Annotated in this window: 65 protein-coding genes (1 of these 65 running past the window's edge); 14 read left to right on the forward strand and 51 right to left on the reverse strand. The window is 66.1% G+C overall.

Annotated elements, in window-relative coordinates:
• The 7 genes from ACR9FL_RS04015 to ACR9FL_RS04045 form a co-directional block, all read left to right on the forward strand.
• A protein-coding gene (locus ACR9FL_RS04015) for an electron transfer flavoprotein-ubiquinone oxidoreductase (RefSeq protein ID WP_436358116.1) crosses the window boundary here: on the forward strand, positions 1-360 show its end. Its footprint begins 1,290 nt before the window's first position; only the last 360 of its 1,650 coding nucleotides appear in the window; its start codon lies beyond the left edge, outside the window; its stop codon occupies positions 358-360.
• 40 nt (positions 361-400) lie between these two features.
• The gene (locus tag ACR9FL_RS04020; protein ID WP_436357263.1) at positions 401-2,302 is read left to right on the forward strand and encodes a tetratricopeptide repeat protein; all 1,902 of its coding nucleotides are present in this window, start codon (positions 401-403) and stop codon (positions 2,300-2,302) included.
• A gap of 4 nt (positions 2,303-2,306) precedes the next feature.
• The gene (locus ACR9FL_RS04025; protein WP_436357265.1) at positions 2,307-3,164 is read left to right on the forward strand and encodes a 4-(cytidine 5'-diphospho)-2-C-methyl-D-erythritol kinase; all 858 of its coding nucleotides are present in this window, start codon (positions 2,307-2,309) and stop codon (positions 3,162-3,164) included.
• A gap of 189 nt (positions 3,165-3,353) precedes the next feature.
• Positions 3,354-4,241 carry a glycine--tRNA ligase subunit alpha gene (locus ACR9FL_RS04030; protein ID WP_436357266.1) on the forward strand — a complete coding sequence of 296 codons (888 nt, stop codon included), beginning with the start codon at positions 3,354-3,356 and terminating at the stop codon, positions 4,239-4,241.
• A gap of 153 nt (positions 4,242-4,394) precedes the next feature.
• Positions 4,395-6,488: a glycine--tRNA ligase subunit beta gene (gene glyS, locus ACR9FL_RS04035; protein ID WP_436357268.1), complete on the forward strand. Its 2,094-nt coding sequence runs from the start codon at positions 4,395-4,397 to the stop codon at positions 6,486-6,488.
• 286 nt (positions 6,489-6,774) lie between these two features.
• Entirely contained in the window at positions 6,775-9,465 is a 2,691-nt protein-coding gene (gene ppdK, locus ACR9FL_RS04040) for a pyruvate, phosphate dikinase (RefSeq protein ID WP_436357269.1), read from the forward strand.
• A 230-nt stretch (positions 9,466-9,695) separates the two neighbouring features.
• Positions 9,696-10,223 carry a porin family protein gene (locus ACR9FL_RS04045; protein WP_296176094.1) on the forward strand — a complete coding sequence of 176 codons (528 nt, stop codon included), beginning with the start codon at positions 9,696-9,698 and terminating at the stop codon, positions 10,221-10,223.
• Positions 10,224-10,309: 86 nt separating this feature from the next.
• Here ACR9FL_RS04045 and ACR9FL_RS04050 read toward each other — a convergent pair whose 3' ends face one another.
• The 6 genes from ACR9FL_RS04050 to ACR9FL_RS04075 form a co-directional block, all read right to left on the reverse strand.
• On the reverse strand, positions 10,310-10,576 hold the full coding sequence (locus ACR9FL_RS04050; RefSeq protein WP_296176092.1) for a hypothetical protein: 267 nt from the start codon (positions 10,574-10,576) through the stop codon (positions 10,310-10,312).
• 99 nt (positions 10,577-10,675) lie between these two features.
• Positions 10,676-11,821 carry a beta-ketoacyl-ACP synthase III gene (locus tag ACR9FL_RS04055; RefSeq protein WP_296176090.1) on the reverse strand — a complete coding sequence of 382 codons (1,146 nt, stop codon included), beginning with the start codon at positions 11,819-11,821 and terminating at the stop codon, positions 10,676-10,678.
• A 193-nt stretch (positions 11,822-12,014) separates the two neighbouring features.
• On the reverse strand, positions 12,015-14,078 hold the full coding sequence (locus ACR9FL_RS04060) for a capsular polysaccharide biosynthesis protein (RefSeq protein WP_436357270.1): 2,064 nt from the start codon (positions 14,076-14,078) through the stop codon (positions 12,015-12,017).
• Between the two features lie 213 nt (positions 14,079-14,291).
• Positions 14,292-15,128, reverse strand: a complete 837-nt coding sequence (locus ACR9FL_RS04065; RefSeq protein WP_436357271.1) for an HpcH/HpaI aldolase/citrate lyase family protein — start codon at positions 15,126-15,128, stop codon at positions 14,292-14,294.
• A gap of 51 nt (positions 15,129-15,179) precedes the next feature.
• A complete protein-coding gene (locus ACR9FL_RS04070; RefSeq protein ID WP_436358117.1) occupies positions 15,180-16,076 on the reverse strand; it encodes an ROK family protein in 897 nt (298 codons plus the stop codon).
• Positions 16,073-16,567 (reverse strand): GAF domain-containing protein, encoded by a 495-nt coding sequence (locus ACR9FL_RS04075; RefSeq protein WP_436357272.1) that lies wholly within the window; start codon positions 16,565-16,567, stop codon positions 16,073-16,075. The genes ACR9FL_RS04070 and ACR9FL_RS04075 overlap by 4 nt, the downstream gene beginning before the upstream one ends.
• 157 nt (positions 16,568-16,724) lie before the next feature.
• Between ACR9FL_RS04075 and ACR9FL_RS04080 the strand changes: the two genes are divergently transcribed.
• A complete protein-coding gene (locus ACR9FL_RS04080) occupies positions 16,725-16,904 on the forward strand; it encodes a hypothetical protein (protein WP_436357273.1) in 180 nt (59 codons plus the stop codon).
• A gap of 342 nt (positions 16,905-17,246) precedes the next feature.
• Here ACR9FL_RS04080 and ACR9FL_RS04085 read toward each other — a convergent pair whose 3' ends face one another.
• The 11 genes from ACR9FL_RS04085 to ACR9FL_RS04135 all read right to left on the reverse strand — a co-directional run bounded on the left by ACR9FL_RS04085 (position 17,247) and on the right by ACR9FL_RS04135 (position 27,523).
• The gene (locus ACR9FL_RS04085) at positions 17,247-17,498 is read right to left on the reverse strand and encodes a hypothetical protein (RefSeq protein ID WP_436357274.1); all 252 of its coding nucleotides are present in this window, start codon (positions 17,496-17,498) and stop codon (positions 17,247-17,249) included.
• Positions 17,452-17,826: a hypothetical protein gene (locus ACR9FL_RS04090; RefSeq protein WP_436357275.1), complete on the reverse strand. Its 375-nt coding sequence runs from the start codon at positions 17,824-17,826 to the stop codon at positions 17,452-17,454. Before ACR9FL_RS04090 ends, ACR9FL_RS04085 begins: the two co-directional genes overlap by 47 nt.
• A complete protein-coding gene (locus ACR9FL_RS04095) occupies positions 17,823-18,362 on the reverse strand; it encodes a glycoside hydrolase family protein (RefSeq protein ID WP_436357277.1) in 540 nt (179 codons plus the stop codon). Before ACR9FL_RS04095 ends, ACR9FL_RS04090 begins: the two co-directional genes overlap by 4 nt.
• Positions 18,363-18,653: 291 nt before the next feature.
• Positions 18,654-18,974: a hypothetical protein gene (locus ACR9FL_RS04100; protein ID WP_436356933.1), complete on the reverse strand. Its 321-nt coding sequence runs from the start codon at positions 18,972-18,974 to the stop codon at positions 18,654-18,656.
• Positions 18,971-19,414: a hypothetical protein gene (locus ACR9FL_RS04105; RefSeq protein ID WP_436356934.1), complete on the reverse strand. Its 444-nt coding sequence runs from the start codon at positions 19,412-19,414 to the stop codon at positions 18,971-18,973. The genes ACR9FL_RS04100 and ACR9FL_RS04105 overlap by 4 nt, the downstream gene beginning before the upstream one ends.
• 53 nt (positions 19,415-19,467) lie before the next feature.
• Positions 19,468-19,650: a hypothetical protein gene (locus ACR9FL_RS04110; RefSeq protein ID WP_436357278.1), complete on the reverse strand. Its 183-nt coding sequence runs from the start codon at positions 19,648-19,650 to the stop codon at positions 19,468-19,470.
• A 1-nt stretch (position 19,651) separates the two neighbouring features.
• Entirely contained in the window at positions 19,652-19,984 is a 333-nt protein-coding gene (locus tag ACR9FL_RS04115) for a hypothetical protein (protein ID WP_436357279.1), read from the reverse strand.
• Positions 19,981-20,817, reverse strand: a complete 837-nt coding sequence (locus ACR9FL_RS04120) for a hypothetical protein (protein ID WP_436357280.1) — start codon at positions 20,815-20,817, stop codon at positions 19,981-19,983. The genes ACR9FL_RS04115 and ACR9FL_RS04120 overlap by 4 nt, the downstream gene beginning before the upstream one ends.
• Entirely contained in the window at positions 20,817-26,459 is a 5,643-nt protein-coding gene (locus tag ACR9FL_RS04125; protein ID WP_436357282.1) for a hypothetical protein, read from the reverse strand. Before ACR9FL_RS04125 ends, ACR9FL_RS04120 begins: the two co-directional genes overlap by 1 nt.
• Positions 26,460-26,882: a DUF6950 family protein gene (locus tag ACR9FL_RS04130; protein WP_436357284.1), complete on the reverse strand. Its 423-nt coding sequence runs from the start codon at positions 26,880-26,882 to the stop codon at positions 26,460-26,462.
• 8 nt (positions 26,883-26,890) lie between these two features.
• The gene (locus tag ACR9FL_RS04135) at positions 26,891-27,523 is read right to left on the reverse strand and encodes a hypothetical protein (RefSeq protein WP_436357285.1); all 633 of its coding nucleotides are present in this window, start codon (positions 27,521-27,523) and stop codon (positions 26,891-26,893) included.
• 85 nt (positions 27,524-27,608) lie between these two features.
• Between ACR9FL_RS04135 and ACR9FL_RS04140 the strand changes: the two genes are divergently transcribed.
• Complete coding sequence (locus ACR9FL_RS04140; protein ID WP_436357286.1) at positions 27,609-27,908, forward strand: hypothetical protein; 300 nt, start codon at positions 27,609-27,611, stop codon at positions 27,906-27,908.
• A 9-nt stretch (positions 27,909-27,917) separates the two neighbouring features.
• Here the strand turns inward: ACR9FL_RS04140 and ACR9FL_RS04145 are convergent, their stop codons facing one another.
• From ACR9FL_RS04145 to ACR9FL_RS04240, 20 genes are all read right to left on the reverse strand, one after another.
• Positions 27,918-28,502 (reverse strand): hypothetical protein, encoded by a 585-nt coding sequence (locus tag ACR9FL_RS04145; protein WP_436357287.1) that lies wholly within the window; start codon positions 28,500-28,502, stop codon positions 27,918-27,920.
• Positions 28,499-31,468 carry a hypothetical protein gene (locus ACR9FL_RS04150; RefSeq protein WP_436357288.1) on the reverse strand — a complete coding sequence of 990 codons (2,970 nt, stop codon included), beginning with the start codon at positions 31,466-31,468 and terminating at the stop codon, positions 28,499-28,501. The genes ACR9FL_RS04145 and ACR9FL_RS04150 overlap by 4 nt, the downstream gene beginning before the upstream one ends.
• Before the next feature lie 65 nt (positions 31,469-31,533).
• Positions 31,534-32,091, reverse strand: a complete 558-nt coding sequence (locus ACR9FL_RS04155) for a hypothetical protein (RefSeq protein WP_436357289.1) — start codon at positions 32,089-32,091, stop codon at positions 31,534-31,536.
• A 285-nt stretch (positions 32,092-32,376) separates the two neighbouring features.
• Positions 32,377-32,559, reverse strand: coding sequence for a hypothetical protein (locus tag ACR9FL_RS04160; RefSeq protein ID WP_436357291.1), 183 nt, complete (start codon positions 32,557-32,559; stop codon positions 32,377-32,379).
• Between the two features lie 86 nt (positions 32,560-32,645).
• Positions 32,646-33,041 carry a hypothetical protein gene (locus ACR9FL_RS04165; RefSeq protein WP_436357292.1) on the reverse strand — a complete coding sequence of 132 codons (396 nt, stop codon included), beginning with the start codon at positions 33,039-33,041 and terminating at the stop codon, positions 32,646-32,648.
• Complete coding sequence (locus tag ACR9FL_RS04170) at positions 33,041-33,466, reverse strand: phage tail tube protein (protein WP_184269025.1); 426 nt, start codon at positions 33,464-33,466, stop codon at positions 33,041-33,043. The genes ACR9FL_RS04165 and ACR9FL_RS04170 overlap by 1 nt, the downstream gene beginning before the upstream one ends.
• A 92-nt stretch (positions 33,467-33,558) precedes the next feature.
• The gene (locus ACR9FL_RS04175) at positions 33,559-33,984 is read right to left on the reverse strand and encodes a hypothetical protein (protein ID WP_436357293.1); all 426 of its coding nucleotides are present in this window, start codon (positions 33,982-33,984) and stop codon (positions 33,559-33,561) included.
• The gene (locus ACR9FL_RS04180) at positions 33,981-34,379 is read right to left on the reverse strand and encodes a hypothetical protein (RefSeq protein WP_436357295.1); all 399 of its coding nucleotides are present in this window, start codon (positions 34,377-34,379) and stop codon (positions 33,981-33,983) included. Before ACR9FL_RS04180 ends, ACR9FL_RS04175 begins: the two co-directional genes overlap by 4 nt.
• Positions 34,379-34,753: a hypothetical protein gene (locus tag ACR9FL_RS04185; protein ID WP_436357296.1), complete on the reverse strand. Its 375-nt coding sequence runs from the start codon at positions 34,751-34,753 to the stop codon at positions 34,379-34,381. The genes ACR9FL_RS04180 and ACR9FL_RS04185 overlap by 1 nt, the downstream gene beginning before the upstream one ends.
• Positions 34,750-35,772 carry a hypothetical protein gene (locus tag ACR9FL_RS04190; RefSeq protein WP_436357297.1) on the reverse strand — a complete coding sequence of 341 codons (1,023 nt, stop codon included), beginning with the start codon at positions 35,770-35,772 and terminating at the stop codon, positions 34,750-34,752. The genes ACR9FL_RS04185 and ACR9FL_RS04190 overlap by 4 nt, the downstream gene beginning before the upstream one ends.
• A 5-nt stretch (positions 35,773-35,777) precedes the next feature.
• Entirely contained in the window at positions 35,778-36,017 is a 240-nt protein-coding gene (locus ACR9FL_RS04195; protein ID WP_436357298.1) for a hypothetical protein, read from the reverse strand.
• 28 nt (positions 36,018-36,045) lie between these two features.
• Positions 36,046-36,534, reverse strand: a complete 489-nt coding sequence (locus ACR9FL_RS04200) for a DnaT-like ssDNA-binding protein (RefSeq protein ID WP_436357299.1) — start codon at positions 36,532-36,534, stop codon at positions 36,046-36,048.
• A gap of 2 nt (positions 36,535-36,536) precedes the next feature.
• On the reverse strand, positions 36,537-36,968 hold the full coding sequence (locus tag ACR9FL_RS04205; RefSeq protein WP_436357301.1) for a hypothetical protein: 432 nt from the start codon (positions 36,966-36,968) through the stop codon (positions 36,537-36,539).
• A gap of 55 nt (positions 36,969-37,023) precedes the next feature.
• Entirely contained in the window at positions 37,024-38,073 is a 1,050-nt protein-coding gene (locus tag ACR9FL_RS04210) for a major capsid protein (protein WP_436357302.1), read from the reverse strand.
• 14 nt (positions 38,074-38,087) lie between these two features.
• A complete protein-coding gene (locus ACR9FL_RS04215) occupies positions 38,088-38,537 on the reverse strand; it encodes a hypothetical protein (protein ID WP_436357304.1) in 450 nt (149 codons plus the stop codon).
• Positions 38,537-39,727: a hypothetical protein gene (locus ACR9FL_RS04220; protein ID WP_436357306.1), complete on the reverse strand. Its 1,191-nt coding sequence runs from the start codon at positions 39,725-39,727 to the stop codon at positions 38,537-38,539. Before ACR9FL_RS04220 ends, ACR9FL_RS04215 begins: the two co-directional genes overlap by 1 nt.
• 28 nt (positions 39,728-39,755) lie before the next feature.
• Positions 39,756-41,165, reverse strand: coding sequence for an anti-CBASS protein Acb1 family protein (locus ACR9FL_RS04225; protein WP_436357307.1), 1,410 nt, complete (start codon positions 41,163-41,165; stop codon positions 39,756-39,758).
• Positions 41,165-42,409 carry a PBSX family phage terminase large subunit gene (locus ACR9FL_RS04230; RefSeq protein WP_436357308.1) on the reverse strand — a complete coding sequence of 415 codons (1,245 nt, stop codon included), beginning with the start codon at positions 42,407-42,409 and terminating at the stop codon, positions 41,165-41,167. The genes ACR9FL_RS04225 and ACR9FL_RS04230 overlap by 1 nt, the downstream gene beginning before the upstream one ends.
• Positions 42,393-42,683 carry a hypothetical protein gene (locus ACR9FL_RS04235; RefSeq protein WP_436357309.1) on the reverse strand — a complete coding sequence of 97 codons (291 nt, stop codon included), beginning with the start codon at positions 42,681-42,683 and terminating at the stop codon, positions 42,393-42,395. Before ACR9FL_RS04235 ends, ACR9FL_RS04230 begins: the two co-directional genes overlap by 17 nt.
• A 69-nt stretch (positions 42,684-42,752) precedes the next feature.
• Positions 42,753-43,373: a putative metallopeptidase gene (locus tag ACR9FL_RS04240; RefSeq protein ID WP_436357310.1), complete on the reverse strand. Its 621-nt coding sequence runs from the start codon at positions 43,371-43,373 to the stop codon at positions 42,753-42,755.
• A gap of 229 nt (positions 43,374-43,602) precedes the next feature.
• Between ACR9FL_RS04240 and ACR9FL_RS04245 the strand changes: the two genes are divergently transcribed.
• Positions 43,603-43,872: a hypothetical protein gene (locus ACR9FL_RS04245; protein ID WP_436357312.1), complete on the forward strand. Its 270-nt coding sequence runs from the start codon at positions 43,603-43,605 to the stop codon at positions 43,870-43,872.
• Positions 43,873-43,968: 96 nt separating this feature from the next.
• Here the strand turns inward: ACR9FL_RS04245 and ACR9FL_RS04250 are convergent, their stop codons facing one another.
• Genes ACR9FL_RS04250 through ACR9FL_RS04310 form a run of 13 tightly spaced genes read right to left on the reverse strand, consistent with a single transcriptional unit; the run spans position 43,969 to position 49,269 of the window.
• Positions 43,969-44,556 (reverse strand): hypothetical protein, encoded by a 588-nt coding sequence (locus tag ACR9FL_RS04250; protein WP_436357314.1) that lies wholly within the window; start codon positions 44,554-44,556, stop codon positions 43,969-43,971.
• On the reverse strand, positions 44,553-45,152 hold the full coding sequence (locus ACR9FL_RS04255; protein ID WP_436357316.1) for a hypothetical protein: 600 nt from the start codon (positions 45,150-45,152) through the stop codon (positions 44,553-44,555). The genes ACR9FL_RS04250 and ACR9FL_RS04255 overlap by 4 nt, the downstream gene beginning before the upstream one ends.
• Positions 45,149-45,556 carry a hypothetical protein gene (locus ACR9FL_RS04260; RefSeq protein WP_436357318.1) on the reverse strand — a complete coding sequence of 136 codons (408 nt, stop codon included), beginning with the start codon at positions 45,554-45,556 and terminating at the stop codon, positions 45,149-45,151. Before ACR9FL_RS04260 ends, ACR9FL_RS04255 begins: the two co-directional genes overlap by 4 nt.
• Complete coding sequence (locus ACR9FL_RS04265; RefSeq protein ID WP_436357319.1) at positions 45,504-46,367, reverse strand: YdaU family protein; 864 nt, start codon at positions 46,365-46,367, stop codon at positions 45,504-45,506. Before ACR9FL_RS04265 ends, ACR9FL_RS04260 begins: the two co-directional genes overlap by 53 nt.
• Positions 46,368-46,378: 11 nt before the next feature.
• Positions 46,379-46,720, reverse strand: a complete 342-nt coding sequence (locus tag ACR9FL_RS04270) for an HNH endonuclease (protein ID WP_436357320.1) — start codon at positions 46,718-46,720, stop codon at positions 46,379-46,381.
• Positions 46,717-47,124 (reverse strand): helix-turn-helix domain-containing protein, encoded by a 408-nt coding sequence (locus ACR9FL_RS04275; protein WP_436357321.1) that lies wholly within the window; start codon positions 47,122-47,124, stop codon positions 46,717-46,719. The genes ACR9FL_RS04270 and ACR9FL_RS04275 overlap by 4 nt, the downstream gene beginning before the upstream one ends.
• Positions 47,121-47,534, reverse strand: coding sequence for a hypothetical protein (locus ACR9FL_RS04280; protein WP_436357322.1), 414 nt, complete (start codon positions 47,532-47,534; stop codon positions 47,121-47,123). The genes ACR9FL_RS04275 and ACR9FL_RS04280 overlap by 4 nt, the downstream gene beginning before the upstream one ends.
• Complete coding sequence (locus ACR9FL_RS04285) at positions 47,531-47,689, reverse strand: hypothetical protein (protein WP_436357323.1); 159 nt, start codon at positions 47,687-47,689, stop codon at positions 47,531-47,533. The genes ACR9FL_RS04280 and ACR9FL_RS04285 overlap by 4 nt, the downstream gene beginning before the upstream one ends.
• An 8-nt stretch (positions 47,690-47,697) precedes the next feature.
• Complete coding sequence (gene ssb, locus ACR9FL_RS04290; RefSeq protein ID WP_436357324.1) at positions 47,698-48,147, reverse strand: single-stranded DNA-binding protein; 450 nt, start codon at positions 48,145-48,147, stop codon at positions 47,698-47,700.
• A 2-nt stretch (positions 48,148-48,149) separates the two neighbouring features.
• Positions 48,150-48,422 (reverse strand): DUF2312 domain-containing protein, encoded by a 273-nt coding sequence (locus ACR9FL_RS04295; RefSeq protein ID WP_436357326.1) that lies wholly within the window; start codon positions 48,420-48,422, stop codon positions 48,150-48,152.
• A gap of 14 nt (positions 48,423-48,436) precedes the next feature.
• Positions 48,437-48,649 carry a hypothetical protein gene (locus tag ACR9FL_RS04300; protein ID WP_436357328.1) on the reverse strand — a complete coding sequence of 71 codons (213 nt, stop codon included), beginning with the start codon at positions 48,647-48,649 and terminating at the stop codon, positions 48,437-48,439.
• Positions 48,649-49,059 carry a hypothetical protein gene (locus ACR9FL_RS04305; protein ID WP_436357329.1) on the reverse strand — a complete coding sequence of 137 codons (411 nt, stop codon included), beginning with the start codon at positions 49,057-49,059 and terminating at the stop codon, positions 48,649-48,651. Before ACR9FL_RS04305 ends, ACR9FL_RS04300 begins: the two co-directional genes overlap by 1 nt.
• 60 nt (positions 49,060-49,119) lie before the next feature.
• A complete protein-coding gene (locus tag ACR9FL_RS04310) occupies positions 49,120-49,269 on the reverse strand; it encodes a hypothetical protein (protein WP_436357330.1) in 150 nt (49 codons plus the stop codon).
• 89 nt (positions 49,270-49,358) lie between these two features.
• On the opposite strand from ACR9FL_RS04310, the gene ACR9FL_RS04315 reads away from it, so the two are divergent.
• On the forward strand, positions 49,359-49,592 hold the full coding sequence (locus tag ACR9FL_RS04315) for a hypothetical protein (RefSeq protein WP_436357332.1): 234 nt from the start codon (positions 49,359-49,361) through the stop codon (positions 49,590-49,592).
• Positions 49,593-49,745: 153 nt separating this feature from the next.
• On the opposite strand, the gene ACR9FL_RS04320 is transcribed toward ACR9FL_RS04315, so the two are convergent.
• Positions 49,746-50,006, reverse strand: coding sequence for a hypothetical protein (locus ACR9FL_RS04320; RefSeq protein ID WP_436357334.1), 261 nt, complete (start codon positions 50,004-50,006; stop codon positions 49,746-49,748).
• Here ACR9FL_RS04320 and ACR9FL_RS04325 point away from each other — a divergent pair.
• From ACR9FL_RS04325 to ACR9FL_RS04335, 3 genes are read left to right on the forward strand one after another with little or no spacing between them, the layout of a single operon-like run.
• Positions 49,983-50,747 (forward strand): S24 family peptidase, encoded by a 765-nt coding sequence (locus ACR9FL_RS04325; RefSeq protein ID WP_436357336.1) that lies wholly within the window; start codon positions 49,983-49,985, stop codon positions 50,745-50,747. The genes ACR9FL_RS04320 and ACR9FL_RS04325 overlap by 24 nt on opposite strands.
• A gap of 52 nt (positions 50,748-50,799) precedes the next feature.
• Complete coding sequence (locus tag ACR9FL_RS04330; RefSeq protein WP_436357337.1) at positions 50,800-51,192, forward strand: hypothetical protein; 393 nt, start codon at positions 50,800-50,802, stop codon at positions 51,190-51,192.
• Between the two features lie 24 nt (positions 51,193-51,216).
• The gene (locus ACR9FL_RS04335) at positions 51,217-51,639 is read left to right on the forward strand and encodes a hypothetical protein (protein WP_436357338.1); all 423 of its coding nucleotides are present in this window, start codon (positions 51,217-51,219) and stop codon (positions 51,637-51,639) included.
• Positions 51,640-51,856: the final 217 nt, after the last annotated feature.

The following is a 51,856-nucleotide window of genomic DNA, read 5'->3' on the forward strand; positions in this document are numbered from 1 at the left end:
GCCAAGGACTTCAAGCCGATCACCTATCCCAAGCCGGACGGCAAGCTGTCGTTCGACAAGCTGTCCTCGGTCTTCATCTCGAACACCAACCACGCCGAGGACCAGCCGGCCCACCTGAAACTGCTGAACGCCTCTGTGCCGATCGAGGTCAACCTGCCCAAGTACGGCGAACCGGCGCGGCTTTATTGCCCGGCGGGCGTCTATGAGGTGCTGACCGACGAACAGGGCCAGAACCCGCGCTTCCAGATCAACGCCCAGAACTGCGTCCACTGCAAAACCTGCGACATCAAGGACCCGTCGCAGAACATCGTCTGGACCACGCCGGAAGGCGGCGGCGGCCCCAACTACCCGAACATGTAAGGCCGAGGGGTTTCAGCCCCTTGCGGGCGGAAGGGAAAGCGTGAAGGGTCCGCCCATGCGCTTCGCCTTCCGCCGCTCCGCCCTGTTCGCCGCCGCTTCCCTGATCGCCCTGGGGGCGGCCGCGCCGTCTCTGGCCCAGGAGACGCCGCCCGTCGAGGTCACGCCGCAGCAGACTGAGCCGGCTGTCGAGGTCGAGCCGTCCCCGGAGCCGGACGCGGCTGTCCCGGCTGACGCCGAAAGCCAAGATCCTGAAATCATCATCGCCGACGAACCGGCGACGCCGGAGACCCCGCCCATCCCGGCGATCTGGGCCCCCATTCCCACCGACGCCGAGGGACGCAGCGCCTACGGCTTCTACCTGGCGGGCCGCAACGCCCTGACCAGCGGCGAGAGCGAGACCGGCGCCGACTATCTGGCGCGGGTCGAGGCCCTGACCCCGGAGCAGCCGCGCGTGCGCGAACAGGCCTTCACGGCCTCGCTGCTGGCCGGCGACCTTGATGTCGCCGCCCGGATCGCGCCGGAAGGGGAGGGCGTCTCGCCGGTCATCGTTCAGGCCGGGCGTCTGGTCGCGGCGGTGCAGACCTTCGTCCACGGCGATGCGCGCCAGGCCAACGCCATGCTGAAGTCCGGCCCCATCGGTGATCCGCACAGGCGCGCGGGTCTCTATGTCGCGCCGTGGATCGCGGCGGCGGCGGGCGACTGGGATCGCGCCCTGGCGGTTCCGCCGACCGATCTCGACCCGATCAGCACCCTGGTGGCGCGCGCCAATCGCGCCCGGCTGCTGGAAATGCGGCGCCGTTATGATGAGGCTGACGCCGAATGGCGCGATCTGACCAGCCACGCCCTGGCCTCGCGTCTGTTCCGTCTGCCCTATGGCGAGTTCTTGGAGCGGCGCGGCAAGCGTGACGAGGCTCTGGCGCAGTATGACGCCGCCGTCACGGCGGGCGCGACCGATCGGATGACGCTGTCCGCGCGCGCGCGGGTGCTGGCCAAGGGGCGCCCGCCCGCGGCTCCGACCTATCGCCAGGGCGCGGCCCTGGCGCTGAAGACGGCCGCCGATCAGATCATCGCCCAGCGGGTTCTGGAGTTCGGCGTGGTCTATCTCAGGCTGGCGCTCAATCTTGAACCCACCAATGAGAACCGTTTCCTGATCGGCCAGACCTTGCAGCAGGCTGAGCTCGAGCCGGCGGCGCGCGCGGCCCTGGCCCAGGTGGGCGCCCAGGACGCGGAGCTGTACGCCGCCGCTCGCGTCCAGAGCGCGCTCAGCTTTGAAAAGGACGGACTGGCCGACGAAGCCCTGGCCGAACTGCGCCGTGCCGCCGATACGCGCCCGAATGAGGCCAGCATCGCCTATCTGCTGGCCGGTCAACTGGTGCAGATGAAGCGATATGACGAGGCGCTGACGGTGTTGAACGGCCCTCTGCTCAATGTCGCCGACCAGGGGTTCGAGGTGAACTTCCTGCGCGGCGCCGCCTATGAGGCCCTGAACCGCAAGCCCGAGGCCGAGGCGGAACTGTGGGCCGCCCTGCAGAAGCAGCCGAACAATCCGACCGTGTTGAACTACCTCGGCTACCTGTGGGTCGACAGCGGAACGCGGGTGGAGCAGGGGGCCGAGATGATCGCGCGCGCCCATGCCGCCGACCCCTCGGACGGCAATATCCAGGACTCGCTGGGGTGGGCCCAGTATCGCCGGGGCCAGTTCGACGTGGCGGTGACGACGCTGGAGGAGGCTGTGGCCAAGGAGCCCGCCAACGCCGAGATCAACGACCACCTGGGCGACGCCTACTGGGCCGTGGGCCGTCAGCGCGAGGCGGGCTTCCAGTGGAACCGCGTCCTGACCCTGGAGGTCGAGGCCGAGCGCAAGGCCGAGGTCGAGGCCAAGCTGCGCGACAAGCTGGGCCAGGAACCGACCGACGACAGCGGCGCGGGCGTCGCGGACTGATCCAATGACGCTGAGCGGCCTGGCGCCGGCCAAGATCAACCTCTTCCTGCACGTCGGGCGCGTGGCCGACGACGGCTATCACCCCCTGGCCAGTCTGGTCGCCTTCGCCGACGTGGGCGACGGGGTGACGGTCGCGCGCGCCGACGCCCTGTCCCTGAGCGTGACCGGCCCTTTCGGCGGGGCTCTGGCGGGCGAGGGCGACAACCTGATTTTGCGCGGCCTGCGGGCGCTGGGCGAGGCCGTCGGGATCGACGCGCCGCCGGTGGCGGTGACGCTGGACAAGCAACTGCCCATCGCGGCCGGTCTGGGCGGCGGCTCGGCCGACGCCGGCACGGCCATCCGGTTGGCGGCGCAACTGTTGGACCTCGATCTGGACGAGGCGGCGCTGGAAGCCGTCGCGGGCGTGGTCGGCGCCGATGGTCCCATGTGTCTGCGCGCCCGCCCGGCCTGGGCGACGGGCCGAGGCGACGACCTGCGCGACGAGCCGCGCCTGCCGCCGCTGCACGCCGTCCTGCTGAACCCCGGCCTGCCGTCGCCGACGGGGGCGGTCTATCGCGCCTATGACGACGCGCCCGCTGGCGGCGCCGACTGCCCGGACGCCCCTGCCGACTGGTCGCCCGCCGCCGTGATCGACTGGTTGAAGGCCCAGCGCAATGATCTGGAAGCCCCCGCCCTGCGTGTCACGCCGGGCATAGGGGAGGCGCTGACGGCCATGCGCGCAGCGCCCGGCTGTCGCTTGACGCGGATGTCGGGCTCGGGCGCCACGGTCTTCGGCCTGTTCGACGACGTGGCGGCGGCGAAGGCGGCGGCGGTGGCCCTGCAACGCCCCGGCTGGTGGGCCAGGCCCTGCATCCTTCACTGACCGTCATCCCGGAAAGCGCGCAGCGCTTATCCGGGACCGCAGGAAGCGCCGGCGTCTTGGGCGATCCCCGGCTCGGCGCGGCTGCGCCGCTTGGCCGGGATGACGGAATGGAGGGGGCCTCCGGTTGAACTCAGCCCCGCCGCCCTCTAGGGTCCGCGCTCAAATTTTGCGCTGCGAAAACGAGCCGTCGTGACGACCGAACCCCTATCCTTCCAGGACCTGATCCTGACCCTGCACAAATACTGGGGCGAGCAGGGCTGCGCCATTTTGCAGCCTTATGACATCGAGGTCGGCGCCGGCACCCTGCACCCGGCCACGGTGCTGCGGGCGCTTGGTCCCAAGCCGTGGAAGGCCGCCTATGTCCAGCCGTCGCGCCGTCCCGGCGATGGCCGCTATGGCGAAAACCCCAACCGGCTGCAGCACTACTACCAGTATCAGGTCATCCTGAAGCCGAACCCGGACAACCTGCAGGAGCTGTACCTCGGCTCGCTGGCCGCCATCGGCATCGACCCCAAGCTGCACGACATCCGCTTTGTCGAGGACGACTGGGAAAACCCCACCGTCGGGGCCTGGGGCCTGGGCTGGGAGGTCTGGTGCGACGGCATGGAGGTGACGCAGTTCACCTATTTCCAGGGCGTCGGCGGCATCGAGGTCGACGTGGTCTCGGGCGAGCTGACCTACGGGCTGGAGCGTCTGGCCATGTATGTTCAGGGCGTCGACAACGTCTATGACCTGAAGTTCAATAAGGAAGGCCTGACCTACGGCGAGGTCTTCCTCGAGAACGAGCGTCAGCAGTCCGAAGCCAACTTCCACGGCTATGACGTCGCCGCGCTGAAGCGCCGCTTCGAGGACATGGAGCGCGAGGCCGCCCACTTCCTGACCATGAAGGGGCCGCAGGGCCAGCCTCTGGTCCTGCCCGCCTATGATCAGGTGCTGAAGGCCTCGCACCTGTTCAACCTGATGGACGCCCGCGGCGCCATCGCCGTCGCCGAACGCCAGAGCTACATCGGCCGCATCCGCGACCTTTGCAAAGCCTGCGCTCTGGCTCAGGTCGAACACGAGAAGGCGACGTCGTGAGCCTCTCCCTGCCGTCATTCCGGGGCGGCGCAGCCGAACCCGGAACCCAGGCGTCGGCGCTCCGCACGGCTCCTTCTGCTTTGAACTCCGCCGTCTGGGTCCCCGGATCGGCGTCGCTCCGCGACTTGTCCGGGGATGACGGAATTTAATCGAATGCCCCAGCTTCTTCTCGAAATCTTCTCCGAAGAAATCCCCGCCCGCATGCAGCAGGGCGCTGCGCGCGACCTGGAACGCATGGTCTCCGATCGTCTGAAGGCGGCGGGCCTGACCTGGGAGGCGCTGAACGTCTTCGCCGGTCCGCGTCGCCTGACCCTTGTGATCGACGGCCTGCCGACCGCCGCCGAAGACCGCAACGAAGAGGTCAAGGGTCCCAAGATCTCGGCGCCGGCTCAGGCGCTGGAAGGCTTCCTGCGCAAGACCGGCCTGACGCAGGACCAACTGGTCGAGCGCGACGGCGTCTGGTTCGCCGAGATCAGCAGCAAGGGCCGTCAGACGACCGAGGTCTTCGCCGAGGCCGTCGATCAGATCGTCCGCAGCTTCCCCTGGCCCAAGTCGATGCGCTGGGGCACGGGCACCCTGCGCTGGGTGCGCCCGATCAAGCGCATCATCGCCCTGTTCGACGGGGCGGTGGTGCCGTTCGAGATCGACGGCATCCAATCGGGCGACGTGACCGAGGGTCATCGCTTCCTCGGCAGCGGCAAGCCGTTCGCGGTCAAGGACTTCGCCGACTACCGCGCCAAGCTGGAAAAGGACTTCGTCCTGATCGACGTGGCCGACCGCAAGCTGCGGATTCTGGACGGGGCCAAGGCCGCCTGCGCCGCGCGCGGTCTGGCTCTGGTCGATGACGACGGCCTGCTGGACGAGGTCGCCGGCCTGGCCGAATGGCCGACGCCGATCCTGGGCGACATGGACCCGCAGTTCCTGTCCCTGCCGCCCGAAGTGGTCCGCCTGTCGATGAAGGTGCACCAGAAGTATTTCGCCGTGCGCGACCCGGCCAAGGACGGTCTCGCCCCCAACTTCCTCGTCGTCGCCAACGTCGAGGCGACCGACGGCGGTCAGGCTCTGGCCGCCGGCAACAGCCGCGTCCTGTCGGCCCGCCTGAACGACGCCCGCTTCTTCTGGGACGAGGACCAGAAGGTCGGCTTCGACGCCTGGAACGACAAGCTGAAGGGCGTCACCTTCCACGCCAAGCTGGGCACGCTGGCCGAGCGTGTCGACCGCATCACAGCGCTGGCCCGCGAGATCGCTCCTCTGGTCGGCGCCGACGCCGATCAGGCCGAACAGGCCGCGCGCCTGTCCAAGGCCGATCTGGCCTCGGGCATGGTCAGCGAGTTCCCGGAACTGCAGGGCGTCATGGGCGGCTACTACGCCCGTCTGGCCGGCTACCCCGACGCCGTCGCCGACGCCGTGCGCGACCACTACAAGCCGCAAGGTCCGGGCGACAGCGTCCCGACCGCCCCGGTCACGGTCGCCGTCGCCATCGCCGAGAAGCTGGACACCCTGGTCGGCTTCTTCGCCATCGACGAAAAGCCCACCGGCTCACGCGACCCCTACGCTCTGCGCCGCGCCGCGCTGGGCGTGATCCGGCTGGTGCTGGAGAACGGGGTTTCGGTGCAACTGGAGGATGTCGTTCTCGACCACATTCTCAATGCCTACAACGAGTACCTCGCAGCGGACCAATCGCTAGAGCAATTCAAGACGTTCCCTTCTGCAGAGGGATTGACCTACGAGGTTCTAGCCTTCTTCGCCGACCGCCTGACCGTCCTTCTGCGCGATCAGGGGCAACGTCACGACCTCGTGGCCGCTGTCTTCGCTCTGGGCGACGACGATCTGGTGCGGATCGTGCGTCGGGTGGAGGCGCTGGCCGCCTTCCTCGCCACGGACGACGGGGCCAACCTGCTGGCGGGCTACAAGCGGGCTTCCAACATCCTCAAGGCCGAGGAGAAGAAAGGCCCGCTGCCCGAGGGCGCCGTCGCCACCGGCCTGGCCAACCAGCCGGCGGAAGAAACCGCGCTGGCCTTCGCCGCCGCCGCCGCCTCGACCGCTGTGGACGCCGCGCTGGAGACCGAAGACTTCGCCGCCGCCATGACGGCCCTGGCCGCCCTGCGCGGTCCGGTGGACGCCTTCTTCACCGGCGTCATGGTCAACTCCGACGTGGCCGAGGAGCGTGAAAACCGCCTGAAGCTGCTGGGTCAGGTGCGCGCGGTGATGGGCCGAGTGGCGGACTTCGGCCAGATCGCAGGCTGAGGCGCCAATGATCCTTCTCCCCTTGCGGGAGAAGGTGGCAGCCGAAGGCTGACGGATGAGGGGTTGCGCGACGTCACAGTCACGCAGCCCTTTTTCGTGGCGGAGAGACCCCTCATCCGGCCCTGGCGGGCCACCTTCTCCCACAAGGGGAGAAGGAAAAGAGATACATCCTCTCACGGATTGTTACGCCCCCGGCCTCGCCTTCGCAGGTGCAGCGCGCTAGTGAGGGCCACCGTGCGCGGGACTCAATCCCTCGGCGGCTAGACCACGGCTCAGGGACGGCAAGATGACCAAGTGGGTGTACGGCTTCGGCGGCGGCTCGGCTGACGGCGATGCGTCGATGAAGAACCTTCTCGGCGGCAAGGGCGCGAACCTGGCCGAGATGTCCTCGCTCGGCCTTCCGGTGCCGCCCGGCTTCACGATCACGACGGAAGCCTGCGTCCACTACTACTCCCACGAAGAGACCTATCCGGCCGAGCTGGCCGCACAGGCCGCCGCCGGCCTGAAGACCGTCGAGGGCATTGTCGGCAAGACCTTCGGCGACGCCGCCAACCCCCTGCTGGTCTCGGTGCGCTCGGGCGCGCGGGCCTCGATGCCGGGGATGATGGACACGGTGCTGAACCTGGGCCTGAACGACCAGACGGTCGAGGGTCTGGCCGCCCTGTCCGGCGACCGCCGCTTCGCCTTCGACAGCTATCGTCGTTTCATCACCATGTATTCCAACGTGGTGCTGGGCATCGGCCACGATCAGTTCGAAGAGGTTCTGGACGACCACAAGGATCGTCTGGGCGTCTCGATCGACACCGACCTGACCGCCGAGAACTGGGAAAAGGTCGTCGCCGACTACAAGGTCCTGGTCGAACGTGAACTGGGCCAGCCCTTCCCGCAGGACCCGCATGACCAGTTGTGGGGCGCCGTCTCGGCCGTCTTCGCCAGCTGGATGAACGACCGCGCGAAATTCTATCGCCGCATGCACGACATCCCCGAAAGCTGGGGCACGGCCGTCAACATCCAGTCCATGGTGTTCGGCAACATGGGCGAGACCTCGGCCACCGGCGTCGCCTTCACCCGCAACCCCTCGACCGGCGAGGCGCGCCTCTATGGCGAGTTCCTGATCAACGCCCAGGGCGAGGACGTGGTCGCGGGCATCCGCACGCCGCAGTCCCTGACCAAGGCGGGCCGCGAGGAAATGGGCGAGACCGCCCCTTCGATGGAAGAGGCCATGCCGGTCGTCTTCGGTCAGTTCGTCGACGTCGTGAACCGGCTGGAAAGCCACTATCGCGACATGCAGGACATCGAGTTCACGGTCGAGCAGGGCCGTCTGTGGATGCTGCAGACCCGCAACGGCAAGCGCACAGCCAAGTCGGCACTGAAGATCGCCGTCGATCTGGCCTCGGAAGGCGTCATCGCGCAGGAAGAGGCCGTGTCGCGGGTCGAGCCTGCTGCTCTGGACCAACTGCTGCACCCGACCCTGGACCCTGACGCCGCCCGTTCGGTGGTGGCCGCGGGCCTGCCGGCGTCGCCCGGCGCGGCCACCGGCAAGATCGTCTTCGACGCCGACGAGGCCGAGCGTCTGGCCCAGCAGGGCGACGCCGTCATCCTGGTGCGCGAGGAAACCAGCCCCGAGGACATCCACGGCATGCACGCGGCGCGCGGCATCGTCACGGCGCGCGGCGGCATGACCAGCCACGCGGCGGTCGTGGCGCGCGGCATGGGCCGGCCTTGCGTCTCCGGCGCCGGTGAAATTTCGATCAATGAGAAGGCCGGGACCTTCACCGCGCGCGGCCGCGTCTTCAAGGCGGGCGAAGTCATCACCATCGACGGCGGCAAGGGCGAGGTGCTGGACGGCGCCGTGCCGATGATCGAGCCGGAACTGACGGGCGACTTCCAGACCCTGATGGCCTGGGCCGACGGCGTGCGCCGTCTGAAGGTCCGCGCCAACGCCGAGACCCCGCTGGACGCCCGCACCGCGCGCGGCTTCGGCGCCGAGGGCATCGGCCTGTGCCGCACCGAGCACATGTTCTTCGACGAGGCCCGCATCGCCGCCGTGCGCGAGATGATCCTGGCCGACGACGAACAGGGCCGCCGCGCCGCCCTGGCCAAGATCGCCCCCTTCCAGAAGTCGGACTTCGTCGAGCTGTTCACCATCATGAGCGGCCTGCCGGTGACGGTCCGCCTGCTGGACCCGCCGCTGCACGAGTTCATCCCGCACACCGACGCCGACATCGACGCCCTGGCCGCCGGTTCGGGTCTGGACGCCGAGAAGCTGAAGCGTCGCGCGCGTGAACTGCATGAGACCAACCCCATGCTCGGCCACCGCGGCTGCCGCCTGGGCGTGGCCTATCCCGAGATCTACGAGATGCAGGTCCGCGCCATCCTGGAGGCGGCGCTGGAGGTCAAGACGGCGTCGGGTGTCGCTCCGATCCCGGAGATCATGCACCCTCTGGTCGCCCTGGGCCTGGAGATGAAATACCTGCGCGAACTGACTGACCGCACGGCCAAGGCCGTGTTCGAGGCGGCCGGGGATCACGTCGAATACCTGGTCGGCACCATGGTCGAACTGCCGCGCGCCGCTCTGCGTGCAGCCGACCTGGCCGAGCACGCCGAGTTCTTCAGCTTCGGCACCAACGACCTGACCCAGACGACCTTCGGCATCAGCCGCGACGACTCGGGCCGCTTCCTGCAGGCCTATCTGGACAAGGGCATCTTCGAGACCGACCCCTTCGTCCGTCTGGACCAGAGCGGCGTGGGCGACCTGATCCGCATCGCTGAGGAACGCGGCCGATCGGTCAAGCCGGGCATGAAGATGGGCATCTGCGGCGAGCATGGCGGCGATCCGTCCTCCATCGCCTTCTGCGAGAGCGTGGGCCTCGACTACGTTTCCTGCTCCCCCTACCGCGTGCCGATCGCCCGTCTGGCGGCGGCCCAGGCGGCGCTGGCTGCCCGCTCGGGCGAAGAGCGCGAAAAGGACCGCTAGAGCCCCTTCAGGCTTGAGCGTGCAAAGGCGGTCCCTCGGGGTCGCCTTTTTCGTGCCGGATTGAGGTCACGATCAGCGTAACGCTGTGTGTGTCTGTATGCCCACGGTCATTCCTGTGTATTCGTTTGCCTCTGGAACGGCTTGGCTAGGTAGCCATTTAACTTCTCGCTGGATGGGGCCGGTGGCCGCAGAAGTCACCGCATCTAGGATTACTAGGAGTTATAGAAACAATGCGTAACATTCTTCTCGCCGCCGCCGCCGTTTCTGCAATCGCCGCTCCGGCCTTTGCGCAGTCGAACCCCGAGCCGCGCGGATACGGTTCGCTGGGCTATACCCATGTTGAAGGCGACTCCGCCACGACCGGCGCCGTCACCGGCCGCCTGGGCGTCAACCTGAACCGCTACCTGGCCGTCGAGACCGAGGCCTCGGTCGGCGTCAAGGACGACGACTTCACCGTCGCCGGCGTCGATGGCTCGATCAAGCACGAGTGGGACGCCGCCGGCTACGTGGTCGGCAAGTATCCGGTCAGCGACAAGCTGGAGCTGTTCGCGCGCGGCGGTTACGGCCACACCGAACTGAAGCAGGAGTTCCCCGGCGCCAACACCGACGTGGGCGGCGACAGCTGGAACTACGGCGTCGGCGCCAACTACTATCTGGACGGCAAGAACGGCGTCCGCGCCGACTGGACCCGTCGCGACTTCCGCGACAACGCGGGTGAGGCCGACGCCTATTCGGTCAGCTACGTGCGTCGCTTCTAAGTTTGTCTGACGTCCAGTCTGGCGCTGGATACGACGAAGGCCCGCTCTGCAAGGAGCGGGCCTTTTCGTTGGTCTGAAGGGGCGGTTTAGGCCAGGCCAGGGGCCAGGGCCCAACGCAGCGAGTTCTCGCCGAACGGCTTGATGAAGAAGTCGCGGTAGCGTTCGAACACTTCCACGATCTTGGCCTTGAGGTCCTGGGTCACGGACTCGCCGCGCTGGCGTTTCAGCGCCGCCACGCAGTTGACCACGATGTCCTGATGGGCCGATCCGCCCATATGTTTCAGCACCGTGGCCACGTCATGGGCCAACGGATCGCTGAGCTTTTCAGCCCACGGTGAAACGGTCTGAGTCATTCGGGCGCCATCCCCCTCGTTCTCAATACCTGTAACGGTTTGCAAAAAATTCCGAACAGTGCAAGCGCGACGGGAAATAATGATTCCCGTTATCTGGCCTCAGGGGCGTTTTTGCACAAAAACCGTGCCCGCCGAGTAGCCCGCGCCGAAGCTGCAGATCAGGCCCGTGTCGCCCGGAGCGAAGCCGTCATGGTGCAGGTGGAAGGCGATGATCGACCCGGCGGATGATGTGTTGGCGTAGTCATCCAGGATGATGACGTTCTCGCTCGGCTCGGGCTCGCGGCCCAGCACCTTCTTGCCGATCAGGGTGTTCATGTTGATGTTGGCCTGGTGCAGCCACATGCGCTTCAGGCCGTGCGGGTCCAGGTTCAGTTCGGCGGCGTGGTCCAGGATCATCTCCGAGACCATGGGCACGACCTCCTTGAAGACCTTGCGGCCCTGCTGGACGAACATCTTGTCGCTCAGGCCGTCGGACGAGATCGGCTCGTTCGCGCCCGTCGGCAGGGCGGCGCGGTTCAGGAAGCCGAAATTGTTGCGGATGTTGTTCGAGAAGCTGGTCTTCAACCGCGTGCCGACGATGTCCCAGCCGCCCGGTCCGGCCTGATCCTCGGCCTCGACGATGACGGCGGTGGCCACGTCGCCGAAGATAAAGTGGCTGTCGCGGTCCTTGAAGTTCAGGTGGGCCGAGCAGATCTCCGGGTTGACCATCAGCACGGCCTTGACCGAGCCCGAGGCTACAAAGTCCGCCGCCGTCTTGATGCCGAAGGTGGCCGAGGAGCAGGCCACGTTCATGTCAAAGGCGAAGCCCTCGATCCCCAGCGCCTGCTGCACCTCGATGGCCATGGCGGGGTAGGGGCGCTGCATGTTGGACGCGGCGCAGATGACGGCGCCGATCTCGCTGACCGGCTTGCCCCAGGCCTTGATGGCGTCCTGCGCAGCCTTCACGGCCATTTCGGCCAGGATCGACAGTTCGTCGTCGCCGCGCGCGGGCAGGTGCGGCAGCATCCGCTCGGGGTCGATGATGCCCGACTTGTCCATGACGAAGCGCGACTTGATGCCCGACGCCTTCTCGATGAAGGCCTCCGACGACGGCGTCTTCAACTCCAGCTCGCCCGCGGCGATGGCCTCGGCGTTCTCAGCGTTCCAGGCCTCGGCCCAGGCGTTGTAGGCGGCGACCAGTTCGGCGTTCGAGATCGACTGCTCCGGCGTGAACAGACCGGTGGCGGAGATGACGGCTTTTTGCACGCTTCTTGGATCCTATCGCTCGGCGCGCGGCGCCTCGCTGCTTGAGGAGTGTTTACTAAGGCTCGGCGCGCGTCGCCTCGCTGCATGAGGGAACATCAGGTTCCCGGCGCTCGACAAGTCTTATGTCGGCGCCTCGCGGCGAAGTTCGGGCGCCTCGCGGGCCGAACTCGGTCCGTTGCGATGACGAACCTTCTCAATAGGCCGGTGGAAGGCTGCGGTCGAGACTGGCTTTTATGCCGCGCCACCAGCGATTGACGCGGCCGCGCGGCGGGGCGGGCAGGGGATGGTCGCGCGCCGCGATCAGGGCCTCGACCAGGTCCTCGGCCTCGCAAGGCCAGCCGTCCGGCGTGACATAGACCGGATAGCCGATCAGGGCGGCATGGATGACGCTTTGCAAGGAGGCGCGGCGCGCGCGGCGCTCGAACATCAGCTGATCGTCGGTCAGGCCCCAGCCCGCATAGAAGGGGCGGCCATAGACGCTGACCGGCTTGCCGCGCATCAGGGCCTCGAACCCGCTCAGCGACGTCAGCGTCGCCAACCGGTCGCAGGCGTTCAGGCAGTCCACGATGTCCAGATCGTCCGCCGAGGCGTCGACCTCCTCCATCGCTGCATGGTCCAGCAGGCCGGGCCGGTTGCCCGCCGTCACGTCGGGGTGGTTGCGATAGATGAGGAAGGCGTCGGGATGATCCGCCCGCGCCGCCTTCACCAGCCCGGAGTTGGTGCGCAGGTCCGGTCCGCAGCCCATCATGATCGAGCGGTCGTTCTCGACCTGACCCACGACCAGCAGGATCGGCCGGTCGGTCGGCCAAGACGCCGGGACGCCCGCGCCCTTCAGATTGTATTTAGACAGGCCCGCCTCGACCACGCGGGCGCGAAGGGCCTCGGCGCGTGCGGCCTGATCCGGCGACGGCTCGCCCGCCTCGATCAGGCTTTCCAGACGGCTGGGCCGGGTCGGGTCGTAATAGACGCCCTGATCATCCAGAGCGACGGACAGGGCGCCGAAGAAGTCGGACCCCAGCCCACGCGAACGGATGAAGCCGTCCTCCATGCGCACGACCGGCCCCTCGAAGGCGTCGGCGGCGGCGCGGATCTGCGGCGTCTCCTTGCCGGCCCACCAGATCAACTTGCCGTCCGTGGCCCGGGCATGAGCGACGGCGGCGCTGGACCGCCAGAAATAGCGGACACGGCCCTTGGGCGAGTTCAGCAGGCGGCGCACCGGCGGCCGCTTGGCCGGGGCGAAGCCGACCGCCGCCCAGTCGCCCGCCAGCCGCTCGGCCCGATCGCGCAGGGCGATCAGCCGGTCCAGCGCCGCCTCGGCCTCGCAGCGCTGGCCGGTGACGGGATCGACATAGCGGGTGTAGGCGATCAGGGCCGCCGCCACGATCTGCTCCAGGTCGCGCGCCACGCCGCGCCGCTCGGTCGAAACCGCATCCGTGGTCAGGCCCCAGCCCGAATAGAAGGGGGCGCCGAAACAGCGCACCGGCAGGCCGCGCAACAGGGCCTCGAACCCCAGGGCCGAGGTCACGACATAGACCGCGTCCACCGCCGCCAGCAGATCGGCGGGCCGCACGTCGGTGTCGATCAGGGTGACGCCGTCCAGTTCGCTGGCGGGGATGCAGCCCGACTTGCGTCCCGCCGCCACGGCGGGGTGGCGCTTGACGATTAGTTGGGCGTCCGGCTCGTCGCGTCGCGCCGTCGCCAGCATGTCGGAGAAGCTGGCCTCGGTCGCCAGTCCATAGCCGATGGAGGCGTCGCCAAACGTCTGGTCCACGATCAGCACCCGGCGGCCGGGTTTCAGCAGGCTGGCGTTCAGCGGCCCGCCCATATTGGTCTTGGATACGCCCGAGGCGACGATGCGGTCGATCAGGCCGCGCGCGCGGCCCTGCATGGCGTCGTCACACCAGTCGGGCGCGGTCTGAATCAGATGCTCCAGGCGGCTGGGCCGGGTCGCGTCGTAATAGACGCCCAGATCATCGACGATCAGGCTCAGGCTGGTCGCCCCGCTCTCGCCGATGCCGACCGAACGAAGGAAGCCGTCCTCTAGCGCCACATAGGGTTTGCCGCGCTTGGCCGCCCAGCGCCGCCCCGCCGCCGCCGTCGGCTTCATCCCCCAACCCAGCACGGCCTCGGTCTGCGCCCCCGGCAGGGCGGACAGATCGTAGTCCGGCAGGAATGCCGACAGAAACGGCACCTTCAACACCCCCGGCGCACAGACCCAGGCGCGGGTTTTCGACGAGGACGGAAGCGGTGCGGTCATGGGGGTTGTCTAAGGTCTGCCGTCAGAAGGCGCCACCCCGCTCTTCCTTCTCCCCTTGTGGGAGAAGGTGGCAGGCGGAGCCTGACGGATGAGGGGTGTATCGCCGCCCATCCGATAAGTTCGTCGGGCTTCGCCACAGATCAGTTGGCCGCTGCGCCGACACCCCTCATCCGGCCCTGACGGGCCACCTTCTCCCACAAGGGGAGAAGGGATTTAAAGCCCCGCCAGCAACGCCTGCGCCTGAGCCAGATGCAGCCGCTCCACCATCTCCCCCTCGACGCGGATGACGCCCAGCCCCTCGGCCTCGGGCGTGGCGAAGGCGGCGACGACCTTGCGCGCCCATTCCACCTCTTCGACCGACGCGCCGAACGCCGCGTTCGCCCCCTCGATCTGCGAGGGATGGATCAGGCTCTTGCCGTCGAACCCATACAGCCGCCCCTGCGCGCATTCGGCCTTGAAGCCCGCCTCGTCCTGGATGCGGTTGAACACCCCGTCGATGACCGTCAGGCCGTTGGCCCGGGCATGGGCCACGACCGCCGCCAGCCAGGGCTTGAGCGGCTCCCGATCCGCCGAAGCGCCGGTCTTCAGGTCCTTGGCCAGGTCGTTGACGCCCAGCATCAGGCCGCTCAGCGCCCCGTCCGCCCCGGCGATCTCGCTAAGGTCCACCAGGGCGCGCGGCGTCTCGATCATGGCCCACAGGGCGACGCCGGGGCGCAAGGCCGCCGACAGGGCGTGGATCATGGTCGCGCTCTCGACCTTGGGCGCGACGATCAGGTCGACCGGGGCCTCGCGCAAGGCCTTCAGGTCATCGGCGCCCCAGGGCGTGTCCTGGCCGTTGATCCGCACGCCCAGGCGAGGAGCGAAGCCGCCCTCAAGCGCCGCCGTGACCGCCGCTGCGCGGGCCTCAAGCTTCATCTCGGGCGCGACGGCGTCCTCAAGATCCAGCACCGCCACGTCGCAGCTCAGGGTGCGGGCCTTCTCCATGGCCCTCGCGTTGGAGGCCGGCAGATAGAGGACGCTGCGGGCGCGCGTCTTGGACGGATGGCTCATGCTAGGCTTCCAGGCTGCTCGGCGCGGACCATAGCGAGCGCGCGAGCGGGATCAATCGGCCCAGAGTCTCGCCGCGCCGCGCACGCCGGAGGAATCTCCCCAATGCGCGGGGGCAATCCGCCCCTGCCAATGATCCGAGAAGGCATGGCGCGCCACGATCGCGGGCAGGCGGTCATACAGTTCGCCGACGTTCGACATGCCGCCGCCCAGGACGAAGACCTCGGGGTCGGCCAGGTTGACCACCATGGCCAGCATCCGGCCCAGGCGGTCGATGTAGCGATCCAGCGCCTCCATCGCGCCTGCATCGCCGGTGCGAGCGGCCTCGACCACGGCCTGGGCCTTCCAGGCGCGTCCGGTCCTCGTCTCATGATCGCGCTGGAAGCCTGTGCCGGACACCCAGGTCTCCAGACAGCCGTTAAGGCCGCACCAGCAGGCCGGGCCGGGCGCTTCGTCGGCGGAGGGCCAGGGCAGGGAGATATGGCCGATCTCGGCCGCCACGCCATGCGCGCCCTCGATCAGCTTGCCGTCGACCACCAGTCCGCCGCCGCAGCCGGTCCCCAGAATGACGCCGAACAGGTTGGCGACGCCCGCGCCCGCGCCGTCCACGGCTTCCGACAGGGCCAGGCAGTTGGCGTCGTTGGCCAGCCGGACGGGGCGGCCCAGTGCTTCCTCAAGGTCTTCGCCAAGGCGACGCCCGTTCAGATAGGTCGAGTTGGCGTTGCGGATCAGGCCGGTGCGCGGCGACGGCGAGCCTGGAATGGCCACGCCTATGGACCCCGCTACACCCGCCTCGGCCTCGACCCGCGCGATCAGGTCCGCGACGAGGGCGAGGGCGGCGTCATAGCTTCCCGGATTGGGTTCGCGGATGCGCGCGGCGAAGGCGCCGTCGTCGGCGATGGCGGCTGCCTCGATCTTGGTGCCGCCGAAATCGACCCCGATCCGCATCAGGCGGCGAAGACCTTGGCCATCAGTCCTTCCAGCGCGGCGGCGTCCACGGCGTCGAAGGCGGCGATTTCCGTGGCGTCCACGTCCAGCACGGCGATCAGTTCGCCCGCCGCATCCAGCACAGGAACCACGATCTCGCTGGCCGAACGGCTGTCGCAGGCGATGTGGCCGGGGAAGGCGTGGACGTCCTCGACCACCTGGGTCTGGCGCGTCTTCGCCGCCGCGCCGCAGACGCCGCGCCCAAAGGGTATGCGCAGGCAGCCCAGCGTTCCCTGATAGGGGCCGACCACCAGTTCCACGGGCTTGGTCTCGTCCACGACGTAGAAGCCGGTCCAGAAGAAAACGGGAAAGGCGTCGGCCAGCATGGAGGCGACGGTGGCCATGCGCGCCGTCCGGTTGGGTTCGCCGTCCAGCACGGCCAGAATTTCGGCCTCGACCTCGGCATAGCGTTCGGCCTTGTCGGCGGGGCGGTCGTCGCGGGCGACATAGGACATGACGGCTCTCCTTCAGGACACCGCCATATAGGCTCAAGCCGCGTCGCACAAAGGGGCGGCGGTGCGGTGCGGAAATTAGAACAAAATAAGAACAATTGACTTGAGGCGCGGTTCGACCCCGCGTTAGCATCGCCTTCAATCAGTGGAGGAGGCGAAGATGAACAGCGCGTCGCGAGCGGATGAGGACTTTGCACGACAGATGGCGTGGCTGGATCGCGAACTGGCGCTGAGGGTCGAAGAGGCGCGCGCCGGCGACCCCGGAAACCGCGCCCTGGCCGTGGGTCTGCTGATTGGTCTGGTCGCGGGCATGGCGCGCGGCGGGACGACGCCGTCGTGACCATGCATCCGACGCCATCGAGCCTGGATCGCTTGCGGCTGGACGAGATCGACTGGTCGCGCTGTTCGGGGCGGGACCTGCATCGCTTGGCCGAAGGCGCGGCCCAGGCAGAGATGCGAAGAAAATTGGTAGGCCCGGAGGGACGACCGGTCCCCAAGGAATTCAACGCGCTCGACGTGTCTAACCGGGTGCGGACGACTCAAGCGCCATCGGCACTTCAGGCGAGGTGTCTAACCGCCAGAACGACGAAAGCCCGCCCCGGCGAACCGGAGCGGGCCTGATAGCGGAGCCTGACGGCTCGACGCTGGGTATTTCAGTTGTCCGGGATTGCCGGACAACTGCCTAGCCCGGAAGCAATCGTCGCCACCACGGACGCTCGATCTGTCGGACGGCGGCCTGATCCCGAGCCTCGCAAGCCCTCACGACGGCGATGACATCGGACGACCGCCCGTTGGCCTTGGCCAGCTGACCAGTCTGCTCCACGCCGAAGACCTGCCAGTCCCGCTCTTCGGCGTTGTCCTGCGGAAAGGCGGCGGACGGAACAGGGTCAGCCCACTTTGCCGGGATCAGCGAGGAGCACCCGGCAGCGGGCATCGCGACTTGGATCGATCCGGCACAGGCTGCGCAGAGCGGCAGCGTTAGCAGAAGCGCGGTCAGGGGCATGGCGTATCGCATCGGTTCCGTCCTTCACGGTTGCATCGATTTCAGAAGTGCGCTCGTCGGCGCGGTCGCGGATGGCGCTGGCGTCGCCTGCGGCCGCCGTGCGGCCCTCGGCCATGGTCTGGCCCGCGTCAGCCTTGCGAACGGCTTGGGCGGCGTTCCTGCGGCCATCCAGGGTGCACCAGCCCAGCAAGGCGAGGGACAGGACGAGGACCGCGACGGCGAGCCAGCCGGTGGCGGTTAGGTTGCGGAGGAAATTCATCGCCCCGTCCTCATCTGCTCGGCCAGGCGGACAGCTCGGCCCTTCACCTGTTTGGCCCAGAGCGAGGCCAGCATCCCGCGTGCGGCGCCCTCGTAGTCGCCGGCCTGGACCATGGCGAGCGTGTTCTTGAAGCCTAGCAGGCCCTTCACGCCGAGGTTGAACGCCATGTTCTGCAGGACGCGCCGACGCACCGGGTCCAGCCCGGCTATCCAGGGCAGGGCGGCGGCCAGTTCGGCGTTGTGCTCCAGGACATCCTGTCTCAGCGCAGTATCAGCCTGGGCTTCGGTCCAGACCGTGCCCGGTTGCACGTGGGCGTGGCCGTAGCCGATCGTCCAGACGCCTACGGTGTCCTTGTAGGCCTTCAGGCGCAGGCCCTCGTCGCGCTTCAGGTCGGCGATCAGTTGGGAGTCGACCTCGATCTGACCGCCGAGGCCGAACGCATCAGCGACAGCGTCGATCAGGGGAACGTGGGCGGGCAGCAGCTTTCCACCGGGCGCAAACGGGCGCACGGCGTCGAACAGGGCCTTACGGTCCATGTCGGTCTCCAGTTCAGATTGTGGGGATAGGTGATTTTACGTATGATGAACGTCGGTCGTCATGAAACCGGCTCAGGGAGGGGCTGCGCCAATGAAGAACGCCGTCATTCTACGCATGCTATCCGATGCTCCGGGAGGAGGCCTTCGGACTTGGTTCGAGTTCGCGCCGCTGGTGAACGGCCGTCCTCGTCGCCGTCCCGATCATATGATGGCGTCGGCTGAGAGCGCGGCTCGGCGGGCACGAGCCCACGGGTTTGAGACCGATGACGAAGTCATCGACTACCGAGTGCGCTAGCCGACCTCGGACTTCGCCTTGGCGATCTCGACCTCGGACACGGGCTGGGAAGCGGCCGCCGCATCGATCGCGCGGTTCGCCATGTCCTGCTGGCCGGCATTGACCACCTTGGCGAAGTAGAAGCCGAGGATCAGCAGCATCCCGTCCTTGAACAGGCCGACGATGGTCTGGACGCTTTCTCGGTAATCGGCAGGGATATGTGGACCCACCCAGGCGATCATGGGCGTGTAGAGCAGGCAGCCAGCAAGAAATCCCAATGCCAAAATGGTGGTCGTCTGCGGCATGGGAGGGAAGCGGATGATGATGGGGAGGTTCATGATACAGCCCTCGCGTGGGCGTCGATCACGGCTTTGAGCTGCCGGATCTCGCCCTCTTGTTGGACGGTCTTCTCGATGGCGGCGTCACGCTCTGCACGGACCCGGTCGAGGTCGGCTTGCATCTGCTTCACCTGGCCCTCGAACGTGACGGTTCGGTCGTGCGCGGCGGCGAGGTCCGCCTCGAAACGCACGGCGACCTGCTGGAGCCGCTCGATCTCCTCCCGCAGGCCGCTTGTCACTTCGGTAAAGGCAGTCGCGGTGGCTGCGATCACCGCCGCTTCACCGGTCGCATGGGCGTTAGCGGCGGTAGCGTCCACGGCGCGGCGCGACGGACGTTGAGCCCAAGCGGTCAGCACCCCGCCGAGCCCGAGGGCCGTCAAAAGTGCGGCTATCCCTTCCCATGAAGCGAAGGGCATGCCGATGTGATGGCCTGCAGACATGCGGGCTCCTACGCGATGGTTTGTGGTGGATGGCCCAGCGCAAACCGGGTTCGTCAGTCAGATTTGCTGGGGCCGCCGCCCACGTACTTGCCGCCGATGTTTGCGGTGATCGCGGACAGGCCGCCGACGTTGACTATCGTCCCCGAAATCGGCCCGCCCTCGATCAGTGTTGCGTCTTGGCCATATTCCCAGTTGCCGTGACCGGCGAACCGTTCGGACTGAATGGATGTCGTCATCTCAGTTGCCCTTCGCCGCTTCAGCCGCCACACGCATCGCCTCGATCCGCGCCGTCTCCTGCGCCAGGTGATCGGCGGCATAGCGGGCGTTGGCGATCAGGTTGGCGACGGCCGATTGTCGACCGTCCGTCAGGTATTGGGCCTGCTCCTCCAGCAGGGGCAGCGCCTCAATCAGCGTCTTGCCGTGCAGGATGTCGAGGACGGCGGCGACGATGGGGAGCTGAAGCTGTTCGATGGTGCTGACGCGAGCGGCGCGAGCTTCGTCGGCTTCGCGCAGCAGGGCGAGTTCGGCCAGAACGGCTTGGCCTTGAGCGTTGATGTTGGCTTTGGTCATGAGGGGTCTCCTTGGGTTTGGTTGGACTGAAGGTGGGCGATTGCGGCCTGGGCGGCGCCGAGTTCGGCCATGAGGACGCGGACGGCGCAGGCCATGTCGGCAAGGATGGCGACCGGATCGACGCCCAGCGGCGTGCGTTCTTGTTCGCCGGTTTCGGGGTTGATGACCGGGGCTCGCAGTTCGAAGGGCGCGAGACCTTCTCCCGGCAGGCAGGGGCCGTAGCGTTCGGCGTAGGCGTAGGAGAACTTCGGCTCATCCCCCACGACGTAAAGGGGGCTGATGTCGCGAAGGCCCTGCGCCCCCAGGCCGCGCGCCGTGACGCCGTCCTCCAGCCGGACGTATTCAAGCGCCTCGATCTGCATGACTCGAACCACGGCTTCGGCGTCATCGACCGTGACGATGTCCGCCTTCAGCTTCAGGTCGCAGGTCGGGACGAACGAAGGGGCCGAAATGGAGACGTTCGAGCGGAAGTTGCCGCCGTCCCCGTAGAACTGCCGTCCGCCGATATTCCAGGTGATGGCGTAGCCATTGGCGAACGAGCTGTTGGCGCCGCCGTCGCGCCAGACCAACGAATTCGGCGTGTCCGACGCGGTCACGGTGCTCAGATAGTAGGCGCCCGTTCCCGACAGGAAGCCCGCTGCGCCGCCCGATACGGCGAGAGCGTGTAGTGATCCACCGCCCTGGTTTCCGTGCGCGTGGACATGGTCCGCCCGGGCGCTCTGCGTCGAGGTTCCGCGCGCTGCTGTACCCACGGCAGCCGGGGTTCCGGTCGTCGCCAGAGCGCCGAAACCCAGAGACGCGATATGGCTGGCGGCTAGAGGGGTCGTAGGCATCAGATCGGCACCGTCAGATAGGTGGAGGGGTCTTCAGTGACGCCGACCAGTTGCTGACCGGCGGGCGGGGTTGGCGGCACGTTGCCGGTGCCGGGCGCTGAGCCCAGCATGTAGTAGGCCTGCATCATGCCGTTGCGGGCCTCGGCATAGGTTGTGCGTTCGATGGCCGTGTCGGCGGATCGACGCGCCTGCAAAACCAGACGCCGCCGTCCGCTGCGCGCGTTGGAAGCGATGCGGTGCGCGGCCCAGACCGAGTTGACCCAGGCCGTGTTGACCAGGGAGCCGGTCACCTGGCTGGTGGCCAACTCAATGACATCGCCGCCAGAAGTATCGGTGGACACCGCCCGAACATCGACGCGAGGCTCAGGGGCTGCGGGCCACTCTGGTTCCTTCGGGACCAGCCACTGACCGGTGCCGCGAACATCCAGTCCCGAGAACATGGCGAACCAGCCCTGACGCGTCGGACGCTCGAACGAGGCCACGTTCGTCCAGCCCGTGCCGAGCACGATGGGGGTCGCGCTCGCCGTCGTGCTAAAAAAACCGGATAACGTCGTGCCTCCGAAGAAGCCGTCCGTGGCCGAAATGCCCAGGATGCCGTTCTCAAGCGTCTCCGCGCCCTGACCCACACTGGTCGGACCCGCCCATAGTAGGAGGTCGCCGCCCGTGCCGAAGCCGGCGCTCATGCGGACCCTGCGGCCACCCTGGGAGAAGTTCAGGTTGCCGGCGTTGATGTCGCCAAGGTTGGCGCTGATAGCCGCCAGATTGGTGACGTTCATGTGGATGGCGGTGAGCGTGCCGGTCTTGACGAAGTCGCCGTCGATCATCGTCCGGCCATAGGTAGCCGTGAAGTTGTTCGACCCGTAATAGGCGCCGATCAGCACGGCGTTGGTCGTCGCGACCGTGGCGCTCTTAGTGGTTGAGAGCGTCGTCGAGCCCTGTGTCCAGTAGAGATAGGTGACGTCGCCGCCCGAGGCCGAATAGGCGTAGGAGCCGCCCGAGATGTCGAACGCTGTCGCCGTGCCGCTGTCGGCGATGTAGGTGACGCGACCGTTGCCCCAGGTCAGGGTGTTGCCCGAGGTCGAGAAGCTGAACCGGTCGAAGGAGACGCCCCGGTTGCCGATCTCCGCTGTGTTCGCCTTCAGGGAGTTGGCCGCGACAGCCCCGCCGTTGATCAGCGTCAAGTCGCCGCCGTATTGCCACGACGCCAGGGTGCTGCCGCCGACCGCGATCTTGCCCGGCAGGATGGTGGTCGAGCCGCCGTTGATGCGCCCGGCAGGATCGACAATCGCCGCCCGCCGCGACAGGTCCTCGCGGGCTGTGGCGTAGTCGTTGAACTTCGCATTGAACACGACCGGATCGATGGCTGTATCCTGGCTGCTGTCGCTCCAGGGAGGCGTCAGGCCGCTCAGATAGGTGCCGACCGCGTTGAAGGCGGCCGTGAACCCGGTGCTGGAAATCGCCAGCGACGCCGCCATCGAGGTCAGCGACAGGTATTCCTGAGACATCTCGGCGTACTGGCGCACCAGAGCGGGCTTTTCGCCGCGCGACAGGACCGCGTCGGACTGCATCGCCAACACGGTCTGATACGTCGTGTTCATCTGGCCGATGGTGGCGCCGCCCGGCCCGAAGGTCAGGCCGACCGGCAGAGCGCCGGTCACGGACAGCTTGTCCATCGTGACCTGTTCGGCCCGGATGTTGCGCGCCCAGACTGCATCAGCGGCCAGCTTGTTCGCCGTGACCGCGTCCGCGTCCAGGATGCCGGTTTTGACCGACAGCGCCTTCAGGTGGACCGTATCGACCGTATCGGTCTTGATATAGGCCCCGTCGATCATCGTCCGGCCGTAGTTGGCCGTGAAGTTCGTGCCGCCGTAATAGGCGCCGATGATGACGGTGTTGGCGCTGCGGGCGACAGCGGGGCTGTAAGTGGTCGAAAGCGCCAAGGCGCCCTTGAGCCAGTAGATGTATAGGCAGTCGCCTGCGCCGGTCCAGGTGGCGCTGCCGCCGCTTACATCCGACGGGACCGTGGCGCCCAGGTCATCGACATAGGTCACGCGACCATTGCCCCACGTCAGGGTGTTCCCCGACGTCGAGAAGCTGAAGCGGTCGAAGGTCACGCCCCGGTTGCCGATCTCCAGCGACCCCGCGCGCACCGAGTTCGTGGCGAGCGCGCCGCCCTCGATTTTCGTCGTGTCGGAACCGCTGCGCCAGTCGGCCAAGGTGGTGGACCCGGAGACGGCGATATTGCCGGGGTTGATCCGCGTTGTGTTGGCGTTGACGCGGGCCGCCGGGTCGGAGGCGCGGCTCTCGATAGTCGCGATCTCGACCCCGGTTCCGCCCACGGTGATCGTGCCGGGAAGCGATGTCGTCGTCTTGAGGACGGTTCCCTCGACGCTGCCTGCGACGAGGCGGTCGCCCGTCAGGGTGCCAACCGCCACGTCGTCGTTGCCGACGCCGGACAGGGTGCGGCTGGTGACGGCCGAGAAGGCGGAACGGTTGCCCGAGGAGTCGACTGACTTCAGCCAGTAATATCGGGTTGAACCTGTCGCCAACCCCGAGCGCGCATAGCCGCCAGGTTGGCCCGGCAAAGCGTTGACGGTGGCGAGCTTTGTCGCAGACGCGCTGTCATTGGTCGCATTTTCGAAAACCTCGACCTCGCGCAGGTCGGCGTCCGGCGCGTTCGTCCAGCGCAGGAAAATGGACCCGAGGGAGTTGGTAGCCGCCAGACTGATCGGCGCGCCCGGGGCGGCGTTGTCTGAGGCAGCGGTGACCGACGCCCAGCCCGTCCATGCCGACTTGTTGCCGACCCCGTCATAAGCGCGGACCCGCGCCTGATAGACGGTCCCCGGGATAGCGCGAACGATTTCGTCGCGGTTTGATCCGGCCACACGGATGACCGGATTGCCCGCGCCCTCCTTCCACTCGACCTCATATCCCGACAGGTCCGTGTCGCTGACGGCGGCCCAGGTCGCGATCAGACGAACGACAGGATCGCCGCTGCCGGCGGAGACCGACGAGGACAGAGAGAGGCCCGTGGGGACGGCAGGCGGAGTGGTGTCGAGGTCGCCGCCGCCGATACCCGGAACAGTGGCGGACGTGGCGGCGCTGAAGATCGACAGGTTGCCGGACGTGTCTTCGGCCTTGAGCCAGAAGAACCGCGCATCTCCCGCCGTCAGACCGGCGCGCGTGTAGCTGCCCTTTGCCGAAGCCGTCGCGCTTGCCTCACCAACGCGGGTCGCCGTGGCGGTCGAATTCGTCGTGTTCTCGTAGATGACGACCCGGCGCAGATCGACAGCGCTCGGATTGGTCCATTCCAGGAAAATGGTCCCGCCGGGCACGGCCGTGGCCGAGAATGCGGTCGGGGCTTCAGGAGCCGTCGTGTCGCCTGAGGCCGTGATCGACTGCGCTTCAGTCCAGTCCGAGCGGTTCCCGGCCTTGTCGAGCGCCCGCACGCGGATGCCGTAGGACTGGCCGATGACGGCGTCCCGGCGCCAGGCATTGGTGGCGACATAGTCCACGACCGTGAAGCCGAGGTTCGTCACCTCGACCTCATAGCCGTTCAGGTCGTCTTCGGTGTTCGCCGTCCAGGTCGCCGCAATGGCCGAGGTGGGCTCGCCGTTGGCGATCGTCGTGGTGCTGGAGAGCGTCGGCGGCGCCGGGGTGGCGGGCGGTTCGGTGTCGAGGCCAGGAATGTCTCCGACCGGCACTCCGCCTACATGGGTGGTGTCGCCTGCGATCAGGTTCGGCGCTGTGTAAGGCCCCCAGACGCCACGCTCTGAGAAGTTCTGACCGCGCTGATACTGGATAGCGACGTAGTAGGTCTGATCGGGCTGCAATCCCTCGATCGGGATGTTCGTGACCGTCGGAGGCCCCTGATAGGCCTGCGTCCAGTTCACCCAGTCGGCCCAGACCGGCTGACGTTCACCCTCCGGCGCTTCCGGGATCGGATCGGGCGGGGGTGGATCAGGCGGCAGGCCCCATTCCACGATGATGGCCGTGGCGGTGTCGTTGCTGACGATGCCGGTCAGGTCAAAGCCGGGGACCTGGGTGCCATCCGGCGCCGGCGGGCGGACGACGATGGTCCAGTCTTCAGGCAAGGGCGGGGAGACATGGGTCGGATCGACCGGTTCAAGAACCGGAGGAACCGGCACCACAGGACTCTGACCCATGGCGAAGGCATACTTGGCGTCGGTCTCGCTGACGAACGACACCCGCACGATGCCCGTCGCCGGGTCATAGTCGGTGTTCAGGCACAGGCACTTCACGCCATCGAGGACGAAGCCGGGTTCCGTGATGGTGAAGGCGTCGCCGGGCCGGATGCGTTGCAGGTGCGGTTTCAGCGGGATGACGCCGGCGATGCCTTCGCGCGTGTTGGCGATCTGCAGGGCCGCCAGCTGGGCCGCCTGCTTGGCATTGGTCACGAAGGGGAAGTCGATGCCCCGAGGCCGCGTGCCGCCGTCCTGCTCGCGATAGGCCGCCGCCGTCACCTCCGGCAGAGCGGTCAGCTGCCAGCGGTGCTGCTCGGACCAGAAGCGCGGGCGAATGGTGTTGATGCGATCGATGCGGCTGGCCGCCGTGTCGATCTCCAGCGGGCCAGCGGTATCGGCGGCCGAGATGGTGACGATGCTGGTCCGTGGCGCCGCGCGCTGGATGCAGCTGATCTTGCCTGCACGCTGCGCATAGATGGCGCCGGCGGCCTGCAGGAAGGCGTCCAGGACCTGGGACTTGTCGTCGTCGGTCGTCGGATAGGCGGCGCAGGACCAACCGTTGGCGTCGGCGATATTGGCCAGAGCAACAAGGGTTTCGAACTCGATGCCCGAGGCCTTGGCGCCGATGCCCCCGACCTGCCGATCAAGCTGGGGCGCGCCCTTGCCGATCGGGCCTTCCCAAAGGCCCAGCGACCACTTGATGGCCCACAGGCCGGGGTTGGCGGAATAGACCCAGGTCGAAGGATCGCTGAGGCGGCACGGCCCCGCTCCGCCCGGATAGGTGCTGTCGAGGCGAGGGTCCCAGACGCGCAGCCCCCGGAAGACCCGCAGCGGCTTCACCTCGCCGGTCGGATAGGCCGAGCCCTTGGAGTTCTCCCCCAGGATCAGCATGTCGCAGGCCTTGCCCGACAGGCGGCTGGCGGCGCCCCATCCGGGCAGAAAGACGTTGTTCTTCAGGCCGAGCGGCGAGGACAGGGCGACGTCCCGCTGCGCCCCGAGCGAGCGCTTCAGCCACATCTCTCCCTTCCATTGGGAGGTGATGGCCTTGCCTGACACGTCGAAGATGACGAACTCATCGTCGCCCCGGAAACTCTCGAACCCGTCGATGGGGCCGGCGCCCGACAGCACCGTGACGAACCCCTTGTACATGAGGTCCGGCCCGAAGGTGTCGATGTGAACCGCCGAACCCGCCACGCCCACGCGCCCGGCCGCGAAGGGGATCGGACCGTCGGGCGACAGCAGCCATTCGTTCGTCCGCCCGGCCGCGCCCACCTGGGGCTGCAGCGCCGACATCGCCGCCGTGATCGCGACGTTCATCAGCGCATTCAGGGCGACCGACTTCAAGGTCGTCATGAAGCCCACCTTCGCCGCCGTGGCGGCGACCGCCGGGGCGGCGCTGGCGGTGAAGGACGCGGCCGAGAGGGCGAGCTGAGGCATTCAGACCCTCCAGGCCGTCACGAAGGCGAGCGGGACCAGGACCTGGCAGACGCCGTCCTTGAACCCGAGGATGCGGCCGTTATCGAGGGCGACCGTCAGCGAGCAGCCGAAGGGATCGCCGTCTTCCATGGCCATGGCGATGATGTCGCCCGGCAGAGCAGCGGCCGGGGCGATCCGCGCGCCGGGCAGGACCGCGTCCATCAGCTCGACCAGATCCTTGAACCCAGCCTTGCGGATGTAGCGGACGGCGCCGGCCTCGGTCGTGTGACGCGACGCGGTCAGCAGCTTGGCCTTGCGCCCCAGCTTGTGCAGCGAATGGGCCGCCAGCTTGCCGCAGTCCCGGACACCAGGCGCGTATGAGCGACCGGCAAAGCGGTCCATGCAGGCCTGCGTCGCCGCAGCCCGCTTCAGCATAGTGTTCATGCGTCAGCCTATTTGGAGAAGGGTACGAAGGTGTTCAGCAGGCGCTTGAACAGGCCGGGGTTCTCTGGCCGCGAGCGCCATTCCTTCTTGCGAAGGACGCCGTCGACATGGATCAGGCCGTTTTCGCCGGGCCAACAGCCGGAGTGGAAGGCGTGGTTCAGGCGCCAGTCGGCGTTGGGCTCAAGCTGGCGCTCGGCCTGGGTGCCGCATTCGAGGGTGAGGGACCAACTGTCCCCGACCTGAAGCCGGGGCTTGTCGATCTCGCCATCGAACTTCAGTTCGGGCAGACCCATCAGGCCGCCGGTCGCGGGGTCGATGACGCCCTCCCACCACTGGACGCGCACGCCCTGGGTGGACGGGTTGCCGAGCGCGGCGGTCGCCACGTCCGACGCCGGCAGGATGACGATGTCGATGCGCGTAGTCTGCGCCTCAGAACCATCCTTGATCGAACTGACCGAGGACAGGGCGCCGTAGGTCGGGTGGCGACCGAAATAGGTCTCCGGCCCGTCGCCTTCTCCAGCGTCGTGCACAGCGAACCCGCCATCGGTCAGGCAGACCGCACCGCCCGGCATGTCCAGGCGGACGAGGGTGCACTTGATCGGCGCAGGCTGCTGGAAGGCAGTGATGAGAGAGCTATCCATTGGATATCTCCGTTCGATTTCTGTTCAGGGTGACGGCGTTCTGTGAACCGGGCAGGCTCTCAACCCTCACGGGAGGGACCAAATCATGAGCAACCAGGGACAGATCTACGGACAGTTCGCCGTGGGCCCGCCGGGTTCAGTGCCTACGATGCACGCGGATCGTATGATGGGGTTCCGCATAGGACGGACATCAGACGGGCAGATCGCAGGGATTGATCTTCAGTTTGAGACGAAGGGACAGCCTCACAGCCTGACCGTACCCATCCTTGATGCCCTGGCGCTTCTTGGGATGCTGAAGTCGATGCAGCTAAACGAGGATATGCCGTTTCCCGAGGATCCCAGAGACCCGAACTGGAAAGCCAGCATGTACAAGTCGAAGGGTTGAAGGCGTCCATCACTCGCGCTCCCGGACAGTGAACTGCAAGCCGACCAGCCGATCCACGCCGACGGCCCATTCGCCAAGGTCACGGACGAACCCCTCGATCATGGGTTGAGCGATCTCGACCACGTCGTTGTCGTTCGGCGGGCGGCGCAGCATCGTGCGGAGCGAGACCGTGGCCGTTCCCGAGACAGACGTCGCGCTCGCCTTGGCGCGGTAGAGGTAGCGCTGACCTGAGGAGACGACCGACAGGAACTGCCCTTTGCGGATGACGTAGCCGTTCGGCAGGCCGTCGATCACCAGCGATGTCCCGGCCTGGCCCGCGCCCTTCACCAGCGGCGTGCCGGGGTTCGGGATCACCAGGCCGGGCTGGAACACGCGCATCAGCACCGTGTCGCCCTCGGCCATCAGGTCGTCCCAGTCCATCGACTGGACGTAGGTCATGGGCGGCATGGAGAAGGTGAGGGCGTATCGCGTGCCCTTGCGGAGCAGTTCCTGTTCCGCGCCGCCGAAGGCTGGCGTCAGCGTGTTCTTCGCCGACACCAGGGCCACAGCCATGTTGGCGGGCGCCGGATCAGTCGGCAGCGTCAGCACGGTCATTTTTTGACGCCTCGCGTGTACCGGTTCGTGCGGGCCATGTCGGACGGAACCGTCTGGCGGGCGCCGGAGTAGGCGGCCTCAGAGGCCTGTGACGCCACCGGAACTGCTGCATCAGAGGCCAGGGTTATGAAGCTGTCCCGCTCCGGCCGAACGACGACCTCATGAAGCACGCGCTGGGGTGATCCAGCGCCGCCGCTCATGCCGGGGATGCTGAGCGATGGCAGGGACATGCCGACGAGCCCTCCCGTCGAGAAGCCTTTGAGGTTCGTATGCATCGCTTCCAGCCGCGCCGCGCCGATCCGCCTCACCGCCTCGGCCGAGAAGACGTATTCGCCCTTGTGGACGATGCCGGCAGGCTCTTTCACACCGCCGTCGCCAGTGTAGCCACCCTTGTCGAAGCCGAAGAGGGAGCGACCGGCGCTGAAGGCCTTGGTGAGCCAGTTCGTAGAGCTTGCAGCGATGCGCCCGGCGCCCGACCCATTTCCGCCGAACAGGGCGTTGGCCAGCGGCTCCGTGATGCCCCTGCGGACCGAGATCGACAGCAGGTCGGCCATGATCTGCTTGGCGACCTGAGAGAAGGTCTCGCCGAGGTCCTTGCTGTTCATTATCGCGTCGACGATGCCGTCGTTCAGGGCGTCGAGGCCGCGGGCCGCGATGGACTCGTAGGCTTCGGCGATCTCTCCGGCATCCTTGAGGGACTGGTCCCGCCACTGCTGGAGCGGAGTCATATTGGCGCGGGCGACTGCTTCCTGCTCCATCTGGTCGCGCCGCTTGTTGTCGTCCAAGGCCTTCTGGCGCTGCTCGGGCGTCAGGCTCTTGTTGCGTTCAAGAGAGACCTGAAGGGCGTCGCGACGCTGCTTCTGCGTGATCTCCAACAGTTGGCGTTCAAGGGTCAGGCGCTCACCAGCCGAGCGGGCGGCGCCGATTTGAAGCGAGACGAGATCGGCGGTCAGATCGGCGAGCAGCCGCTCGTTGGCCATGCGCTCGTCGTCGAGGTCCCGCAGGAGCAGGTCGTTGCTGATCCGATCTTCCAGGTTCCGGTTGATCGTGTTCTGGGCCGTGATCTGGTTGAACTCGCCGTCAAGCAGGTCTTTGCGAGCCAAGCGGCTTTTCAGGTCTGCGTCTTCGCCTGCGCGGGCGATCTGCAGTTCCTGTTGGCGTAGATCGTGACGCTGTTGAACAGTCAGCAAGTCATCTTGCTCGATCTGGAGGGCGCGAGCCTTCGCTCGGTTGATCTCTTCTTGGACGCGTTCCGCGCGGCGGGCCTCTCGGTCCTCTGAGCGGTCGGTGCGCGTCCTTGGAGTGGAGGACGGAACGTTCAGACTGGTGCCGTTGGGGCGGTCTACGCGACCCGGTGCATTAGCGCGGTTGGAGCGCTCAAGCTCGGCGATGCGCTGGTCGGTCGCTGAGATGGCGGTCGTCAGGTTGTCGAACTGCTCGCCGACATTTTGCTGGGGGGCAAAGGTGGTGGCAAGTAATCCACCGACGAATGGAGTGGATTCCATAATACGACGAGAAAGACTTGGCTGCTTCACTGACCCGTCAGGATTGACCACGGGCCCGCGCGTGCGGAAGCGATCCAGCCCCGCAGTGCCATATTCCGCGGCTATGCCATCCTTGCGCGCCTGTAGGTTGTCGCGGTGTGCCTTGAGCCCCGACAGGCTTTTCGCCTCTAGGCTCTTCCATTCCTGAAGGGCGTCAGAGAGCGCCTTGGCGAGGTCGTTGACGAGGCTGATAGCCTGAATGATGACAGGAGCCAGATCGACAAAGGCCGTCTTGAGCTGGACATCGATAACCCGGCTCAGGGTTTCGAACTGCGACTGGGCCTCAGCGCCGCGCGCCACCACGTCCGCACTCATGACCGCCCCCAACTGGTGGGCCTCGTCGCGAAGATTGGCTACCTCGTCGGCGCCTGCTCGGATGGCGACACCGAGCGGGCCGAGGCCGAGGCGTTCGGCGATGGCGGCGCGGTCACTCTCAGACTTCAGCGCGCCAATGCGATCGATAACGGCGTCAAGCGCCTCTTCGGTGCTCTTGAACGACTTCAGCTGCTCGGGCTTAAAACCCAGGGCGGCGAAATCCTTCATCGCCTCCTTCGACATTTTGGAGCCGGCGAGTGCGAGTTTCTCCGCGAAGTTGCCGATGGCGCTGTCCGCTGCCTTGGCATCTTCGCCAGACTTCACCGCAACGAAGCGCCATTCTTGCAGCGCGTCGGTCGAGACGCCGATCTTCTTGGCGCTGTCTGCAATGTCGCCCGCCGACTGCATAGCGGCTCGACCCATGTCCCACATGGTCTTGGTCACGAGGAAGGCGGCGCTGGCCAAGGCGGCAATGCCGACTCCAGTCATTAGTGATTCACGGTTGAGGCCCCCAAGGCCGCCGGCGACGCCGCCCAGCCCCTCGGCTGCGCTGTCGGACGATGGTTTCACGCCGTCCAGCGCCTCGGTCAGCTCCTTGGTCGCCTCGGTCGTCTGCTTAAGGTCAGGGGCCGTGATATTAAGGGCTGGTCCTCCGGCCGCGCCGCCACCGAAGTCCTTTGGCACCCAGCTTTGCACGCCGTTGATCGGGTTTGTGTCGAGCCGGTGCGTGGCTTCAGTCGGGATGGTCGGAGCCGACAGTTTGACCTGCTGGACCTCCTTGGCTTTGCGAGCCAGTGCGTCGAGTTCGGCCTTGGCCTTTTGGGCTCCTGCCGAAATGCTGCTAGCGACCTCTTCGCCAGCCTTCTTCATGCTGTCGCGGATCGCATCGCCCGCCTGCACGCCTGCGGCGCCAGTATCCCTCAGCGCATCAGCACCCTTTTTCGCGCCTTTTGCGGTCCCGGCTCCAACGATCTCCCCGAGCGATGCCTCCGTCTTTTTCGCTGATTCCTCAACCTCGCGGCGGGCGGCTTCCATGTCGCCTTGGATTTTGGCCCGGCTCGCGCGGAGCTCGAATACGGCGCTGCCGACTACGCTGCCATCAGCCATGTTTCACCCATGAAAAAGGGCGACCCCTGGGGATCGCCCTAACGTTGTTTGCCTATGCGTCGCGGTCAGTCGTCGGTTTCGTTCGGCGCCGTTTCGTCGAAAAACTCGACCAGCAATTCAACCGCCTCTTTTGGATAGTTGGCGTCGGGATCGGTTTTCCGACTCCTCAGCCACGACCCGCAAGACGACGATGGTGGCGTGTCCGCTTCTGGACAAAGCGTCCAGTATGACTCGTAGAAGGCGGACAGCCGCTCGTAAGTGCTGATGCCTTTCCGTCCGAACTCGTCGGAAACGGGTTTTTCTTTGAAGACCAGGTTCAACATTTCCTGAACTGGCGTGACGTCTTCAGGATGCAGAACGTCGAGCGATTGAACCACTCTCGGCCAGACCCGTGCCTCAACTTCGGCTGGGTCGCGGACTGGCAGACCGCAGTCCGAAAGGACGCGATTTATTGCGGCCGCTGATCCGCTCAGGCCGAACGTATATGTTACCGGGGTGCCGTTGTACTTTTCCGCCTGGATGACGATGCGATTGCCCCCGGCCAACCTCCGGGCGAATATTCCCGGTTCCGGGGAGAACACTCCGCCGCCATCTGTCGACGTGTCCCAATAGTTGTCGACCACTTCCCCGCCATCTATCCGATAACGGGTTTGGGCACCCTCATTATCCAGGTAATCGCGGACAGTGTAGAACGCCTCAATCCTCCACCCCGAGCACCTCACGACGAGACCGGCCGCCCCATTCGGCAGCATCCCCGAGGCGGTCGAAATACGAGCATCGCTGAACTGGTCTGTGCGACTAGAATACCGCCACGTCTGTGCTGACGCAGGCGAAGCCAGAGGGACTAGCAACCCTGCCGCCACCAGAAACACTAAACTCTTCATTCGCCCCTCCGCTTTGCCGGGAGGCTATTCCGCATCCTCGGCAGGCTCAACCTCCAGCCCCCAATCGGCGGCCATCCGGTCGAAGATCGCTGCTGCGAGTTCTTCGTCGGCGCCGGGCGGAGGGGCGTCCAGCATGGTCGTGATGTAGTGCTGCGGCCCATGGAGGCGGTCTTCACGAGCGAACCGTTCCGACATCCATCCGATCATGAGGAAGCCCTCCAGCCTGGCGCGCTGGGCGGCCTTGATGCGGAGGACGGTTTGATAGGGCGTTGATGCCCAGAACTGATCTTCGTCTAACCCCGCCTGGAGGACGGCTTGCTGAACAGCTTCCACCACATCCGACGGGGCTTCTGAGGGTTTTCATTGCCGCTCTCGGCTGGCCTCCGTGTAGGGCCAAAGCGGGCCAGCACCCAAGCATCCTCCAGCGCCTTGAACGCCGTTTCGAAACCGAGGGGCTCGCTTTCTTCGTTCAGCAGATCAGTCGCCGTCAGTTCACCGCCCGATGCGAGGACGAGCAGTTCAGCCATGGAAGCCTGGCACCCGTCCCTGCCTGCGAGGATCGTCTCGAACTGCTTCACGATCCATTCGCGGCCCACGGCGTCGATACGGGACCAGGTGAAGCGGAGCGGAATAGCCCGCCCCCCGTGAGGGAGGCGGACGATCCCGAGGCGTTCGTCGGTCGGCGTCATCAGGCAGCCGTGGCGCGAACCGGGGCGGCGACCGGCTCAAGGGTGCCCGAGTACATGACCTTGCCGTCAACCTGGGCGCCCAGCGTCAGGTTCGGGACAGCGTTGAAGCTGATCTGCTTCGCGCCAGCGCCAGCGCCGAGGACGACGCGGAACGGCAGGGGTGTGTTGGTCGCCTCGGCGGTGAACAGGGCTTCCTGCTGGGTGTCGCCCTGCTGGTAGTGCATTTCGAAGCTGTAGGCCGAGGGCTCGCGCGGGCCGTTGATATACTCGCGGGTGCCCGGCGTGGTGTCGAAGTCGGTGGCGTCGATCTTGTTGGGCGAGAAGCCGCCGCCGTTCAGATTGGTGACGCCGGGGATCGCCGCATAGGTCGGGGTTTCGCCCGTGCCGAGGTGCAGCTTCAGGAAGCCTTGGACCAGAGTGGCCATGGGTGGTTCTCCTATCGATAAGGCAGGGGATCAGGGCGCCGCGAGGGCGTGAAGCGCGCGAACCGCCTGCCACGGTCGCGGATGGGGGAAGGTCAGGTGTTGACGAGGTCCAGCCGGATCGAGACGCGCCGGCCGATCAATGAAGGGTCGGTCGTTGGGGACTGCATGGGGCCGTTGACCCGGCAGACGTCGCACTTGCCGCTGGTCACGGTCAGCTCGCCGGGGCGGTTATGGAAGAGGTCGCGCACGGCCCGCATGAGCGTGTCGAGGTCGGCACCCGAGCCGGTGTCTCGCTGATAGCCGCGTACGTCCTGGAGGATCAGGCGACCATTTTCAGTGAACGTTTCGAGGGGCTCGTCGCGCGTCGGCACGGCGATGATCAGGAAGGGCTTGGCGGGCTGAGCGTCGAGGAAGTCGTCGGGCGCGCGCTCGGAGAAGATCGCCGGGGCGCCGTTGTGGGTCGCCAGCGAGGCCGAGACGCCAGCCAGGCGGGCGAAGATGGTGGCGGTCGAGTTCATTCCTTGGCTCCAGCAATGAACGCGTCGCGCAGTTCGTCGGCGTAGTCGGTGGCCAGCAGGGTCAGGAAGGGGCGGGGGGCCATGCGTTCCGTGCCCTTCTCCAGAGCCTCAGCCTGGGCAGAGTTGGCGACGATCCGGCCGACAAGGTCTTCGCCCTCGCGCCTGATCTGCTCGTCGGCGTTAGTGTTGGCGGACAGCGCGCCGGTGTCCTTGGCGGGGGGCTCACCGGGCGCCGAAGCCTGATGCTTGCCATAGACCCTGCCGCTGCCGGGCCGGTTGAGGATGTCGCTCTTGAGGATTTGCTCGCCCTTGCCGAGAGCGCCCCGGAGGCCTGCCTCGCCAGCGTCGGTGGCGATCTTGGCGATGACCCCGTCGTAGAGCGTGACCCGGCCCATCAGCGGGCCTGAAGTTCGTAGAGGGCGGCGGCCGGGTCGCCGGTCTTGGCGATGACTTCGAAGGTGGATGGCTCCAGCCCCTTGGCGGGGTCGGGAGCGGTGATCTTGTGGCCTTTGGCCGGGATGACGCCTGCGGGTAAACTGCCGCCCAGGACGAGGACCAGGCGGTCAGTGCCCGGGATGCCCAGCGATGCGCGGCGGAAGTCGCTGTAGTCGGTCACCAGCGCTTTGCAGGGATGCTCCTGCGGATCGGTGTTGATCCAGCCGCCTTGGTTGTCCGAGACGCGCCCGCCGGGGATGGCGAGGACGCCGTCTTCGAAGTCCTCGGCGAAGTCGTCGAAAGCCTCAGCCTGGACGCCGGTGATGATGCTCATGCGGCCCTCCGAACGGCGATGCTCTCGTCGCAGCGGCAGGCCACGATCTCTTCGGCTCCAGCTCCTAGACTTGAATCACCTGGGAACATCAGCAGCGCGCCGCTCGGGCTTTGGAAGGGTAGGGACAGGCCCCGCACCGTCTGGCCGCTCATGGCCTCATGGGTGTCGCGGACCCGGCGGTCTCCAGCAGTGTGCCAGCCCCGTTCGATGTCGGCCTCGGCGATGCGCCCATCGTCGACCAGCTGCTGATAGGCTTCGTGCTTGGCGGCGCGGATAGCCGGCAGCCCCTCGGTGCGGGCGATGACTTCGCCACGGAGTTGGACCAGGCGGGCGGAATAGCGGGTGACCATGAGCGAGGCGGTGTCGCGGTCGATGGCCTTGCCGTCGCGGACCGCCTTCAGGACCGTGCGGTCGTAACGGCGGTCGCGGCGGGTGCGGGTCAGGTAGTGCTTCAGCAGCTTCGGATCGGCCGAGCCCAGTTCGATGCGGGCGGCTCGGACGTAGGCTCGTTGCGGCGCCGACAGACCGATCAGGCCGCCTTCACGGTTGCCGGTGGCGCGGCTGATGCGTCCGACCAACTCAAGCCCGACCGACCGGGGATGCGCGCCGCGCGCCATGCCGGCGGCGAGGAAGTCTCTGGCCTGCTGGCGCTCCCCATCCACCAGGCCGGTGATCAGGTTGCCCGAGAACTGGCGAATCCAGCTGGCGGCGCGCTGATTGCCGGGATCGAAGCGGAAGCCGATCGATACGGCGGCCGACATGGATGCGACGGCGCCCCGGCCGCCAGCAACGAACGCCTCGGTGATCTTGGCTTCCAGCGGGAAGAAGGCTGCGCGGTCGATGTGCAGCGCGTCCATCGCGGCCTGCAGGTTGCCCTGCTCGATGGCCAGCTTCAGCTTCTGAAACTCGACGCCCGACCGCAAGTTGTTGACGGCCTCGCGGAAGGCGAGGGCGACCTCCAGGCCGAACTTCTCCGCCAGCCCCCGGAAGAGCTGTTGTTGTGTCGGGCGGCGGGCCATGGAGCTTAGGGCTTGATCTGCCCGGCGTGGTGGCCGGCTTCAGCCATCAGGTCGAGGTAGGCTTCAAACTTCGCGCGGGCCAGGTCGCGATAGCGCTGGATCTCGGACTGCGGCTGACGATTGGCGACAGCTTGCTGCATCTGACCGGCCGTCGACGCGCAGTCGAGGATGGTCTCGGTCGCCAGTTCCATCGGCATGCGATGGGCGTTCAGGCGCGGATCATCATGGGCGATGCGTTTGGTCATCGCAGGCAAAGTCGCACAGGACTGCATGTCAGCCAACCGCCCATAGACCAAGGCTCGCTAGGGTCGTCTCTGGTTTCAGGTATGGAGCGAGCAAGCCTTCCACGGCGCTCAGCTTCAGGGTGCCGTCGGCGACCACGTCGCCCGAACCTTCGAAGAACTCCTTCTCGATGGGGCCGATCTTCTTGCGCTTCACGGCGCCGATGGCGGTGGCCGAGACCGTGAGGCTGCCGGGCTTGATCGCTTCCTGATAGGCCGCAGCGTACGAGGCCTGCTCGATTGCAACCGGGATGACGTCATCGGGAATGATCTGCCCGTAGGCCTTGGCGCCGGTGCGCGGCCACGCGCGCTCCTGGGCAATGCCGAGGGTCGGGACGCCCCAGAAGCGGGAGCCATAGGTGTTGTCCACGTACTGGCTCCCGCGCTGGCGCAGGATGGCGGCGTCGGGCGCGCCAGCGGGCAGGGTCTGGCCGTTGATGGCCAGCCATGCCGTGAATGCGCTGTCGCTCCCGTAGGCCATGATCAGGCCGCAGCCTTGTCGAAAGCGGCCTTGGCGCTCTCGGTGGCGAAGGCCAGCTTATCGTCGTCCGACAGACCGTCGAAGCCGTCCAGGTCATTCTTGCGAACCGACTTTCCGACGGGCTGATCGGCGCCGTCGAAGATCGACCACCAGCCGGGCGATTTCTCCTTGGCGGTGAACGGGCCGACAGGGGCGACGAACTCGGCGGGGGGCTGGTCGTTGCCGGGCTTCTCGCCGCCCTTGGGATTGGTCACGGCGGTCTTGCTGGGCTTCTCGCCGCCCGAGATGACCTCGAACCGGCCCGCCCAGGGATGCGGGGCCAGCGGCTCGCCGTCCTCGCCAACTTCCTGATCGGCCACGTCCAGTTCGGTCCCGATCTTGATTTCCTTGCCTTCGCCGTCGTGGATGCCGCCGGCGGTGATCTTGATGCGCATGATGGCGCTCCTTCCGAAAGGGAAGGGCCAAGGCCGGAGCCCTGGCCCCGCCGCCTTAGTTGATGACCGTCGAGGCGAAGACGCCCGACTTGCCGTTGTAGTCGCCGCGGACCTCGATCCCCATCGCGCCCATCACCAGGAATTGGTAGTTGTCGGTGGGGTTCAGGCGGGTCATCGCCGTGGTGTTCACGGCCATGCCGACCAGCGGACGGACGAACCGAGCGTTCGGCACGAAGCCGAAGAACTGGTTGCCCGTCAGCTTCGCGGTCACCTCGATCTTCTTGATCCGGCGGTTGCGAGCGATGAACTCGCGGATCGTGCCCTGCTTGAAGCCCTCGGCGCTCGAATAGGAGCGGTCCCAGGCGCGGGCGATGTCCGGCGAGATGTAGAGGTTGACCGCCTCGGTGATCAGGTTGGCGTCCAGCATCGCGCCGAAGGGCCCGATGAAGAAGGCTTCCAACTCATCGGCCGTCGCCGTGGTCAGGTTGATGTTGGCGCCGCCGGCAGCCGAGCCGAGGTTGATCAGCTTGGTCAGCGGCGAGTTGCGCAGGCCATAGGCGGTGTAGCCCTGGAACTTGATCGTCGCGTCGCCGTCCAGCGCGTAGTCCGCCATGTTGCGATTGATCTTGTCCAGCGAGCCTTCCTGGTCGTCGGCCAGGGCGTCGAAGTTGGCCGAGCGGAGGGTGTTCCACTCGCGCCATTCGCGGCCATAGCCGTCGGCGAAGATCGGCACGACCGTCCCGCGGTAGTCGTAGACGGTCTTGTCCATTGCGACCGGGACCTGACCGCTCAGCGATCGATGGACCGGGTTGTTGGTGTCGGACGCCACTCGGGTCAAGTGGGCCATGGTGCCGATGTTCACCGGCTTTGCCAGGGCCATCAAGTCGGCCATGAACGGCTGACCGCCATCGTCCCGCATCACGCGGGTGGTGATGGTGTCCAGTTCCAGCCAGGCGTCGCGCGGCAGGATCGCCGAGGCGTTCGCCTGGAAGCTCGCGAAGTGGTCTTCCACGTGGTGGAAGTAGTCGCGCGAGACGCCGAGCTGATCCCACCACTCGGCGTGAGGGCGGGAGTTGGCGATGAGGTTCTCATCGAAGTAGCGCATGTGCCAGGTCTCCCTTAGGCCACGGCCGTGTTGCGACGGGCGATGCGCACGCGCACCAACTGGTCGGAACCGGAGGTGTTGTTGAAGGCCTCTTCGGCCACGACGGCGACGTTCTGTCCGGTCGTCGCCAGGACGAAGCGGCCGGTCGCGTTGGTGGCCAGCTTGGCGCCGCGAGCGACGTTGACGCCGGTGGGGACGCGGACGTTGAAGAACTGCTCGTCCAGCGCTTCCATGCCGATGACGGTGTCGCCGGCGGGCCAGGCATCATCCACGCCCTTCTGGGCAAGGTAGTTGTCCTGAGCGATGTAGAGCTTCTCGCCCGAGTTGGCCCCGGCCTGAGCGAAGTTGGCGCCCGATTCCACCAGGGCGGTGCCCGGCAGGATCGCGGCGGCGCAAATGCGCTCCTGGACCTGCGGGGTGACCTGGGTGACGGGGCCGGCGAAGATCTTGTTGAAGCGGGCCATCAGTTCACCGCCTTCGGGGCCACGTGGCCCTTCTTCTCGCCGGTCCGCGGCTTGAAGCCGTTGGCCAGCGGCGCTGCCTTGCCGGGTTCAGCCTGTTTGACCAGGGCGCGGGCGGCGTTGAGCGTCAGCTCCTTCGCCGTGGCCTCGTCCATCAGGTTGGCGGCGACGATCTTGCCGACCAGGTCGGTCAGTTCGGCTTCGTCCTTGGCCTTGGCGCTGTTGGCCAGAGCCTCTTGCGCATCGGTGACGGGCTTCAGCGCGGCCGCGATGGCGTTGGTGATGTCGTCCTTCGTGGCGAGGGTCTTGTGGCCATCCGACAGGGCTTTCACCTCGTCGGACAGCGTCTTGAACTGCTCATCAGAGACAGCCATGTCGTTCTCCATCTGGTTGGTTGAGGTGGCCCGCTCGGAGCCAAACAGTTTCGCGAAGAGGGCCTTGAACTCCCCCATCGCCGTCTGCATGAGCGAAGCGCGATGCTGCCGCTCGAGCGCCCGGAACGCAGATTCCAGTGCCCATCCGAGGTCCCGTTCGGCATCATCTTCGATGACCGAGTTCACGACCTGGATCTCTTTGCCCGCCGAGTTGACCATCATGCCGACGCCCTGATCCGGGGTGGCCGCGCCTTCCTCATCCAGAAGGATGGCGTCGTGGTCGAACTCGATGTCGCGAGCGGTGAACTTGTAGGGAACGTCGCCGTTAGCGGCGTCCATCATGGCCAGCAGGCCGGTGGAGGTGTGGACGGCGTCGCCCGCCTCGATGGCCGACAGTACGCGCTTGCCGCCCTCCGACTGGTTGGCGACGGCGACGTCGATGACCTTGTCCAGCAGGACCCGACCCTTCTCCTGTCGCACGTTCTCGTTCCAGGCGCCGATCCAGCCCTGGTTCAGGCCTTCGGGGTCGCGGGCCGACAGGAACTTGCCGTTGACTGACGGGTGGCCCAGCGGCGCCGGGGTGCGCTCCAGCGACTTGAACGACTTCGCGATCTCGGCCGCGGGATAGAGGATGTCGTTCATCACGACGTCGTCGGGCAGGGTGGCCGAGGGGACGATGATCACGTCCCGGCCGTTGCGCTTCTCGCGCCTGATCGCTGCGGTGTTGGCGAGGGTGCGGATGTTCACGCGCACCTGGTCGCCGGCGGCAAGGTCGCGGTTCACGACGAACACGCGAGCGTTCACGTCATGCTGTTGCACGCGCGCCTCCCTCGGATTGTGGAATGGTTCAGGCCTCGGCGGCCGGGTCGTCTTCAGGATCGCCCTCGGCGGCCGGGTCGTCTTTCGGGTCGCCGAGGGCGTCCCGCTCATCGTCGGCGCCGGGCTCGTCGCGGAACCGATCAGCGTCGCTCAGGGGCTCCATGCCGACCACGGCGCGGATGTCGTCGCCGGTGAAGACGATCTCGCCGTCGGGCTGCTTGGAGTTCACGTCGGCCATCTTCACGGCGCGGTCGATCTTCTCGCCCATCGAGCTTTCGGTCAGGTCGGTCCACGATAGGAACCAGTCCTTCGCCGGCAGCAAGCCGAACTTCTCGAGACGGTTCACGAAGGTCATGATGGCAGGGACCACGATGTTGGTCCGGCGCCCCATGTTGACCTTGGCCCACTCCTCGCTGTCCTCGGTCGAGGCGCGCTCTCCGGTCTGGGAGCCGATCAGCACCTTCATGGGGATCGACCACGACGCAGCGAACGACTGCGCGGCCACGGCGAAGAAGTGTTCGGGCGAGGGCAGGGTGACCTGCATGGGTGTCGCCTTGATGCCCTGGAGCAGCAGCGATTTGTCGAAGCCCTTATTGAAGCCCTCGACCTGCTCGTCGATCTTGTCGACCACGTCGGTCACGCCGACGCCCATGGCAGCAGCCATGCTCTCGATCTTGGCGTCCTTGTCGATCTCCAGACTGAGGCCGGATTTGGCGTTCTTCCAGAAGCCCTCGCCGCCGCCCCCGCGGATCTTCTCCATGTCCAGCAGGGAGTTGTAGCCGGGCTCCAGGGCGGAGCGCCCATTCAGCGTTCCATCGCGCGACCAGACGATCACCCGGTCGGGGTGGATCATGAAGGTGCGGGGCTGTTGCTGCTGGCCAACTGCGCTCTCGGCGAAGCTGAACATCTTCGGCTGGCCGTAGGTGTCCGAGGTCTCGTCTGTGTCCCACTCGTTGACGGAAAGCTGCCCCTCCCAGGCGGGGATGACTTCGACCAGACCCAGCAAGCCGCCGGGCACGCGCGTCACCGGCGCCTTGAACGGCTGGTTGTCGGCGAAGCGCATGATCAGGCCCGAGTAGGCGCCGACAAGGCCGCGACGGTCTGCCTCGGCCATGTGCTGCCAGATGCGCAGATCGGCGAAGCGCTGACGGATGTCGGCCTCGACGCGGGTCTCCCCCTGGTCGCCGCTCTCGGTGCCGTCCCGCTGGTACTCCTGCAGGAAGGGGTTGTCCTCCCAGGTCTTGCCGACGGTCTTGTCGACGGCTGCGCGGGCCAGCGGGTTACGGCAATAGGCGTCGAAGGCCAGCTCGAAGCTGACTTGATCGGGATAGCCGAAGTCGGCGGCGTGGTTGTGCTTCTGGGCCCCGAAGAAGAAGCCCGGGAACATGGCCTGCAGCGAGCGCTGGGCCACGTTGGCGAGGAGGTGGCGGGCGCTCATCAGCGGTGCCGGTTCTTCAGGAAGAGGGCGACGGTGCCCTGAGCTTTGATCATGGGGGCCACCGCATATCTAAGGGCGTCGATGTAGTGGTTGTTCGCGTCCACGATGTCAGGCCGGATATCGCCGGTGAGACGGTCCACCTTGTAGCTGTAGAGCCTGAACTCGCGGGCGGTCTGCTCGCAGTCCGGATGGATCACGATCCCGGCGAACGACTTCAGGAAAGCGACACCGTCTTCAACGCTGCCCTTCCACTTCTCGACCGCCTCGATGCGGGGAAGTCCGTGCCGACGAAGGAAACTGATGCTCTCAGGTCGGGCGCTGTCTGCGCGAGTGACATGCCCTGCAAAGCCAGGGATGCGGAGCGCGACGTGCGACGCGGTGTCATCCAACTCCAGCTTAACCTTGCCAGCCTCACGCCGGATGTAGAGCTTGCCGTCGTTGACCCAAACTTGAACCGCGGCCGTCGGGTCCTGCGCGAAACCGAAGTCCAGCCCTTGATATGGGCCGTCCCAGCCGGAGCCTGGCTCAAACTCTTCAACCACAAACTTGCCGCCAAACACCTGCGCGTCGGTCAGCGTTAGGAAGGCGCCCTCCCAGACGTGATCATAGGTCTCGGGACGAAGCCGCTGATCCTCCAGCCGCTGCTGGTTCAATATCCGCGGAAACCAACGATTGTCCGACCAGTTGACCTCGGTGACGATGCAGTCGTCTGGCGTGTTGGCGATAAACCGGCGGTGGGTGGCGCTTTCTGGGCTTTCGGGATTGTAGCTGATCCAGTTTTCAGCCTGCCACCCTGGCCCCTCGGCGCGGATGGTAGGGATCAGCTTCCGATAGGCCACCTCAGAGACGTTCTCTGCCTCGTCGGTCCAGTTGCCGATGATCCGGGCTTTCGACTTGATGCTGTCGAGGTTGTGCCGAAGGCCGGCGAACGCATAGCTGATCCGACGATTGCGGGTCCGGATGTACTTCTCGCCGATGTCGAAATAGCTGTGCAGCCAATCGACCGAACGGATCGACGCCTTGATCTCCTCCATCGAGGATTCATCCAGGCTGTTCAGATGCTCCCGGCTGGCCAGGAACACGCCGTCGACGCCCATCTCTGCGAGTTGATAGACCCGAAGGGCCGACCTGAGCGCTAGGCCCCGCGTCTTCCCTGACCCGCGCCCCCCCTTGAAGACCCGCGTCCGCGCCGGTCGGGCGAAGTTCCGCGTGAGCTTCGGAAGCTCTTCAATCCTCGCCCGCATCCGGGGCCACGAACTCGATGACGGACGGCCGCAAGGTCATGTCGCCATCCACCTTCGCCTCTACGCTCGACAGCTTGGGATGCAGGAACGGCGCAGCGTCCTTCGCCACGATGTTCGCCTGCATAGCCTTGCCGAGGTTCACCACCTTGCCGGCTTCATCGGTCGCCTGATCCCACAGGGTCCGCATCGTGGTCAGCATCACGTCCAGCGGCGAGACGCCTTCAGACAGAGCTTTTTGCGCCACTTCCTTGCGGCGGCGAGTTGCCTCGCTCACCGTTCCCGGTTTGCGACCCGCCCCCGGCCTTTTACCGCCTCGGGCCATTTGATTTCTCTGTTTCCTAAATCAGGCAATCAATGCCCGGCATGATCCGCACGCTGCGGTCGCCTCGGCCTTGCCAATCTCCGGACCACGCTGTGCAGCCTCTACCAGAGCGAGCGTCTGTCCTGCTGCTGCACCGACACCGTACCTCCGCACGACACCGACGAACTCTTCCACGTCGTGGCCTCTGATCGCGTAGCAGGGCAGGCCGGTCGAGCGACTGAACTTCGGGGCGCCGTACCGATCAATCTCCTGACCGCAATGGTACAACTCATGTTCGACCAGGGCGCAGAACGTGATGTCGTCACACTGAGCAGCGTAGCGCGCGTCGATGGTGATCACGAAGTCCGGCAGGTCGCCGAACCAACCCTCCATCTGTTGCTCCTGGCGGGCCTTCGACCACTTCGATCCCTGAAAGCGGGGCATTTCGGCCTGACCGACAATCGCGCTCATGTGGCGAGTGGCCATGATCGACGTCCAGAGGAAGCCGATCTCTGCGTCAGCGAGGTGGGCGTGGTCCGGATTGTGAAGCGGGGCGCCGGCAGCGATGAAGGTGGCCTTCGCCCATCCCGCCAGTTCGGGCGCAGGGATGAACGCCGGGCCCGTTACCTGCTCAAACAGCTCAGGCGGAGGGAGGGGACGCACTTGCCTTCTTCGGTTCAGCTTTGACCTCCCCCTTCACACGCTCGGCCACGCCGGCAGCTTTCAGGCTATCGGCGACGTCAGCGCTCGGGGCAGAGAAGGGGGCTCCCGCAGCAGCGGATACGCCATGCAGGTTGAAGCCGACGAGGGCTTTCATAGGGACCATGGGATAGCCCTTTCACGAAACGTCGTTTTGTGGTGATTGTGCGCAGCCATTAACATGGAGGAAAATATGGCTGTTGTGCTTGTCACTTACGATCTGAGGGCGCCTGGGAGAAACTATCAGCCCGTCTACGACTATTTGAAAACGTTCACCTATTGCAAAGACATGGAGAGCGTCTGGCTTCTGGATACGTCCGTCGCCACCACGGTCATACGCGATGCGCTCAAAGCCAAGATTGATGGTAACGACAAAGTCTTCGTCGTGAAAATTACGAGAGACTGGGCTTCAAAGAGCTTCGGCTGCGGCGACTGGCTCAACCACGCAAACCGATCATTCTAAGAAAAAGCCCCGCGCTCGAAAGGGGCGGGGCTTATCTTGTGGACGCGCGAAGCGACCTTGGCTTTTTGTACCCCGCTTCGATGTGCGTGAAAAGGCCTAAGCCGCCGCTGCTCGTCTTTCCCTGTATTGGCGCCGCAGCGTCGGCAGGCGGTCCCTGATCCAGGCGAGGTGAGAGCAGGCACCGCGCACGCGGGCACCCTGAGCTTTGGCGTCAGTCTCGGCGGTGAAGCGCTCGACCGCGCCGCGCCAGCGGGTGATCAGGTCAGCATCCGGCTGAAGGAGCGCGAACAGCATCCGCATGTCGGCCGGGTTGGTGTTCTGCTCGACGATCTCCAGATCGACGCTGGCCTTGATCATGGCGTCGGTGATGTTCTGGCCAGGCGCGCCGTCGTTCGATGCGCGGATGAAGTCAGGCCGGCGCTCCTGACCGTTCTCGCCGTTGGCCGTGCGGATCGTGGTGTCCAGCCAGTCGATGGCCTCGCGCTCCGGCGAGCCTTGGGCCAGTAGGGTGTTGAAGCAGTTCAGGCGCCATGCTCCGGTCAGGCGTCCGGTGCGCTTGTCCACGTTAACCGCCGTGCTGGGCTGGGCCCGCAGTCGCGCGACCTCGGCGGCGTTCGCCTCTCGCTCCTGGCGGTGGCGCTCGGCGGCGGCCGGGTCGTGGGGCTTCTTCTTTCTACGGCTCATGCTGCACCCTTGTAGCCAGCGCGCTCAATGGCGTTCAGGCGTTTCTCAAGCTCATCGCAGCGGTTGGCGACCAGCTTCAGCACCTCGTCCTGCAGGTCGGTCAGGCTTTGGCGGATCGCGCCGACCTCACTGTTGAAGGCGGACGCCGCTTCGTTCACGTCAGGGCCGAAGCCCAGCGCCTCGCGCGTGGCGGACACCCACGCGAACGGCACGTTGAGCGATTGTCCCACCGATCTGTCGCTGTGCGCCTTGGCGTAGCAGCCTTTGTCCTCAAGGTAGTGGGCGAACAGGGCCTCGCGGATGCGACGCTTGTCTTCAGTGTTGGGCTGGCGGGGCGGCTCGACGGCCATGACGGGCTTCTCCTGGGGAATGGGCTTGGGCTTAGGGGCAGAGCAGGAGGGGCAAGTGCCCCGGTCGGGCTTGACGTTGGTCCATCCGGCGCGACGGAAGGCTTCCGCCAGAGGAGACACGGGAAGCAGGCGCGCGGACGTGTCCCTGATCCGACCCTCAGCACCGCAGCGGCAGGCGAGCAGGCGATACCGGACCCACTGGCCGTTTTCCTGTTCGGAGACGGTGCGGAACTGGTTTCGGCTCATGCAGCAGCGCCCGGCGTCGTGGTGTCGTTGGCGGGCGCCTGCTCGGCCAGGATGCGGATAGCGAGGCGGACGACACCCAGGCCGACGCTGTGCGGCTCGGAGTAGCGCTTGGCCTTGTCGAGGAACTGGCCCGGCGTAGGGGCGAACCGAGCGTTGCTGCGACGCCAGTCGCGGGCGGTGGCCTCGATCACCTGAAGGGGCAGCCCCTCCAGATCGTCGTACCAGTCGTCCAGCCGCGTGGCGGCAGCGCTCTCCGGCAGGTCGGGGCGTGGGTAGTGGGCGAACAGTCGCTCCATCACCGCCGCGGCGTCCCACGTCTTGGCCGGCTCATTGGCGGGCTGAAGCTGCGCCTCAAGCTGCCGCAGGGCGGGAAGGTCCGAGGTCGTGAACTCCCCCGCCTTCACTCTGTCCCGGAAGAGCCCCCCGGCGAGCAAGGACGCGAAGAGCTGCTGATTGGTCACGCTCGGCACGGGAAGGCTCGGCGTAGGAAGCTGTGCGGCGGTGATCGTTTGCAGGGCGGTCATGGCGGTTCTCACGGATCGGAGGAGGTTCGTCGGCCCAGCGACCAGCATTCAGCCAGGTCGAGGGGTGCGGGATGAATTCAGGATCGGTCCAGCCGGGCAGGGCGCGCTCGATGCCAGCGAGGATCACGGCCAGCGGGTCGTCCTCGGTGATCCGGCCCATGGCTTTCGAGAAGGCTTTGGCTGCGGCGTCTTTGCCGACCTTCCGGGGGTAGGCCTGCCAGAACGCCAGGAACCCTCTCGCCAGTTCGGGTTTCGAGGGGGCTTTGCGCTGATCGATATCCACAACAGGAGCTTTAGCTTCTGTTGTATCTGGTTCTGGTTCTGAAGAATGGCATGGCAAATCGCTGGCATTTGCCACTCGCGTGTCGTTATCTTTCAACGCTTTAGCGTGGCCGCCGCGAGTTCCAGCTTCGGCGCGTTTGATCGACTTTTCTGATGCCTTTTTGAGTTCAAACATCAGGCGCCTGTTGGTTAGGTCGGCCCCATCGGCCTCGAAAAACGCCAGGACTTCCTCGCTGATCTTGGCCCAGCGAGAAGCGGTGCATCCGGCGATCCGGGCCAGCTTCTTGGTGTCATTCGGGAGGCGTCCATCTGCCCTCCACATGGTCATGAGCAGCAGCAGGTATGCGCCGTGCTGTTCGGTCGTCAGGTGGCGTGTGTCGCCCAGGTAGTCGGCGACGTAGAGCTGCATGAAGGGGCTGCTCACAGGAGGCCCTCGTTCAGCTTTCGTGCCGCCTTGCCGGCGTTGCAGTCGCCGCACGCGGTCGTCAGGTTCGCGGGGGCGTCCGTTCCGCCAGCAGCCTTCGGCTTGATGTGATCGACCTGAAGCGTTGCGCCGTCCGAGGACCGGGCGCCGCAATATGAGCATCGGAACCCGTCCCGCTTCAGGATCTCGAAACGAAGCCAGCGTGGCAGGGCGCCTCCGGCCTTTTCAGCCGGGTTCCAGCCCATGCGCTTGGCCTTGGACATCACGCCCTTCATGGCGCGCTTGTTGGTGCCCAGGGCTCGGGGATTGGTGCCGGATGCGCGACTGCCTTTTTTCATGCCGCCCTCGCCAGTTCAGTCCTACGTGCAAGCAACAACGCGCCGAGGTGCTTGGAGGCCGCGTCGATCTGGACGGCGAGGATCGTGTCCACCGGGCAGGAGGTGTCGACGTGGAAATGCACCATGACCTCGTCCACCACGCGGGCGATGCGGTCGTCGGTTCGCATGAGGGCTTCGATCTTCTTCACGCCGTGCAGGACGGTCGTGTGATCGCGCCCGCCGAGGAGGCGTCCGATGGCGGGGAAACTCATGTGCGGGCACAACTGGCGGATCGCGTACATGGCGATCTGACGCGGTCGAACCTGATCGCGGCGCGTGCAGGGGGCGCAGAACCGTTCAAACGTCATGCCGTGGCGCTCAGCGACTAGGTCCGCCACGGCGCGGGCTGTGATGCGTCCGCTCATGCTGCACGCTCGGCAGCTACATCCGCTCGCGCCTCGAGATACCGACGCACGGTTTTGGTTGAACAGTTCATGATCTCAGACGCCAGCGCCTGGGTGATCTGCCCTTGCTCAACAAGAGCGAGCGTCCGTCTGTCGTTGTCTGTCAGCGTGCGCGGCTGTGCGCCGCTGGTGGGGCGGCGTTCTGGTTGCCTGGCGGGCGGGGCGACGGACGCGCTGTCGTTGGCTGGCGCCGGCGACAGCGCCCGGCGCACGTCCTCCATGCTGAACCCGGTCTGCTGCGCGATGTGCTGCACGCCGAGGCCCTTGGCCTTCATGCGGTGGATCAGGGCGGCGTCCACCGGCGCGCGGCGTGATGCGGGAACCTTGCCCGTTGAGGAAAGGCTCCCCCCGGCATTGGTGGCACGGGTCATGCGATCACCCGCCCATCGCGGATGCGAACGTCCTTCCCCTCAGGGACGGGACGCTCGGACACGGCGTAGCCTGTGCCTCGGGCGTCCTTGTAGGAGACCATGTACTGGCCGTCGCGGCGCAGGGTGCAGGAGGCGACGTTGACTTTACGGGTCATGGCGCGCCTCAGAACGGGATGTCGTCGTTCAGGTCGTAGCTTTCGCGCTGACCTGAAGACTGGCTGTTGGGCTGATTATCGCGCCGGCCGCCGCCATCATCCTGGGGCTTCCCGCCAAGCATGGTCAGGACGCCGTTGAACGGCTTCAGAACGATCTCGGTGCTGTACTTCTCGACGCCCTGCTGATCGGTCCATTTGCGGGTCTGCAGCGAGCCCTCGATGTAGATCGTTGAGCCCTTCTTCAGGTAGCTTTCGCAAACCTTGATCAGGTTCTCGTTGAGAACGACGACCTGATGCCACTCGGTCTTTTCCTTACGCTCGCCAGTGGCCTTGTCGCGCCATTGTTCCGAGGTGGCGATGCGCAGATTGGCGACGCGGTCGCCGTTGTTGAACGAGCGGATCTCGGGGTCTCTGCCGAGGTTGCCGATCAGAATAACCTTGTTGACTGAGCCGGCCATGATCAGACCTCACCGAGCGCGGACAGGTACAGGTCGAGGATGGCCTCTTCTTCTTGCCGTTTGGCGCGGTCCTGCTTGCGTAGTCGCAACACCTTGCGCAGGGTTTTCACGTCGTAGCCCTCGCCCTTGGCCTCAGCGAAGACCTCCTTCATGTCGATGAGTATGGCTTCCTTGTCCTCGTCCAGGCGCTCAAGGCGTTCGATGATGGAGCGGAGACGACCTGCCGTGGTGGCGGTCAGGACGTCGGGCGGGGCGTCGAATGTTGCGTCGGTCATGGTGTTCTCTTGGATCAGGCGTGAAGGGGTTTCGGAGAGAGCGCCGCGTAGGCCAGCTCGGCGGCGACCTGTTCGGTGCGGGCGCGCTGGAGGGCGGCTCGGGTGTGGTGAAGGTCGCGGCAGTCGCGCCGACGCTCGGCTGCGATGCGCGCGGCGTAGGCCTTGGTGAAAGCGCGGTTGGCGGCGTCCAGGCGCATGGCGGCGCGGGCTCTGCGAAGACCGAACATCAGGCGCCAACCCCCATCAGGACGTCATCCATCTGGGCCTTGGCTTCGAGGGCGGCGGCGCGGATCGGCCGGGCCTCGGCTTCGGTGATCGGCTTCCCGTCGCGCGCGGCGAGGCGAACCATGCCCTGGACGCGGGCGGCGGCTTCGGTTGCCTCGCTCGCTTCGTCCATCAGGCAAGACGCCGCGTGGTCGTCGGCGTCGGTGAACAGGCCTGCGACGGCCCGGCGCTCGTCGGCGTTCAGGCTCATGTCGAGCAGGCGACCCAGAGGGATCGTTGTTTCGGGCTTGTCGGCGTTCTCGTAGCCAGACCAGACGCCAGGGCTGACGCCAGCAGCCGTTGCTGCCGCCTCGGTCGAGCCGTAGCGGAGCCGGATGCGCTTGGTGATGGCCTTGATGACGGGGGTGCTCATGAGGGTTGTCCGAATGTTCTGCAGGGCTGTTTCGGTGACGCTTCCCCAGGTCGGGCCTACTCAGGCCGCATGGAGAGGCGGATCGGGTTCGGGGTCGTTGGCAGGGGCAGGGGGAGTGACCGGCGCCGGGCGCAGCACGCTCGGGTGCAGCGTCTGGATCAGGACGGCCCGCACGATGTTCGCGATGGCGAGTTCATCAGCTTCGGTCATGAAGGCGCCCCGGCGAGGGGACGGAGGGGGATGACACCCCCGCCGGGGCCTTCCACAGTGCAGGTGTCAGTCAGCACCGGAGAACTGGAATGGCCTACAAGATTGAGCTTCAATCCATCGAGTTTAAGCCGCGCGAAAACTACCGGATCGCAAGGGCCGTGTGGCGCATCAGTCGTGATGGTAGGCAAGACTTTGAACTGCCCGTCGAGGCGTTCATCGCGCCGGATGCCGATGAGGCGGACGCCATCAAATATGCTCGTGCAGTGCTGCATAGCCTCACGACCCAGCTTGCAGATCAGACGAAGGAATGGGCTCTTCCTTGAAGCTGCCCTGACCGTCGGCCACGCGTCGCCAACCACGACGCGTGACGAGACCGGCGTCTTCCGCTTTGGTGAGCCAATAGTCATGCACGGCCTGCACCTCAGCGAGGTCAGCCGCTCGCTCTGCAAGGCGCTGGAGGATCAGGGCGCTGTCCATCACGCCGCCTCCGAATGGGAAGAAGTGTCGTTGGCGGGTTCAGCTTCGTCGATGACGCCTGGGAAAAAGTCATCCGGGCCGATAACGACCCCCATTTTCGGAGCTACTGCCAAAATCCGTCGCATCTGCGCGTGGGTGAGACTGTTGGTGTGTCGCTTTTCGCTGATGGTGTGGGGGCGCACGCCGGCAGCTTCGGCCAGCCGCGTCTGGGTGCCGAAACGTTCAGGTGAGGTGAGATGATCGATTACGTTATCGGGCATGAACCGATAATATCGGATGATCCGATAATCGCAAGCTCCGATTTATCGGGCGATGGCCGATGGCATATCGGTCATACAGCCCAGATGGAAACTATCGGCGAACGCGTGAAGGCCGCCCGCAAAGAGCGCGGCATGACCCAAGGCGAGCTGGGCAAGGCGCTTGGCGTTGTACAGTCGGTCGTCTCGGACATTGAAAACGGGAAGCTGAAAAGCTGGCCGACGCATCGAAACGCGATCCGGCGCGTCCTTGGGAAGCCGCTTTCCTATTTCGAGCCTGAAGAGTCGGACCTTCCGCCCGAAACTGACGTACATGCCGACTTATCTAACGTCGTGATGCTTCCTGAATACGATGTGCGCCTTTCAGCGGGGGACGGCTTCTATGTTGGAGCGGAGACCACCAAAAGGGAGTGGCCTTATCCGCGTTTCTTGGTGGTCGATCAGTTAGGCATGTCCCCTGGCAACGCCACGGTTCAAGAGGTCATTGGGGACAGTATGGAGCCGACCCTTTCGAGCGGCGACTACGTGCTGATCGACTTGAACGATTCTCGCATCGGTCTGCCTGGGATCTTCGCCGTTTGGGATGGCGACGCCCTAGTCTGCAAGCGGGTCGAGCGGATTCCGGGTAGTGAGCCGCGCCAGGTGCGGCTGAAATCCGACAACCCGCTGCATGGCGAATATCAGGTGGCTGAGGAGCAAGTCAGGGTTGTGGGTCGGGTACGCTGGATTACCCGGCGAGCCTAGTTACAATCTCGGCGGACCATCATTGGCCGGCTGAACCTCGGGGGAGGGGGCGATGAACAAATGGATTATTGTCGCTGGCGCAGCGGCCCTCTTCGTGACCGGGGCTATCGCGCTCAACGCAATGCTGGAGCCCGAGCCGCTGGTCGCCGCGACGGCACTGGCTACCCATGAGGTAGGACCGAGCTTCTATACCGTGGCGGTACAGCCTAACGCCGATCCTGCGACCTTCGCTGACTTGGCGGGGATGAAGTGCCTGGACGCTGACAACTGCATGGTCGGCATCTGGAAGCAGGGTTCGGAACCGACGGCGATGCCGTTCACGGAAGCGCAGATCAAGGCTCAGGCGTTCGCCTATACGATCAACCGGAAGACCGGCTTCGAGCGCATGGCCTGGGATTGCTCGGTGTATCCCAATACGCCGCGCGATAGATGCCTGACCAAATAGGCGGATAACCTCGGGGGAGGGGTGATGATTGCTGAAGCCGTAATGAGCCTGAGCCTTGTGTGCGATGTCACCTTCACCGTGACGGAAACTACGAGCTCGAACACGCGACTGGACTACGGGTCTCCGTCGATTTCCACGCATACAGAGACGCCGCGTCGGGTCACGGATCGTCTTTTCGTCGAGCTGGGCGCGAATGCGAACCGAATTCGCCTGCCTCGGCAATTGTCCCGACCCAACGAAGAAGGCTGGCGCGACCTGAAGGATTTGGCCGTGGCCGATCAGGCGATAGACGCGAAGTTCACGTTCTATCCGACGGTCGGCGGGACGGTCACCATCAACCGCATGACCGGCGAGATCCGTGCGAGGTGGGGCAACCTGCTGTTTGGCAGCAATAGTCTCGCGGGTGACTGCCGGCCGTACGAGGCGCCAACGACGCGGATGTTCTGAGGGGCGGGGAGGCCGAAGCCTCCCCTTTGGATTAGGCGGCACCGGACTCTGGAACCATATGGTGCCTATCACCATTATAGGCTTGTAAACCGCCGCTACCTATCATAGTGACAGGTTCATGCCGAAGTCGCCGAGACAGAACATCGTCGAGCTTCCCACTGCATCTGTCTTGGGGCGGATGCTTGCGGAAATTCGAGCGTACGCAAAGCAATCTGAG

This window comes from Brevundimonas sp. CEF1 (assembly GCF_051353055.1).
In the GTDB taxonomy this organism is placed as follows: domain Bacteria; phylum Pseudomonadota; class Alphaproteobacteria; order Caulobacterales; family Caulobacteraceae; genus Brevundimonas.

Bases quoted from the DNA above. Each gene is read 5' to 3' on its own strand.
- ACR9FL_RS04025 (WP_436357265.1), top strand. From the start codon at position 2,307: ATGACGCTGAGCGGCCTGGCGCCGGCCAAGATCAACCTCTTCCTGCAC.
- glyS (WP_436357268.1), top strand. From the start codon at position 4,395: ATGCCCCAGCTTCTTCTCGAAATCTTCTCCGAAGAAATCCCCGCCCGC.
- ppdK (WP_436357269.1), top strand. From the start codon at position 6,775: ATGACCAAGTGGGTGTACGGCTTCGGCGGCGGCTCGGCTGACGGCGAT.
- ACR9FL_RS04045 (WP_296176094.1), top strand. From the start codon at position 9,696: ATGCGTAACATTCTTCTCGCCGCCGCCGCCGTTTCTGCAATCGCCGCT.
- ACR9FL_RS04050 (WP_296176092.1), bottom strand. From the start codon at position 10,576: ATGACTCAGACCGTTTCACCGTGGGCTGAAAAGCTCAGCGATCCGTTG.
- ACR9FL_RS04060 (WP_436357270.1), bottom strand. From the start codon at position 14,078: ATGACCGCACCGCTTCCGTCCTCGTCGAAAACCCGCGCCTGGGTCTGT.
- ACR9FL_RS04065 (WP_436357271.1), bottom strand. From the start codon at position 15,128: ATGAGCCATCCGTCCAAGACGCGCGCCCGCAGCGTCCTCTATCTGCCG.
- ACR9FL_RS04075 (WP_436357272.1), bottom strand. From the start codon at position 16,567: ATGTCCTATGTCGCCCGCGACGACCGCCCCGCCGACAAGGCCGAACGC.
- ACR9FL_RS04080 (WP_436357273.1), top strand. From the start codon at position 16,725: ATGAACAGCGCGTCGCGAGCGGATGAGGACTTTGCACGACAGATGGCG.
- ACR9FL_RS04085 (WP_436357274.1), bottom strand. From the start codon at position 17,498: ATGCCCGCTGCCGGGTGCTCCTCGCTGATCCCGGCAAAGTGGGCTGAC.
- ACR9FL_RS04090 (WP_436357275.1), bottom strand. From the start codon at position 17,826: ATGAATTTCCTCCGCAACCTAACCGCCACCGGCTGGCTCGCCGTCGCG.
- ACR9FL_RS04095 (WP_436357277.1), bottom strand. From the start codon at position 18,362: ATGGACCGTAAGGCCCTGTTCGACGCCGTGCGCCCGTTTGCGCCCGGT.
- ACR9FL_RS04100 (WP_436356933.1), bottom strand. From the start codon at position 18,974: ATGAACCTCCCCATCATCATCCGCTTCCCTCCCATGCCGCAGACGACC.
- ACR9FL_RS04105 (WP_436356934.1), bottom strand. From the start codon at position 19,414: ATGTCTGCAGGCCATCACATCGGCATGCCCTTCGCTTCATGGGAAGGG.
- ACR9FL_RS04110 (WP_436357278.1), bottom strand. From the start codon at position 19,650: ATGACGACATCCATTCAGTCCGAACGGTTCGCCGGTCACGGCAACTGG.
- ACR9FL_RS04115 (WP_436357279.1), bottom strand. From the start codon at position 19,984: ATGACCAAAGCCAACATCAACGCTCAAGGCCAAGCCGTTCTGGCCGAA.
- ACR9FL_RS04120 (WP_436357280.1), bottom strand. From the start codon at position 20,817: ATGCCTACGACCCCTCTAGCCGCCAGCCATATCGCGTCTCTGGGTTTC.
- ACR9FL_RS04125 (WP_436357282.1), bottom strand. From the start codon at position 26,459: ATGCCTCAGCTCGCCCTCTCGGCCGCGTCCTTCACCGCCAGCGCCGCC.
- ACR9FL_RS04130 (WP_436357284.1), bottom strand. From the start codon at position 26,882: ATGAACACTATGCTGAAGCGGGCTGCGGCGACGCAGGCCTGCATGGAC.
- ACR9FL_RS04135 (WP_436357285.1), bottom strand. From the start codon at position 27,523: ATGGATAGCTCTCTCATCACTGCCTTCCAGCAGCCTGCGCCGATCAAG.
- ACR9FL_RS04140 (WP_436357286.1), top strand. From the start codon at position 27,609: ATGAGCAACCAGGGACAGATCTACGGACAGTTCGCCGTGGGCCCGCCG.
- ACR9FL_RS04145 (WP_436357287.1), bottom strand. From the start codon at position 28,502: ATGACCGTGCTGACGCTGCCGACTGATCCGGCGCCCGCCAACATGGCT.
- ACR9FL_RS04150 (WP_436357288.1), bottom strand. From the start codon at position 31,468: ATGGCTGATGGCAGCGTAGTCGGCAGCGCCGTATTCGAGCTCCGCGCG.
- ACR9FL_RS04160 (WP_436357291.1), bottom strand. From the start codon at position 32,559: ATGATCGGATGGATGTCGGAACGGTTCGCTCGTGAAGACCGCCTCCAT.
- ACR9FL_RS04165 (WP_436357292.1), bottom strand. From the start codon at position 33,041: ATGACGCCGACCGACGAACGCCTCGGGATCGTCCGCCTCCCTCACGGG.
- ACR9FL_RS04170 (WP_184269025.1), bottom strand. From the start codon at position 33,466: ATGGCCACTCTGGTCCAAGGCTTCCTGAAGCTGCACCTCGGCACGGGC.
- ACR9FL_RS04175 (WP_436357293.1), bottom strand. From the start codon at position 33,984: ATGAACTCGACCGCCACCATCTTCGCCCGCCTGGCTGGCGTCTCGGCC.
- ACR9FL_RS04180 (WP_436357295.1), bottom strand. From the start codon at position 34,379: ATGGGCCGGGTCACGCTCTACGACGGGGTCATCGCCAAGATCGCCACC.
- ACR9FL_RS04185 (WP_436357296.1), bottom strand. From the start codon at position 34,753: ATGAGCATCATCACCGGCGTCCAGGCTGAGGCTTTCGACGACTTCGCC.
- ACR9FL_RS04190 (WP_436357297.1), bottom strand. From the start codon at position 35,772: ATGGCCCGCCGCCCGACACAACAACAGCTCTTCCGGGGGCTGGCGGAG.
- ACR9FL_RS04195 (WP_436357298.1), bottom strand. From the start codon at position 36,017: ATGACCAAACGCATCGCCCATGATGATCCGCGCCTGAACGCCCATCGC.
- ACR9FL_RS04200 (WP_436357299.1), bottom strand. From the start codon at position 36,534: ATGGCCTACGGGAGCGACAGCGCATTCACGGCATGGCTGGCCATCAAC.
- ACR9FL_RS04205 (WP_436357301.1), bottom strand. From the start codon at position 36,968: ATGCGCATCAAGATCACCGCCGGCGGCATCCACGACGGCGAAGGCAAG.
- ACR9FL_RS04210 (WP_436357302.1), bottom strand. From the start codon at position 38,073: ATGCGCTACTTCGATGAGAACCTCATCGCCAACTCCCGCCCTCACGCC.
- ACR9FL_RS04215 (WP_436357304.1), bottom strand. From the start codon at position 38,537: ATGGCCCGCTTCAACAAGATCTTCGCCGGCCCCGTCACCCAGGTCACC.
- ACR9FL_RS04225 (WP_436357307.1), bottom strand. From the start codon at position 41,165: ATGAGCGCCCGCCACCTCCTCGCCAACGTGGCCCAGCGCTCGCTGCAG.
- ACR9FL_RS04230 (WP_436357308.1), bottom strand. From the start codon at position 42,409: ATGCGGGCGAGGATTGAAGAGCTTCCGAAGCTCACGCGGAACTTCGCC.
- ACR9FL_RS04245 (WP_436357312.1), top strand. From the start codon at position 43,603: ATGGCTGTTGTGCTTGTCACTTACGATCTGAGGGCGCCTGGGAGAAAC.
- ACR9FL_RS04250 (WP_436357314.1), bottom strand. From the start codon at position 44,556: ATGAGCCGTAGAAAGAAGAAGCCCCACGACCCGGCCGCCGCCGAGCGC.
- ACR9FL_RS04255 (WP_436357316.1), bottom strand. From the start codon at position 45,152: ATGAGCCGAAACCAGTTCCGCACCGTCTCCGAACAGGAAAACGGCCAG.
- ACR9FL_RS04265 (WP_436357319.1), bottom strand. From the start codon at position 46,367: ATGCAGCTCTACGTCGCCGACTACCTGGGCGACACACGCCACCTGACG.
- ACR9FL_RS04270 (WP_436357320.1), bottom strand. From the start codon at position 46,720: ATGAAAAAAGGCAGTCGCGCATCCGGCACCAATCCCCGAGCCCTGGGC.
- ACR9FL_RS04275 (WP_436357321.1), bottom strand. From the start codon at position 47,124: ATGAGCGGACGCATCACAGCCCGCGCCGTGGCGGACCTAGTCGCTGAG.
- ACR9FL_RS04280 (WP_436357322.1), bottom strand. From the start codon at position 47,534: ATGACCCGTGCCACCAATGCCGGGGGGAGCCTTTCCTCAACGGGCAAG.
- ACR9FL_RS04285 (WP_436357323.1), bottom strand. From the start codon at position 47,689: ATGACCCGTAAAGTCAACGTCGCCTCCTGCACCCTGCGCCGCGACGGC.
- ssb (WP_436357324.1), bottom strand. From the start codon at position 48,147: ATGGCCGGCTCAGTCAACAAGGTTATTCTGATCGGCAACCTCGGCAGA.
- ACR9FL_RS04295 (WP_436357326.1), bottom strand. From the start codon at position 48,422: ATGACCGACGCAACATTCGACGCCCCGCCCGACGTCCTGACCGCCACC.
- ACR9FL_RS04300 (WP_436357328.1), bottom strand. From the start codon at position 48,649: ATGTTCGGTCTTCGCAGAGCCCGCGCCGCCATGCGCCTGGACGCCGCC.
- ACR9FL_RS04305 (WP_436357329.1), bottom strand. From the start codon at position 49,059: ATGAGCACCCCCGTCATCAAGGCCATCACCAAGCGCATCCGGCTCCGC.
- ACR9FL_RS04310 (WP_436357330.1), bottom strand. From the start codon at position 49,269: ATGACCGAAGCTGATGAACTCGCCATCGCGAACATCGTGCGGGCCGTC.
- ACR9FL_RS04315 (WP_436357332.1), top strand. From the start codon at position 49,359: ATGGCCTACAAGATTGAGCTTCAATCCATCGAGTTTAAGCCGCGCGAA.
- ACR9FL_RS04325 (WP_436357336.1), top strand. From the start codon at position 49,983: ATGATCGATTACGTTATCGGGCATGAACCGATAATATCGGATGATCCG.
- ACR9FL_RS04320 (WP_436357334.1), bottom strand. From the start codon at position 50,006: ATGCCCGATAACGTAATCGATCATCTCACCTCACCTGAACGTTTCGGC.
- ACR9FL_RS04330 (WP_436357337.1), top strand. From the start codon at position 50,800: ATGAACAAATGGATTATTGTCGCTGGCGCAGCGGCCCTCTTCGTGACC.
- ACR9FL_RS04335 (WP_436357338.1), top strand. From the start codon at position 51,217: ATGATTGCTGAAGCCGTAATGAGCCTGAGCCTTGTGTGCGATGTCACC.